Below are 53,012 nucleotides of genomic sequence, written 5' to 3'. Positions count from 1 at the left end.
AGACACGCTCCCCCGGCACAACTCCCGAAACCAGGAACCGCACCGGACAAAACACCATCCGCGACCCCCGGAAACCACACCCGAACGCAACAAAGCGAACCAGTAAAATGGTTTCCAATTGGAAGGGGGTCCGTCGCAATTTTTCCGCATCAGCGGCGGCGACTCGATCTACTCTACACACCCCCAAGACCCGAGGCAAATCACCCCTGCATCGTCATCCCACATTTCAAAACCCGCTACAACACGCGGAATTCGGCCCCAAACACCACCCGAAGGAACGCCGTCCCGGGCGTAATCCGCAAACATGCCGTGCATCACAATCAACCCGCCGCACAAGCAGGCAAGCAGGCAAGCAAGCGAGCAAGCGGCCTAGTGCCCGGTGGCTCCCTCGGTCTTGCGCATCATGGTGGACAGCAGGACGGCAACCACCGCAATCAAGGTGGCGGTCAGGAACGCTGCCTGCATCCCGGCAACAAAGCCGGACGCAGCCGAGACCACGGCGAAGATCGAAACCAGGAGTGCGGTCCCTGCGGCTCCCGCCACCTGCTGCAGGGTGCTCATGATTGCCGAGCCGTGCGAATAGAGGTGGGGCGGGAGCGGGTTGAGGCCAGTAGTGAACGCCGGGGTGAACAGCAAAGCCAAGCCCAGGCTAAGTACTGCGTAAAGGACCACGACCCACCACAGGGGGCTGCTCGCGGTGAGCATCGAGAACTGCCACAGCGTGAGTACCAAGAGGATGGATCCTGTCACAGTCAGTGGGAGCGGTCCGATCTTGTCGAACAACCTACCGACCACCGGACCGAGCAGGCCCATCGCCAAGCCGCCCGGAAGAAGCGCCAGGCCGGTCTCCATCGGCTGCAGGTGGAGGACGTTCTGCAGGTAGAGCGGCAGCAGGATCACTCCGCCGAACAGGGCCATCATGGCAACCACCATGAGCAGCACCGAGACCGTGAACATGCGGAAGTTGAATGCCCTGAGGTCCAGGAGGGGCGCGTCGGACTTCTGCAACTTGAGCTGGCGGAAGACGAATGCCACCATGCACAGCACTCCGGTCACGAGCGCAGCGATCGGCAAGGCAGTCGCCCCGGCGTGGCCGCCGATCTGGCTCAGTCCATAGACCAATCCGCCGAAAGCAGGAACGGTCAGGACCACCGAGGCGAAGTCAAGCCTCACATTGCCACGCTCGCCCACGTTCGTCAGGAACTTGGCACCGATGCCCATGGCCAACAGGGCCACCGGCAGTACGAAAACGAACATGAACCGCCAGGAGAAATGGTCAAGGATGATCCCGGAAACCGTGGGGCCCAAGGCGGGCGCAACCGAAATCGCAATGGTCACGTTGCCCATCACCGCGCCGCGGCGGGACAAGGGCACCAAGGTCAAGATGGTTGTCATGAGGAGCGGGAGCATGATTGCCGTGCCGCCGGCTTGGACGATGCGTGCCAACAAGAGCACCCCAAACCCAGGGGCTAGAGCCGCGAGCAGGGTGCCGCTGCTGAACAGTCCGATGGCCAAGAGGAACGCAGCCCGAGTGGTGAGCCTCTGGAGGATGAAGCCGGTGGTGGGTATGACCACGGCCATGGTCAGCATGAATCCGGTGGAGAGCCACTGGACCGTGGGCGCGTCGACGTTGAGGTCCGTCATGAGCCGCTGCAGGGCGACGTTCATGATGGTCTCGTTGAGGATCACCACGAAGGTAGCCACAAGGAGCGTGACAATGACGGTGACAGACTCGCGCGACATCCTGTCCCTGGCGTGCTGCGTCCCCGTTTCCGGTGCGGGGCTGCCGGACGCGTCTGATGTGACGTCGGTAGACATGAGGATTCCTCGGCTGTGGGTGCGGTGGTGTCCGGCGCTCGGCACCGGTGAAGATTGCAACAGTCTAAGCCTCAACAGCATTCCCGTCAGCAGCTTAATCCAAACGTTTGCGCAGAGACATCCGGATGTTAAGTGTCAGGAACTCAGCGGCACGTTGTCGATCAACCGTACGGGCCCGACCTGCGCCGCAATGATCGCAAGCCCTTCACCCCGGAACGGAGTTTCCTTGCAGTTTTCCGCGAGCGGTTCCAGCGTGCGGGGATCGACGACGTCGAAATAGTCCAGCTTCACGAGGGGCTGCGATTCGACGAGCGCGACGGCGGTGTCCAGCTCGAGCGGCTCGTTCGCCAGGGCGTGGGACTCGAGAAGGCGGAGGGCACGGGACAGCGCCAAGGCCGCTTCCCGCTCTTCTTCGGAAAGGAAGCGGTTCCGGCTGGAAAGCGCCAGCCCTTCGGCATTGCGCACGGTAGACACGGCCACGATGTCCACCGGGAAGCTGAGATCTGCCACCATCCGCTTCACCAGGGCCAACTGCTGGGCATCCTTCTGGCCGAAGTACGCGCGGTACGCGGCAGCACCGCCGTCGGCGGCTGGACCGCCAGGCAGACCGTAGTGCAGCAGTTTGGCGACCACTGTGAGGGCGCCGTCGAAGTGGCCGGGGCGCGAGGCTCCCTCCCATTTCTCGCCCAGGGGTCCCGAGGTCACCCGGACCAGCGGCTCCCCGCCGGGGTAGACCTCATCCACGGAAGGGGCGAAGACGAGGTCCACGCCCTCGGCGTCAAGGAGCGCCATATCGGCATCAAGCGTGCGCGGGTAGCGTTCAAGGTCCGCGGCCTCGCCGAATTGCAGGGGGTTGACGAAGATGGAGGCCACCACCACGTCGTTCTGCTCGACGGCGGTGCGGGCCAGTGCTGCGTGACCTGTGTGCAGCGCACCCATCGTGGGGACGAGGCCTTGCGAGCTGCCGCGCTTTTCAGCGAGCAACCGCGCACTTTCGGCCCGCAGTTCCGCTGCGGTGGTGACGAGTTTGATAGCCATGGTCAGTTTCCTTCCTGCGTCCCGGCAGCGTCGTTGCCTGGACGGTCTTCACCGTTGTCCGGCGCACCTGGGCCGTCCAAGGCGTTGTTGATGTCGCCAAGCTGACCCTCTTTGAGCAGTCCGCGATTGGCAGCCCGGCGGGCAGTGGCCCGCGCCATGGCCCGGTAAGCAGCGAGCAGGTCGCCGCCCGCACCGCCGTCGTACTCCTTGAGGGCCTCCGCATGGGCGGCGACAGTCCCCACATCCCCGCGGGCCACGGGCCCGGTCAACGCGGATTCGCCTGAGGCCAGCGCGTTCTCCAAGGTGGCGCGGAGCAGCGGGCCGAGCATGCGTTCCGGCGCGTCGACGCCGATGTCCCGAAGCAGCTGGGATGACTGGGCCACGAGGGTGACCAGGTGGTTCGAGCTGTGCGCGAGGGCTGCGTGGTAGAGCGTGCGGTCAGCCTCGACGATGGCCACTGGTTCGGCGCCCATCTCCACCACGAGGGCTTGGGCGATGGGCAACATCGCGGCGTCGGCGGTGACCCCGAAGGTGCAGTCCATGAGCCGGGTGAGGTCCAGGCTCATGCCCGTGAACGTCATGGCCGGGTGGAGGGCGAGCGGAATGGCACCTGCAGCGCGGACCGGCTTCAGTATTCCGACGCCGAAGCGGCCGGAAGTGTGCGCCACGAGTTGTCCGGGCTGCCATGCTCCAAGCTTGGCCAGTCCGGCCACGAGTTCACCGAGGGCGTCGTCCGGGACGGCCAGGAGCACCAACTCGGACCGCTCCACGATTTCCTGGATTTCAAGGATCGGGACCCCCGGCAGCAGGGTCTCCGCCCGCTCCCGGCTCGCCTCCGACACGGCGGAAACCCCGACGACGGCGTGCTCGGCCCCGCGCAGGGCCGCACCCAAGACGGCACCCACCTTGCCGGCGCCGATGATTCCTACGCCGAGTCGTCCTGGCCTAGCCATGGTCTGGTTCCTCCTGGGTCGATGCATGCTGGATGGCATGCGTGCTTGGCGGGGCCGGCAGCGCCGTGGGCGCCAGTTGCGCCAGCCATTGTTCGCTGCTCTGCAGTCTGCGGGCTTTCCGGGCCCGGGCGGCCTGCTGGTCGAATACGCCGACCGCCTCCTCTGTGGCTGCCTGGATGAGCCGGGGCGCCACAGGCCCTGGAGTCGTATGCAGCACAAGGTCGGCCACGCCGAAGAGCCGGGCCAGGGGACCTTGGTGGAGGGCGATGGACTGGGTTCGTTGATGCGGGACCACCACCAGCCTCCGCCACAAGCGGCCGGAGCGCAGCAACAGGGCGGTCTCCGTTGACAGGAAGCCGTTGCGTCGCCAGCCCAACGGGGAAAGAATCCAGGCACGCCTGGGTGTGGTGACAAATCCCGCGTCGGAGTCCAGGCCGGTCAGCCCTGCCGTGAAGACGCGCTCGGGGTCTGCGGTACCGGGATCGGGCAGGACGAGCGAGAGCATCATCATCACCTCGGGCTTCCGCCCGACTGGAAGCAACATGGTGCGGTGCTCCCCTTCGCTACGGCGATGTTCGCCGTAGCCGGCAACGTTCACGTGGATCCGGTACCAGCCGAGAATGCGCCACAACGGCGGCTGCGTGACCTTGAGGGCCTGGATGCGGCCGGGAGGCACGGTCTGGGCCCGGGTGTCCAGGAGTCCGTATCGCAGGCGGATGCCGTCCGGGGATATTGCCGCGGTGAAGTTGTAGCCCGTGTTGAACGAACGCCAGTAGGCGGTACCCAAGCCGAGGATTGCTGGAATCAAGTAGAGGATGAAGGCCCGGGACTCGGTCAATACTGACAGCAGCACCGACGCGATGGCGCTGAGCACAATGAAGAAGCTCTGCTCGCTCAGGATCAGCGAGCCGACAAGCCTTCCAGGCGGAAGGTAGAGCACCACCTGTTCGGGTGCCTCGGGCACCTCGACTGTTTCGCTCCCGTCAGCAATGCCGGCAGCCCGGCCCAGGATAGTGGCGCGGAGCTGTTTGGCCTGCGCGAGCCTGAGGTAGGAAAGCCGCACGGCCGAATGGCCCGCGTCGGCCACCTCGAACTTCAGCTCCGCGAGCCCGAAAATGCGGGCGAGCAGCGGCTGCACGATGTCGATGGCCTGAACGCGGTCAAGCCGTGCCTGGCGCTGCTGCTTGAAAAGGAAACCGGTATTGACCCGGACGTAACCCTCGGCGAGCTGATAACGGGTGAAATACCAGCTGAGAAGGAACGAGCCCAAAGCCAGCAACAGCACGACGCCGCCCCCGGCCAGGAGCCAGAGCGTGCGTTCATTGAAGTTGTCCCCAATGGTCCCGCGGCCTTGGAGGGCTCGCTCGAAGGTATCGCGGCCGAAAAAATAGACGATCGCCGCCAGCGCCACCCATCCGCGCACGAAAGGCGACGCCGGGTGCACGCGGTGCCAATCGCCGTCGACGACGGTCTGTTCCTGGGTCACAGCCCGGCCAGCCTCGCTTCGCCTCGGGCCGAGAGCTGCTCGCGCAGCCGTGCGCCTTCAGCAGCGGGAAGTCCGGGCAAGTGGGCGTTGGTTCCAGTGGAAGCGGTGTGGAGTTTGAGGGTGCACAGTCCCAAGAGCCGCTCGACTGGCCCAACCGCGACATCGACGTACTGCATCCGGCCGTAGGGAACCACCATGGTCCGCTGGAAGAAGATACCGCGGCGGATCAGGAGGTCGTCGTCGCGTTCCGCATAGCCGATGGCCTTCACTTGCCTCGGGATCAACACGAGCCGCCACAGGGCGAGCAACAAAAGGGCCGCTGGAACGGCGACGGCGAGCCACAGCGGCGGCCACCTCCACCACCCCAGTTCCACGAAAAGCAAGGGCAGGCTGAACAGGCCGACCATGACCAGGTTGCCGATGGCCCACTCGACGAGCCGCACCGTCACGTATTTCGGCGAAACGCGCAACCACTGGATCCCGGGAGGATCAATCGCCACGGTACGCATATTCGCCTTCGCCCTTGGCCTCGCGATGCCGTGAATCCCTGATGCCGGGCCCGCCTTCCAGGTCCTCGGGCGGGATCCGGCAGAACCGCTCCACGACGAGCCCCACTATGGTCATGATGAGCCCTCCGCCGCCCATGATTAGCGCGAGCCAGAAGATACCCTGGTCGCTGCGGAGGCTCCAGAGCCGGAGCTGCTCAATCACAATTCCCACGTGCCAGCCGAGCAGCACGGTGCCCGCATAGGCGCAGGCCTGGGCCAGGATCAGGGTTCGCGCGGCCAGGATGGGGTTGAGCATGGTCTTCTTCTTGCCGTTGCGCCAGCGCAGGACACGGATGCCCATGATCAACGTCAGCACGGCAATGACACCCATGGTCACCAACGCGGAAGGAGGAAGCACCGGCGTCGCCATGCTGTAGCGCGTGGTGAGCACGGTAGCCAGCCAGCCAATTGCGGCGAGAACGACGGCGATGATCGCCAACAAGAGCGGACGCATGGCCTTCATGGACTATTCCACCGCTCCTGCGGCAGCGACGCTGCCGGATCCGTCGAAACCGTCGAACGGCCGGAGACCTGGAAAGTCCTCGGCTTTGGCGGCCAGATCGGCGACGCTCTCACCGTTGAGCCGCGCTGCGGGGTCCAGGAGCGCCCACGGATAGAGCACGAAGGCGCGCACGGCGGCCCGAGGATGCGGCAGGGTCAAGGTTTCGTCGTCGCTGGTGAGTTCGCCGTAGACGATGATGTCCACATCCAAAGTGCGGGGGCCCCAGCGGACCTCGCGGACCCGATGGTGGATTTGCTCGACGTCGTGGCAGTGCTGGAGGAGGTCCAGCGGCGCAAGGGTCGTCTCAATGGCAATCACCATGTTGAGGAAATCCGGTTGCCCCACCGGTCCGCCCACGGCTTTGGTCTGCACCACGGGAGAGACCCCGAGCAGGCGGATTTCCGGGCGGTCAACGAGGTCGGCAACGGCGGTGGACAGGGTGTCGTTCCGCTCGCCCAGGTTGCTGCCGAGGGCCAGGATGGCTTTGGTGAATCGGGAGGTCATGCACGCTCCCTGTGGACACTGACCGTGACGTCACCGAAGGGAACTTCGATGGGTGCCTTGGGTTTGTGGACTGTGACATCGATGGCGGCGACGTTGAAGCCCGCCAGGATCCCCTCGGCGATCCGCACCGCGAGGGCCTCGATCAGGTTGAGTGGCTCGCCCGAAATGACGGACGTTATGTACTCGGCGACTTCGCCGTAGTGCGCCGTGAACTGCAGGTCATCTGTTTCCGCGGCCTTGCCGAAATCGGTGTACAGCACCGCGTCGACGACGAACGGCTGGCCGTCACGGCGCTCGAAGTCGAAGACGCCGTGATGCCCGACGGCGGTCACGCCGGTCAGTGTGATCTTGTCCAAACCGGTCCCTCCCCCTCTGTTCACCAAGTTTAGTGTCTGATGCGCGCGGCGACCTTGACGGCGTCAAGGCTTGGTCCGACGTCGTGGACGCGCACGGCCCAAGCACCGTTCGCGGCACTGATTGCGGTGATGGCAGCGGTGGCATGGTCCCGTTCCTCCGGCGCCGCCGCCTTGCCGGCCACGGTCAGGAGCGTCCCGAGGAAGCGTTTGCGTGAAGCTCCGATCAGGACCTTGTGGCCGAGTTCGTCCAGCTTGCCGATGTACTTGAGGAGTTGCCAGTTCTGGTCCTCGTCCTTGGAGAAGCCCAGGCCGGGATCCACAATGATTTGTTCCGCCGTGACGCCAGCCGCATAGAGCTTGTCGCGGACGCCCTTGAGCTCCTCGATGACTTCCTCCACGACATTTCCGTAGTCGGCAAGGCTGTTCATGGTTTCGGCGTCGCCTCGGCGATGCGTCAAGACATAGGGCACCTTGGTACGTGCGACGAGTTCGGCCATCTCCGGTTCGAGGCTCAACCCGGAGACGTCGTTGATGATCGCGGCGCCGGCCTCCACCGCCGCGGCGGCCGTCGACGCGTGCGTCGTGTCGATGCTGACGAGCGCCCCGGCCTTCACGAGTGCCTGGATCACCGGCAAGACCCGCCGTTGTTCTTCTTCCGGGGAGACGGGCTCTGCGCCCGGGCGGGTCGATTCCCCGCCGACGTCGATGATGTCCGCTCCGGAGTACAACATGCGCAATGCGTGGGCGATGGCGGTGTCCGCCGTGGGGTGCTTGCCGCCGTCGCTGAATGAATCCGGCGTGACGTTCAGAATTCCCATGACAAGCGTGCGGTCGGCCGGCAGGTCCGCGAAGCGGGCCGCTGGACGGGGTTTGCGGAGAATGGGCAGGGGGCTGGTAGCCGGGCCCGTTCCTGGTGCTGCTGCGAGGGAATCCATGATCTTTGTTACCTTCCGAGTATGAGGCTCATGGCTTCGGCACGGGTGGCCGGGTCATGAAGTTGCCCGCGCACTGCGCTGGTGACGGTCTTGGCGCCGGGCTTGCGAATGCCACGCATGGACATGCACATGTGTTCGCATTCGACGACGACGATCGCGCCCCGGGGCTTGAGGTGGGTCACGAGCGCTTCGACGATCTGGGTGGTCAGGCGTTCCTGCACCTGCGGACGGCGGGCGTAAATGTCGACGAGACGGGCCAGCTTGCTCAGCCCCGTCACTTTGCCGTCGTGGGAAGGGATGTATCCAACGTGCGCGACGCCGTGGAACGGCACCAAATGGTGCTCGCACGTGGAATAGAACGGGATGTCCTTGACCAGCACGAGTTCCTCATGGTCGAGGTCGAACGTGGTGGACAGGACGTCCTCGGGATCCTGGTGCAGGCCAGCGAAGACCTCGGCGTAAGCCTTGGCAACGCGCTTCGGCGTATCCACCAGTCCGCCACGGTCCGGGTCCTCGCCCACGGCGATGAGGATCTCGCGTACGGCCGCCTCTATGCGGGGGCGGTCGACCTTATATGAGTGATGGCCGTGGCCGTGGCCACCTGATTTCCCCCCGGAGGTGCCGCCAAGGTCATCACTGGCGGCACCGCTGAAGTCGTCGTCGTCGATGTGAGTCACAGCAGAAAGCTTAGCCTTGATGCGAAACGTCGGTGCCCGCGTCCGGTCCCTGCCCCGTAAATGACTCCTGGCTGCCGACTCCCTGCGGATGCGGGGACTGAGCGTCCAAAGGCTCTTCGAGACGAGCGGCCTTGGCCTCTTCCTGGGCCTCACGTTCAGCCTTCTCTGCGCGGGATTCCACCGGCGGGATGGTCTGGACCGGGCGGGATTCCTTGGAGAGCCACACCTCGCGGAAGTCGCGCTTGCGGATGTCGCGGAAGATGTAGGCGATCTCCGCCTGGTTCAGCGTTTCGCGCTCAAGCAGTTCGAGGGCCAACTGGTCCAGGACGTCGCGGTTCTCGGTGAGGATGGCGTAGGCCTCATCGTGGGCCTGGTCGATCAGGCGGCGCACTTCCTCGTCGACGATGTACGCGACCGAGTCGGAGTAGTTGCGTTCCTGCGCCATGTCCCGGCCCAGGAAAGGCTCGCCGCCACCTGCGCCAAGCTTCACGGCGCCGATGCGCTCGCTCATGCCGAACTGGGTGACCATCTTGCGGGCCGTTCCGGTGGCCTTCTCGATGTCGTTCGAAGCGCCCGTCGAGGGGTCGTGGAAGACGATTTCCTCTGCAACGCGCCCACCCATGGCATAGGCCATCTGGTCCAGGAGTTCATTGCGCGTGATCGAGTACTTGTCGTCCTCCGGGACAACCATCGTGTAGCCGAGGGCGCGGCCTCGGGGCAGGATGGTGATCTTCGTGACAGGGGCGGAATTGCGGAGGGCTGCCGCCACCAGGGCGTGGCCGCCTTCGTGGTAGGCGGTGATCTTCCGTTCCATTTCCTTCATGACGCGGCTACGCTTCTGCGGGCCCGCCATGACACGGTCGATTGCTTCGTCCAGGGCGCGGTCGTCAATCAGGTTGGCATTGGACCTGGCGGTCAGGAGGGCGGCCTCGTTCAGCACGTTGGCAAGGTCCGCACCCGTGTAGCCCGGGGTCTTCTTCGCGACGCCCTTGAGGTCGACGCCGTGGGCCATCGGCTTGCCCTTGGCATGGACGTTCAGGATCTGCTCGCGACCAATCAAGTCCGGTGCTTCGACGGTGATCTGGCGGTCGAAACGGCCTGGGCGCAGCAGGGCAGGGTCCAGGACGTCCGGACGGTTGGTTGCCGCGATCAGGATTACGTTGGTCTTGACGTCGAAGCCGTCCATTTCGACCAGAAGCTGGTTAAGGGTCTGTTCGCGCTCGTCGTTGCCGCCGCCGATGCCAGCGCCGCGGTGACGTCCAACGGCGTCGATCTCGTCAACGAAAATGATGGCGGGCGCATTGGCTTTGGCTTGCTCGAAGAGGTCGCGGACACGGGAAGCACCAACGCCGACGAACATTTCAACGAAGTCCGAGCCCGAGATGGAGAAGAACGGGACGCCGGCCTCGCCTGCGACGGCGCGGGCCAGGAGGGTCTTGCCGGTGCCCGGAGGGCCGTAGAGCAGCACGCCCTTCGGGATCTTGGCGCCAACGGCCTGGAACTTTGCCGGTTCTGCGAGGAATTCCTTGATCTCCTGAAGTTCCTCGACGGCTTCGTCCGCACCGGCCACATCCGCGAAGGTGACTTGCGGCATGTCCTTGTTGACCAGCTTGGCCTTCGACTTGCCGAACTGCATCACCTTGGAGCCGCCGCCTTGCATGCGCGAGAGCAGGAACCAGAAAAGCACACCCAGCAGGAGCACGGGGACGAGGAGCGAGAACAGTCCGGAGAACCAGTTGTTTTCGACGGGCTGGTCCGTGAAGCCGCCGGATGGCTGGGCATTGGTGACTGCCTTGACGACGTCCCCGGCCCGCGCCGTGACATAGAAGAACTGGACGTTCTTGCCCTTGTCCTGGCCGTCGATGACGAGGTTGTCTTTCAGCGTCAGGTCAACGCGGTTCTCGGCATCGTAGATCTTGGCCTGGTCCACCTTGCCGCTCTGGGCGAGGATCGCGAGGCCCTTATCGGTGTCGATTCGGGTGGATCCGCCGGGGGCAAGGGTTGCAAATGCCACCAGGAGCAAGCCGACTACGACAACAATCCAGATGCCCGGGCCCTTGAAGAAACTCTTAGCTTTCATCTGTTCGGGGGCTCCGCCCCGTCCCTCCTGGTAGTGCTGCACGGCGCAGCTTCTGCGCGCGTGTGGTGCTGCGTCAGTTTCTAGCTTTACACCGTTCGGAGTGATTCACGCACAGTAAGAGGCAAAAGTTCCCTCTAGGCGTACATCAACAAGGAATTCCGGAAGCTCGCGGGAGAAATCCATGGTTCTTTCAGGATCCCCCGGCGCCACTGCACACATAGCGAAGCGGCCTCCCGAACAGGAGGCCGCTTTCGTTCCGCGAACAATACGCGGTGGTTCGCTGCGGGAAGAGTTACTCGTATACGTGCGGTGCGAGGGTTCCCACGAAGTCCAGATTGCGGTACTTCTCGGCGTAATCCAGTCCATAGCCGACGACGAATTCGTTGGGGATGTCATAGCCGACGTACTTGACATCGATCTCCACCTTGGCGGCCGTGGGCTTGCGGAACGCGGTGCAGATTTCCACGGAAGCGGTGCCCCGCGACTCGAGGTTGGTCTTGAGCCAGGAGAGAGTCAGGCCGGAATCGATGATGTCTTCGACAATCAGGACATCCTTGCCCATGAGGTCGGTATCAAGGTCCTTGAGGATGCGCACGACGCCGGAGGACTGGGTCCCGGAGCCGTAGGAGGACACCGCCATCCAATCCATGCTGACGTGGCTGTGCAGCGCACGCGCAAGGTCTGCCATGACCATGACGGCACCCTTGAGCACGCCGACGATCAGCAGCTCACGGCCCTCGTAGTCCTTGTCAATCTGTGCAGCAAGTTCGGCGATCCGTTGCTGGATCTGCTCCTTGGTGTAGAGAACGTGTTTGAGGTCTGCCTGGACGTCGTTTGAATCCACCAATGGCTCCTGTGTTGATGCGTGGGTGCGGCTACTGTTGGGGCGATCTTTGATGCCGGAATACTAGCTTCCCACAGCCGCCGCCTTCGCGGGGAACGGCAGTTCCCCGCGCTGGGGCCTCCCGCCCCAATTCGCTGAGGGATACACGATAGACGCTGACGCTTCCGGGAAGCTGCACGGGTCCCGCCGATCCCTGCCGGCGCAGCAACCCTTCGGCTGCCTGGAGCCGCCCATAGCCGGGCTGTTGGCCCCCGACGTCGGCCGCAGCCTTGGCGATCACCCGGAACCTCAGGGCCGGGGACAACTCCCTCAAGGCGACTTCGGGGAGCCACACGCCGTCGTCGCTCCGGTTAACGAGTCCCGCATAACTCTCTGCGGCAAGCTGCTCCAGGAAGTCAGCGTCCTGCTGGAGGATCGCGGCTGTACGGGCGAGCGACTCGGCAACGCCGGGCCCCAGCTTGTCCTCAAGCAAGGGCATCACCTCCACCCGGGTCCGCGAGCGGGCGAAGGCGGGGTCCGCGTTGCTGGGATCGTGCCAGGCTTCGAGTTCCTCGACCTCGCAGATTTCGAGCGTTTCTGATCGGCGCAGGCCAAGGAAAGGACGAAGGAGCTTGCCGCGCGCCGGACGCATCCCGGCGAGGGAGCGGGTTCCCGAGCCTCGTGCCAGGCCCAGCAGGACCTGTTCGGCTTGGTCGTCCAGAGTGTGCCCGAGCAGGATCGCTCCACAATCGAGTTCGGCGGCCGCCGCTTCAAGGGCCGCGTGCCGGGCATCGCGTGCCGCCGCCTCGGGCCCGAACCCGGCAGCGGCCACCTCCACGGTCCGTAGCTGGACGGGCGAGAGGCCCAGGTCCTCCAGGATCGCCACGGTTCGCGCCGCGACCTCGCCCGAGCCTGCTTGCAGCTGATGGTCGACCACGACGGCGGCAACATGCACGGGGTGGCCCTGCACGCGGCCCCGACGGGCAAAGTAGGCCGCCACCGAAGCAAGTGCCAAGGAGTCCGGGCCGCCGCTGCAAGCGACGAGGATCCGCTCGGGATAGCCTGCGGAGGCCAGCGCGTCCTGCACCATGTTCCGCGCCTTGCCGACCACCGGCGCCAAACGCCCGGGACGTCGTCGTCCGCTGCTCGGACCGCTTCTACCGCTTGCGCCGGAACCCGATGTGGTGCCTGCGGTCACAGCCCCATCCGCTCAAGCCACAGCTTGGAGTCGTGGATTTCGGCTTCGGTAGGCAGTTTTTCGGCCGATTCCCAGACCCGGTTCAGGCCCTCCATGCCGGCCACCGCAACCACTTCACGGACGAACTTGGCGCCGTCGCTGTACTGGCGCATCTTGGCATCCAGGCCGAGGATGTTACGGATGAATTTCTCGATCATTCCGCGGTCCTTGCCCCGCGAGCTGAAGCGCTGCCTAATGGTCTTCACCGAGGGGACAAGGGTGGAATCGACGGCGTCCATCACAACATTCGCGTGGCCTTCCAGGAGGCTCATGACTGCCGTGAGATGCGAGAGCGATGCCTTTTCCTCGGGGTTTTGGAGCAGGTCCAGAATGGCCCCGCGGCCAGGAGTGGCGCCGGTGGAGCGGTCGCGCAAGGACCGCGCCGCCGCAGTGGCACGGTCCATGATGGAATCCACATTGCCGATCAGGTTGGCACTGAGGCGCTCGATTTCCTCGAGCATGTGGGTCCGGAGCCAAGGCGCGGCAGCGAACTGCACCCGGTGGGTCTGTTCGTGAAGGCAAACCCAGAGCCGGAAATCGTCCGGATCAACGTTGAGCTCGCGCTCCACAGAGATGATGTTCGGAGCCACGAGCAAAAGCCGGCCGGCAGGCGGCGCTTTCGAGTCCGGGGCGAGGGCCGCGAAGGGATCGTATTGGCCCAAGACCTTGCTCGACAAGAAGGCGAGCACGGCCCCGAGCTGCGCGCCGGTAATGGCGCCGCTCGCGGCCGCCGCAGCCGGTGTCATCGCCGGGCCGCGCCGGGAGTCCAGCATTTGCTGAAGGGCCGGCTGGAGCATCACTGCGAAACTCTGGGTATTGGCCTTCGCCCAGGACGCCCGGTCAACTACCAGGACATGGGAATCGCGGAGGTCGCGCGCGGCTTCCAAACCAGTGATGTCATGCACATGCGGTACAGAGATGTCCGCGCTGAAACGCAAGCTATCCACGGCTTTGCCGATTTGGGCCGGACTCAGCGGTGGACCGGGGGGAGCGAGCCGGGCAGCCGTGGAGGCGGCCAGCTCCCAGTTGATGAGGGACTGGGCTTGCTGCTGAGACTCCATATGAACCATAAGACCACAACAGGCTGAATCTGCGCCCTTAAGTTCGCTCAACGGCGAACCTCAGGGAGCGGGGGAATGTCAGCCAGCCCGGCAACCGCATGACGCGAGTGCCGTGGCGGACCTGTCCAGCGCGACCTTGTTCCCTTCTGCGCCCGGCATCAGCCCGTTGCCGATAAAGGAGAAGACCAGGAGACGGCCGTTCGCGTCCACAACGTAGCCGCTCAAAGCGATCACCGAATTCAAGGTGCCGGTCTTGGCCCGCACCAGGCCCGCCCCCTGGGAGGTGGTCGCATCGGTGTAGCGGTCGCCGAGCGTCCCGGTCAGTCCGGCTACCGGGAACCCCGCGAGGGCGGCACGGAGACGGGTGTCGGGTCCCGAGGTAATGGCCCGGACCACGTCCGCGAACTGCCGCGCCGACACCTGGTTGCCGAGGGCAAGGCCCGACACGTCTGCCAAGTGCATGGAGTCCGAGGCGACGCCGAGTTCCGCGAGCTGGGCGCCCACGGCCGCCGTCGCGCCGTCGTTGGATCCCGGCTTTCCCTCGGACAGCGCGGCCATCCGACCGAAAACCTCAGCGAGGTAGTTGTCCGACGTTTCCAGCATCAAGTCGACTTGCTCGCGGACGGTGGCAGACACCGCGCTGGCGAGGACGCCCTGCTTTCCGGTTGGAGCCGCGGCGCGTTCCACACCGGGGACCACCGTGAAGCCAGCAGCGGCACCCGCGGCTTGCAGCTTCCCCGCGAAAGCCTGGGCTGCGGTGAGCGCGGCGTCTTGCGGACGCGGGCCGTTGGTTGCCCCCGGGCTTGTCCGGGCCGAGTTCAGGGCGAGCGGAAAGACCGGCGCCGTTTCCCCGGCGGCGACATCGTCGAGGCTCCATGCCGGGTTCAAGGCAGGCCCGGTGAACAGTCCATCGTCCAACTGCACCGTGACCGGGCCCTTCACGCCGCGGTCCTGCAAAGCTTTTGCCGTGTCCGCCGCGAGGGTCTCCAAACCGGCATGGCCGAGCACCTCATTGGCTTGGGACGGGCCGTCACCGAGCAGGACATCGCCTCCAGCGCTCAGGATGATGGTCGACGGCGAAGGTCCCGCCAGGACCCGAGTGCTGAAGCGGGTCTCCGGGCCGATCGCCCGCAGCGCCGCGACTGCGGTGAGCAACTTCATGTTGGACGCCGGCACCCGGTTCTTGGCGCCGTCGCGATCGTAAAGCGGAAGCCCGGTCAACGCATCCTCGACGACGCCGGTGAAGTCTCCCCCGCCGTCGGGGGTCAAGAGGGCATTGAGCTGGTTCGTGACATCGGCCGGCAACGGGACCGGAGCGGAAGCGTCCAAGGGGGCAACGATCTGGGTGCGGCTCAGCTGCTTGGGGACCTGTTGCCAGTCCGGCACCTTGGGGCCGGGCGCACCGGCTGCCCCCGGAAAGCCGGGACCAATGAATCCAGCTGCGATCCCGAGTCCCATCGGCACGGCCAGGACCGCGATGACCAAGGTCAACAAGGCCAGTGGCAGAAAGCGGACGATGCCCTTCGACGCGGACTTCCTGGCCCTTGGCCCCCTGGGCCTGAGAATCGGAGTGTCCTGCTGTTCCGGAGCCTGCTTTTCAGCCCCCGCCTCGTCAACGCCCGTCATGCAGCCTTAGTCCTCAAAGTCTTGAATGTCCCCACCGTTTCAAGAAACTTGGGCCTCTCGCTATATCCTCAATAGTAGTCGGCGGCGTCGGCTGCTCTGTTGCCGCGCCCATGCCAATACCGCCAAGGAGCATTCCATGAAGCACGACGTCACGATCGAGATCCCCAAGGGGTCGCGCGTCAAGTACGAAGTTGACCACGAGACCGGTCGCGTCCGCCTGGACCGCGTCCTGTTCACCTCCATGCAGTACCCCACCCACTACGGGTTCTTCGAGAACACCCTGGGTGAGGACGGCGACCCGCTGGACGCACTGGTGCTCCTGCAGGACTTCGACCTATACCCCGGTGTCATCGTCGAGTCCCGCCCCATCGGCGTGTTCAACATGACCGACGACGGCGGCGGAGACGCCAAGGTCCTGTGTGTTCCTGCCGATCCGCGCTTCGACCACATCCAGGAGATCACGGATGTCAGCGAATTCCTGATCAAGGAAATCGAGCACTTCTTCACCCGCTACAAGGACCTTGAGCCGGGCAAATGGGTCAAGGCTGAAGGCTGGGCAGACCGCGCAGCCGCCGAAGCCGAGCTGGAAGCTTCCATCAAGCGTTTCGTTCCGAGCGCGCACTAAAGCAATTCGACCTGCACGACGGCGGCGGGTGCGGTTCCCTGGGAACCGCACCCGCCGCCGTCGTACTTTAATCGGTGGGTCACCGACGCGGAACGAATCGGCCCGCAATCGCCGGGCACCCGCGGCCGTAACGAGCAGTTGGCTCCGAATTAACCGCTTGAAAGTCAGCTACCTGCCGGTAGTGTTTGATCCACCATGTTCACGCTGACCATCAACCAACGCGACAGCCGCGGCAACGGAGACCTCGTACCGCAGCTGCTCAAAGACCTGCGCCACATCCCCGCGTGCTTGGACTTTGACCGTTCGGTGGAGGACGAAGTCCAAGGCATCGTGGAATTTCCGCACCAGGCCGTGGATTCGGCGCTCATCGCCTTGCGGAGCGGACAGTGGTACGTGGGAATCGGCGTCGGACCGGTCAACGAACCCCTGCCCAACCAAATCAAAGACGCCTCCGGGCACGGACTGGTCTACGCACGCCGCGCCGTGGACCGCTTGCGGAATGGCAAGGAACGTGTCCCCGTGGCCGTCGAGGGGCCCGTCGCCGCACTTGCTGCCGAATCGGAGGCTGTGCTGCGGCTCCTGGGGCACATCGTGCAGCATCGAAGCGTTGCTGAGTGGCGCGTCCTGGACCTGCTGACGCCCGGCGTGCGTGGACAACAGAAGGCCGTGGCCCAGGAATTGGGCATCAGCACCCAAGCCGTGAGCAAGGCACTTGCCCGGGCCCAATGGGTGGAAGAGCACGCCGCCAGGCCGGCCGCAGCCCGCTTGCTGCAAATGATCCTCGAGGTTTACTGATTGCGTCGCCACGCCTTCAGCCATCTTGTACTCGACACACCCATTCCTCCCGGCCTACCTTGAGTCCATGATCTCCAGGGAAAAGCTTGGGCGGCTTCTTCCCGCTCTCAGGCAAGCTGTCACAGGCCACCGCCTCCTGTTTGCCGCCAAAACGGCCGTCGCCGCCGGACTGGCTTGGTACCTCGCGCCGCTGATGCCCGGGCCTGCCGCTGCGTATCCGTACTACGCGCCCCTGGGTGTCCTGGTCAGCATGCACCCCACCGTTGCGGCGTCCGCCAAGCATGGGCTGCAAAGCCTGCTTGGACTCGGGCTGGGCATAGCGATGGCCTTCGCCGTGACCACCTTCACCACCCCGAACGCACTGGCGGTTGCCGTCGTCGTCGGCCTGGGCGTGGTCATCGGCGGTCTACCAAGGCTCGGCAGCGCCTCCGAATGGGTCCCCATGGCGGCGTTGTTCGTGCTGGTTCTGGGATATTCGAATACGCAGGGCTTTTCATTCGCGTACGTCCTGCAAATGGGCATGGGAGTGGCAGTCGGATTCGCGGTGAACTGGCTGGTCTTCCCTCCCCTGCATCTTGAAGGCATTGATCCGGCCATCGACGGACACCAACGGGCGCTGTCCAAGCAACTCAGGGACATGGCCAGCGCCATGACGGAATCCTGGCCGCCGGACCATGAAGAATGGGCGAGCCGCAGCGGCGAGCTCGCACGTACGGCGACCGACGTGCGGACTGCCGTCCAGGCGGCGAAGTTGAGCGCCAAGGCGAACCCACGGTCCCGCCGTCGGGCCAGGCGCCTGCCCGGCGACCTGGCCGGTTTGCGCGCGATGGAACGGCTGACTTTCCACGTCCAGGACATCACGGATGTCCTGGCAAGCGTCATCTGGGAAGAGGACGCGGGGACGGTCATTCCGGAGGGTGTCCCGCCGCATTTGGCGGAGGCCCTGGTGGACGTTGCGGTGGCGATTCGGCAATGGAGGCATGGAGACGCCGAAGACTTCAAGAGCTCCCTCGAAGCCGCCCGGGACAGTGTGGCCGCACTGAGTGGCACCCTCACGGAGGCCGCGGCCGACCAAGCGTCCGTGAACGCCACCGCTTCGGTCGCGATGAGCCTGCGGCGAATCATTACCGTGGTCTCCGACGCCGTGTGAGCTGCGGCGGGCATCCGCCGGCCAGCCCCGCTGCGCTTCGGCCTGTTACCGCTGCGCCGGGACCCCGGCTACAACAGGCGACGCAGGATGAGGGCCGCGCCGTCGTCGTAGACCGACGCGGTGACCTCATCCGCGACGGCGATGACTTCCTCGGGTGCCTGGCCCATGGCGACACCGCGCCCGGCCCAGCTGAGCATCTCGATGTCATTGCGGCCGTCCCCCACTGCCACCGTGTGGCGGGGGTGAGTGCCGAGCCGCTGGCGCAGATGCTCCAAAGCACTGGCCTTGGTGACCCCGGCGGCCGCGATATCCAACCAAGCCGTCCAACCCACTGAGTAGGTGACCCCGGAGAGCCCGATCTTGCGAATGGCTGTGGAAAATTCTTCGGCCGTGTTCTCGCTGCTGAAGACCACTACACGCACCGCGGTGGCGTCCAGCATCGTCTGGAAATCCACGCCGATTGCCTCAACGCCGAAGCTGGCGTCCTGGAATCGCTCGGTGGAGAGGAAGTTTCCGTCCTGATCCTCGAGCGCGTACTTTGCGGACGGAAGCTGCTCGCGAAGTGCCATCAACGCCGGAGCGGGATCGAAGGTTGCCTTGTGAATGACCTCGTAACCTGCGTCCAGCTGGGGATCGAGGCGCAACGTGACGCCGCCGTTGCAGCACACGGCATAGCCGCGTTCCAGTCCGATCTGCTCAATGATGGGCAGGGTGGCATTCAACGAGCGTCCGGTGGCGATCAGGACATCGTGTCCGTGGGCGACCACAGCCCTTGCGGCCTCGCGGACACCCGGTGTCATGTGGCCATCGTGGTCGACGAGGGTTCCGTCGACGTCCAACGCGACCATGAGTTTGTGATTCGAATTCCGCTGGTCATCGATGCCAGCGACTGAGGTATCAGTCAAAATAGTCATGCCTCCAGTGAAGCAGACCCCACCGACACCAGCTAGGACGAAGGCCACAGCAGGGGATTAACACGCGGTGAATACTCCCAGGTAGTCCACAGTGTGAATGTTAACTTGAGGCCCTGGCGCGCGGCCGCAGTCCGGCACGCAGGAGCTTCTGCCGAAGAAGGCCCGGCTCCTCCAAATCGGCCCAATTCCACCTGACTACGGTGACCCCCGATGCACGGATGCTCTCCTCACCCGGCTTCTCCTGTTGCCCGCCCTCGAATTCGCCCGCGATCAAGTGCTCCGGCCACCAGAACGCGGCCCGTGCAACGAACTGATCGGAATCGTCGGTGTGATGCTGGAGCGGCTGCTCAAAGCCAAGCAGCTCGATGACGGCCCTGCTGTACGACTCCCCCACTGAATCGGCGTTCGCGTTTGCCAAGCTCGCGATGCGGACTGCCCGGTGCTTGGTGGCATCAGCTACGATCCCGTCCAGTGCCAAGGCGATCTCAGGGTGCTCGATCAAGCAGGCATCCTGCCCGAGCGAACCCTGCTCCGCCAGCATGCGTGCGATTCCGTCAGCTACAACCAGCGCCCTGCTGAAGGACGAGGTACACATGACGTCCACGGCCGTCTGCACCGGACTGGTGCAGGAAAACCGGCCGGAAACCACTGCCTCAGCGTCGCGTCGAAGGACGTAACGCATGGGATGGTTGCCTGTGTTCCGCGCCTTTTCGGCGAGCACGCTCTTTCCGTGAACCACAAACGTTGCCGGCCGCCGTCCGGTGGTCCGCTCCGAGGAAGTGGCCAGATCGACGAACTCCGGGGGGCGCAGCGTCGGGACGCCGAGCACGACAGCTGCGGACTCACCGCAAAACACGGACTGCTCGAATGCCAGGCCCACCGCCGCCGCGGACCACTCGAACCTCTGGGCAGGCGTCGCTTCCACCCAGGTGGAGGTTTTCACGTAATACCCGCGCCTCAGCCGGACGAGGCGGCCTGCCCTGAATGGACGGTGAATCACGGCCGTGGAGCCGGTGAGAGCAAGCCGCTCGGCCGAGACAATGATCTCCGGAGGGATGTCCATGGAATTACTCTCCATGGATCGTCGCGCGGCGTCAGCCGTCCTTTATCCCTATGTGGACAACCCAGGCTGTGGAGGACCGGTCCGAGCCGGCATTCCGGGGGCCACGGAATGCAGGAGGCTACAGGACGGGGAGCACCTCGAGCCCTCCGATGTACTTCTGGAGTGCCTTGGGGACGTTCACGGAGCCATCCGGGTTCTGGTGGTGCTCCAGGATGGCCACGATCCAGCGGGTGGTGGCCAGGGTACCGTTCAGCGTGGCGACGGCGCGGGTGCCCTTCGCAACGCCGTCCTCATTGACCGCACGCTCACGGATGTTGAGGCGACGGGCCTGGAAGGTGGTGCAGTTGGACGTCGAGGTGAGCTCGCGGTACGCGTTCTGGGTGGGGACCCAGGCTTCGCAGTCGAACTTCCGGGCCGCGGACATGCCGAGATCGCCCGCGGCGGTGTCGATCACACGGTACGGGAGTTCCACCTTCGCAAGCATTTCCTCTTCCCAGGCCAGGAGGCGCTCATGCTCGGCAGCGGCTTCTTCAACCGTGGTGTAGATGAACATCTCCACTTTGTTGAACTGGTGGACGCGGATGATGCCGCGGGTGTCCTTGCCATGCGAACCGGCTTCGCGGCGGTAGCAGGAACTCTGCCCGGCGTAGCGGATGGGGCCTGCCGAAAGGTCCAGGATTTCGTCCGAGTGGTAGCCGGCGAGGGCCACCTCCGAGGTTCCTACAAGGTAAAGGTCGTCTTCGGCGAGACGGTAGATCTCGGCGTCGTGCTTTACATCGAAACCGGTGCCCTGCATGATCTCCGGACGCACCAACGTGGGGGTGATCATCGGTACGAAGCCGGCCTCGATGGCCTGGTCCATGGCCATCTGCAACAGTGCCATCTCCAGCCGGGCACCGACGCCGCGGAGGAAGTAGAAGCGCGAACCGGAGACCTTGGCGCCGCGTTCCATGTCAATCGCGCCGATGAGTTCGCCGATCTCAAGATGGTCCTTGGGTTCGAAGTCCGTAAATTCGCGCGGGGTGCCGACCGTCTTGACCACCACGAAGTCGTCCTCGCCACCCTCGGGCACGCCGTCCTCAATCAGGTTGGGGATGACGCGGAGCAGCTCTTCCTGCTTGGCCTGGGCGGCGTCGGCTTCGGCAGAGGCAGCCTTGACCGAGTTGGCCAGTTCCTTCACCTCGGCGAGCAGCGCTTGCTTTTCCTCGCCCTTGGCCTGTGCCACCTTCTTGCCGAAGACGTTCTGCTCCGCACGGAGGTTTTCGTAGCGGATCAGTGCCGCGCGGCGGTCTGCATCGGCGGAAATGATCGCGTCCACCACGGACTCGTCGGCGCCGCGGGCGCGCTGGCTGGCACGGAACTTGTCCGGGTTTTCGCTGAGGTCTTTTACGTCGATCACCAGACTAGAGTATCGAATCAGCGCGCAGCTCCGCCGCCAGCGTCCGACGGCGGCAGGCACCCCCTGCCGCCGCGCGCGGCCGCACCTTCCGCGGGATAGGGTTGAAGCACCATGAGCAACTGGATCCTGTACGTGATTCTGGCTGGGGGCGTGGTCTTTGCCGTCTCCAGTTGGTGGGGCGTGCGCCGGCTCAAGGCCCGGCATGCGCGCAGCGCCGTGCACGAAGCCGTGCACAAGCCCGAAGCCGGTTTGCAAAGGGTTGCCGTGATCCTCAACCCGGTGAAGACGAAAGCCGAGGATGCGCGGAGGATCATCCGGGACGCCTGCCATCTTGCGGGCTGGGACGAACCCCGCTTCTTCGACACCACCGCGGACGACCCCGGCCATTCGCAAGCCAAGGCGGCTCTGGCGTACAGGCCCGACGTCGTACTTGTCGGCGGCGGCGACGGTACCGTGCGCGTGGTGGCTGAGGCCCTCGCGCACACCAACGTGGCGATGGGCTTGATCCCCCTGGGCACCGGAAACCTGCTGGCACGCAACGTGAATCTGGATGTCAACGATCTGCGCGGCAACGTCCACACGGCGCTCTTCGGCCACCAGCGCTACATCGACACCGCCCGGATGGCGATCCACAACGAGCGGACAGGCGCCTCTTCCGAGCATGCGTTCCTGGTGATCGCCGGCATGGGGCTGGATGCCGAGGTTGTGGGCGACACCAACGACGGCCTCAAAAAAGCAGTCGGTTGGCTGGCCTACACCGAGGCGGGCGTCCGCCACCTGCCCGGACGGCGCAAAAGGGTCACCATTGCCATGGACGACGAGCCCGAGCAGTCACGGAAAATCCGAAGCGTCTTGTTCGCCAACTGCGGCCTGATCCCGGGGGGCATCGACTTCATCCCCGGCGCCATGATCGACGACGGTGTCCTGGACGTTGTGGTCATGAGCCCCCGCAGCGCCATCGGCTGGATCGCGGTGTATGCCAAGATCTTGTTCAAGCACAACCGGAACCTGCCGGTCATGAATTACTACCGTTCCGGCAAAGTGGTCATCAGCAGCAACGAACCGATGGCCACACAACTTGACGGCGATCCCTCGGGCGAGGCCACGCAAGTCACCGTCAAGGTGGAGCCGCGTTCCCTCCTCGTGCGCGTGCAATAACCGATGCCCGCGCAATAGGGCGACACGCTACTTGGCGTTCTTCGCCGCTTCCGTTGCTTTGTGTTCTGCCAAGGCTTTGGCAGCCGCGCGCGCTTCCGATTGCTCGCGAATCATGGCCTGTTCTTCTTCAAAGCGCAGCCGATCGGCCCGGTCGGCGTCGTCGCCGTCCCAGTCCTGGTTGTCCGCCTTGGGCTTGGGGTTGACGATCATTCCCTGGCCGCTGGTGTCATTGCTATTTGCCGACATGGCCCGCTCCCTCCGTTAGGGGCATGCGTCCATCAATTGTGGATCAAGCAAGCATACGCACAGTTTTATCCACGCGATAGGGGTTGAAGAGTCAATTATCCAACGCTTTGCGGGGGCGGATTCAGGCCGCTCAGGCGCCCGGTTCGCCACTCAGAATGCGACGAACCCAGGCATGTGCGGAGGCGAACGCGGCGTCGGAGGTATGCGGAGCCACCAAGGCTTTCTGTTCGTCCGCCCGCGCATAGGACCCCAGGAAGCGCGTGGCCGGGCTGATCCGGTGCAGACCTGCCAGGGCGTCGGCCACCCGGGCATCCGAGGCGTGGCCGTCGGCGTCGATGCTGAAGAAGTAATGGCCCAGGTACTGGCCGGTGGGCCGGGACTCGATGCGGCTGAGGTTGACCCCGCGGGTGGCAAACTGGTCAAGGATTTCCATCAGGGCGCCGGGGCGGTCTTCGGGCAAGGGCACGACGACGGTGGTCTTGTCCGCGCCCGTGCGTTCAGTCAATGCACCAGGACGGCTGACCAGGACGAAACGGGTCACCGCGCCAGGGTTGTCACCGATGTTCTCCGCAAGGATGTTCAGGCCCGGGCGTTCGGCCGCAACGAGGGGGGCGCAGATGGCGGCGTCATAGTGCGCATCGCCTTCGAGGAGCCCGACGGCGGCTGCCGCGGTGGAGGATCCCGGCACGTATTCCGCATTCGGGATATTTTCGTCGACCCACAGCCGGCACTGGGCCCAGGCATGGCCGTGCGTGGAGATCCGGCGGATATCGGAGATCTTCACTCCGGGGCGGGCAACCAGCACGAACGTGATGGGAACGAGGGCTTCACGGATGATCCTCAGCTCGGTCCCGGTGGCAATGGCATCCAGGGTGGCGGTCACGCCACCTTCCACCGAGTTCTCGATCGGCACCATGGCTGCGTCCGCTGCACCCTGGCGAACCCTCTCCAATGCCGTGTTCACATTGGTGCAAGGCACCCTGTTGGCGTCAGCCGCGCCGGGGACTTGCAGGAGCGCAGCCTCGGTGAAGGTACCTTCCGGACCGAGGAAGGTGTAGGTGAGCGCGGATGCCGACATGTATATATTCCTTAAGTGTTATGCGTTGTGGCTACAGGACGACAGGCTTGAGGCCGTTTTCCGAAACCATCGGGCGGCCGGTCTCAAACCACATGTCCATGCCTCCCGCGATGTTGGTGGCGGTGTAGCCCTGCCCCACCAGCCACTGAACCGCCCGGAAGGACCGTCCGCCCGTCCGGCAGATGACATAGAGGTCATCGTCCGGGTCAAGTTCGTCAAGGCGCCCCGGGATCTGGTCAAGCGGGATGTGAAGCGCGCCCTCGGCGTGGCCCGCCACCCATTCGTAATCCTCCCGGACATCCAGGATTTTCGCGCCAGCCGGAACATCGCCGACGGGCACGGTCTCGAAATCGCTCACGTGAGTTCCTTCCAGTTGATTCAGATCTCCAAATCAACACTAATACCGAAGCCCGTCGCCATCATCGCCGAGACTCGTGGGGCGCGGCAGGTTACGGTACTTCCTCACTGCGTCATCACGGCACTAGTGTTGTCGCTAAATGTTCGCCGTTGCGGCGACCCGGGAACGCTCGAAGCAAGGAGACGGCACCATGGCTGCTGGCGAGCCCACCATCCTGGCAACCTCCGGCGGCTATAAGTCCGGTCATCGCACCAGGATGGAGTTCGACCTCCTGGTTCACCACGCCGTCGAACTTTCCGGGGTGAGCGGACGCGCGCCGCGGGTGGCGCATCTTGGCACGGCGTCCGGAGACCAGCGCTGGTTCGCCGCGGAACTGGACCAGGCCGCCCGGGTTTCGGGCTTCGATTTCACCCACCTGAACCTCTTCACCATGCCCAATTACGGCGATCCCGAGTCGTACCTCCTGGAGCAGGACGTCGTGTGGGTCAATGGTGGTTCCGTGGTCAATCTTCTGGCTGTGTGGCGTGCCCACGGGCTGGACGGAATTCTGAGGCGCGTCTGGGAACAGGGCGTGGTGCTGGCCGGAGTGTCCGCGGGCTCGATTTGTTGGTTCCAGGGCGGCACAACCGACTCCTACGGCCCTGAATTGCGCGCCGTGACCAACGGACTTGGCTTCCTCCCCTACGCCAACGGTGTCCACTATGACTCCGAACCGGGCCGCCGCCCGCTGGTCCACCAGCTGGTGGCGGAGGGCGTCCTGGGGGAAACACACTGCACCGACGACGGCGTCGGGCTCGTTTACAGGGGCACGGAACTCGTGGACGTGGTTGCCGAAGTCAGGGGCAAGGCCGCCTATCGCGTCACCGCGGCACCCGGCGAAGCGCCCGACGGCGAGGCGGTTGCCGTTGAGGAGCGACTGGAGTCCCGCTTCCTTGGCTGACATCCACGAACTCGGCGCGGTCCAGCTGCGCCAGGCGCTGGCCACCGGTCAGCTCTCGGCCACTGAGGTTGCGGAACACTTCCTTGCGAGGATCGAACAGCAGAACCATACGCTGGGCGCGTTCGTCACGGTGACCGCGGATCAGGCCATGCTCGACGCCCGGGCCGCCGACGATGCGTATGTTCGCCAGCGCCGCGGGGGCCCCGGGCTCCCCCTTCTTCACGGGGTGCCGCTGGCCTTCAAAGACCTTGTCGATGTTGCGGGAGTCGTCACCACCCACGGCAGTGGAGCCCTGGACCGCAAGCCTGCTCCCGAAGACGGCGCCCTTGCCGCGGCACTCAAAGGCGCCGGCGCCATCTCACTGGGCAAGACCCAGGTTCCGGAATTCGGACTCACGGCTTACAGCGAAAACCGCATCGCACCGCCGTCGCGCAATCCACACGCATTGAGCCGCAGCTCAGGGGGCTCGTCGGGGGGCAGCGCCGCCGCGGTTGCGGCGGGTTTGGTCCCCTTTGCGCCCGGGAGCGACGGCGGCGGGTCCATACGTATTCCCGCTGCGGCATGCGGACTGTTGGGGTTGAAGCCGGGCCGGGGCCTGGTGCCGGCCGGCGAAAGCGTGGGGGACGCCGCACGCTTGGTGGTGGCCGGACCGCTGGCTCGTTCCGCCCCCGATGCCGCGCTGATGATGGATGCCCTGGTGCCAGACGGAATCCGGCCGAAAGGGGGCTACCTTGCTGGGCTTGAGGAGGCGCCGGCCCCCTTGCGCATCGGCACGAGCCTGGACACCCCCTGGTCCACCGCATTTCCCATTGCGCCGGAGCCGGAGGCCCTGAATGCCCTCGCCAAGGGCGTCGAACTACTGACGGGAGCGGGCCACTCGGTGCTAGACGCCGGGATCCGCTACGACAACCGTTACCCGGAAGCATTCACCACCGCCTGGACTGCCGGTGTCGGGAGCGCCCGTATCCTGCCGCATCGCGAAGCCCTGCTGACCCCGCTGACCCGGACCTTCCGGCGTCGGGCACAGCAACGTAGCGCCGCCAAGGTCAACGAAGCCCTCGGTTTCCTGCGGCAGTTCACCCACGACACGGTGGTCCAGTATGCCCAATGGGACATCGTTCTGACACCGTCACTGGCACAGACTCCACGGCCCGTCGGCTGGTTCACCGGCTCCACACCCGGAGGCGAGCAATGGCCGGCTCCCGACTGGCCGGGCGACGCGGACGACGACTACCGCAAGCAATGCGAGTTTGCGCCGTGGTCCTCCATGGTGAACGTGTGCGGCCTGCCGGCGGTCACGGTGCCCGTTCATTGGACCGGCCCAACCCCTGGAACGGGACTTCCGATGGGGATCCAGCTCATCGGGAAACCGGGCTCCGAGCTCCTGCTCCTGCGGCTCGCAAGGCAGCTTGAACTGCAGCAAAAATCGGCACCTATCGCCGGCGGATAGTTGCCTGAGGCATCTAAAAAATGTGACAAAGCGCTCAGTCAATGTCACCATGGATCAGATGAGCACAACTCTTGACACGCGGACGCCCGCCAAAAACACGGGCGATACGTCATTTTTCGGCCACCCAAAGATGCTGGCCAGCCTCTTCTCCGTAGAAATGTGGGAGCGTTTCTCTTTCTACGGTATGCAGGGCATCCTGCTTTACTACATGTACTTCACCGCGGACCATGGCGGACTCTCGATCGACAAATCGCTCGCCGCCGGCCTGGTTGGCGCGTACGGCGGAGGCGTATACCTCTCCACGATCCTGGGCGCCTGGTTGGCGGACCGGCTTTTCGGCTCCGAACGGGTACTTTTCGGTTCCGCCATCATGATCATGTCCGGCCACATCGCGCTTGCCCTCCTCCCCGGCATCCCGGGCCTGGTGGCAGGTCTGGTGCTGGTCGGCATCGGATCCGGTGGCCTCAAAGCCAACGCAACAGCGCTGGTGGGCACACTTTACGGCGAGAAGGACGAACGCCGTGACGCCGGCTTCTCCATCTTCTACATGGGTATCAACGCCGGCGCCCTCATTGGACCGCTCGTTACCGGCTGGCTGCAGGAAAGCAGCGGCTTCCACTGGGGCTTCGGCGCAGCCGCAGTCGGCATGGCGATCGGCCTGGTCATCTACGCGCTCGGCCGAAACAAGCTCCCGGAAGAAGCCCACCGCGTCCCGAACCCCCTCCCCTCCGCACAGCGGAGCCGTTACGGGCTCATCTTCTTCGGCATCGCCATCGTGATCGCCGTGCTGTTGATGACCGGCGTGGTGAACCCCGGCAACCTGGCCAAGAGCATGGCCTACGCCGCCATCATCGCCTCGGTGATCTATTTCACGCTGATCTTCCGAAGCAAGAAGGTCACGTCGTTCGAGCGCAAGCGTGTTGTCGCGTTCATCCCGCTCTACATCGCATCGGCAGCCTTCTGGGCCCTCTTCCAGCAGCAGTTCACATTCATTGCTGTCTACTCGGAGGAGAAACTGGACCGCAACCTCTTCGGCTGGGAAATGCCGGCAGCCTGGGTACAGTCCATCAACCCTGTATTCATCATCGTCTTTGCGGGCGTCATGGCTGCCCTCTGGACAAAACTCGGTCCGAAGCAGCCGGGATCCCCCATCAAGTTCGCTGCCGGACTCTTCGTCATGGGCCTGGCATTCCTGGCCTTCATCCCGTTGTCCGGCGCCGGGAAGACCCCGCTGCTCGCGCTCGTGGGAATCCTGTTCCTTTTCACTTTGGCGGAACTGTTCCTGTCCCCCATCGGCCTGTCCGTGAGCACCAAGCTGGCTCCCAAGGCCTTCCACACCCAGATGGTGGCCTTGTTCTTCCTCTCGGTGTCTCTCGGCACCGCGCTGGCCGGCATCCTCGCCGGGCTGTACAACCCTGACAACGAACTGCCGTACTTCCTGGGCGTCGGCGGCACGGCCGTGGTCATCGCGGTGGCCTTGGCTGCCGGCGCGCCTGCCATCAAGAAATTGATGGGCGGCGTCCGCTAGTCACTTAACAGTCATGTAATCGAACTAGACCGCGACGGCGGCCGGTGCGTTCGGTGGGTTTCCCGCCAAGCGCACCGGCCGCCGTCGTCGTTGCTAGTAGTTGTAGTTGTAGCGAGAGGCCGTGGCGGCAAAAATCGCGATAAAGACCCAGAAAATGATCGCGCCGACGATTCCCAGATACCCCATCACAAGGCCCGCGATAGCCATGCCTTTGCCGGCTGGTTCCTTCTTGAGGGCCATGTGGCCAAGAATCACGGCGGCAATCTGCGGCAGGACAAAGAAGCCAAAGCCCACGAAGACAGCGATCCCGCAGCACATGCTCGCTATACTCAGGCCCTTGGGCTCGGCGGCCATGCCATAGTAAGCGGGCTGGCCGTAGGGGCTGGCCGGCTGCCCATACGGTGACTGGCCCTGCGGTGCCTGTGCATAGGGCGAGGCAGGCTGTCCGTAGGGGCTGGCGGGCTGGTGTCCGTAGGCGGGCTGGCCGTATTGGGCCGGGCCGCCCTGCGCCTGGCCGTACGGTTCCTGGGACTGGTGCGGCCGCGGTTGCTGCGGCTGGCCGTAGGGGCCGGAAGCCGCCGGCGAGGCAAACGGCTGCTCGGCGTACGGGTTTTCGCCGGGTTGGGATGCGGGTGGAATGTAGGACGGCGGTTCGTAGCCCTTGGGCGGTTCGTCGCCCTTGGGAGCGTTCTCGGGTTTGGCTGGCTGGTCAGTCATGGAATATCCCCCTTGCGAGTCTTTGTGCCCAGCCTACCGCCGAGGGCAGGCGCACATAAGCTCCCGAGCCCCGGCTTCCCAACCCCATGCCGCACTCCGGTAAACGGGCAGTGAATCTTCGCCGGTCTGGCGGAAATACGAAGTCACAGGCACCGCAATAGCGGGTTTTCTCTTCAAGCACACCGGATGGTCTGGCATGCTGGGTCAATGGCTAGCCGTGCGGGCACTGTTGCCCTTCCCCAGGACCTTGTAGACATCACCGCTCTTCTCGACGCGTACTACGACGTGACGCCGGATCTGAGTGATCCCGCCCAGCGCGTTGCCTTCGGCACCTCGGGGCACCGGGGGTCGAGCCTGAAGGCCTCCTTTAATGAAGGCCATATCCTCGCCATCACCCAGGCGATTGTGGAATACCGCGCCGGGCAGGGCATCACCGGCCCTCTCTTCCTGGCCAAGGACACCCACGGGCTCAGTGAACCAGCGCAGAATTCCGCCCTCGAAGTGCTCGCCGCCAACGGCGTCAACGTACTGATCGACGCCCGCCACGGCTACACGCCCACGCCGGCCTTGAGCCATGCGATCCTGAAGTACAACAACGAAGCAGGGCCCGGGCAACCCCAGGCCGACGGCATCGTCGTCACTCCGAGCCACAACCCTCCGGCCGACGGCGGATTCAAGTACAACCCCCCGCACGGCGGCCCCGCCGACACGGACGCCACAGGCTGGATCGCCAACCGCGCCAACGAGCTCCTGGAAAACGGGTTGCGCGGCGTCAAGCGGATTCCGTTGAACGACGCGCTCAAGGCCGACGGCACGGGCAAGTTCGATTTCCTGAGCAGCTACGTGGACGACCTCCCGTCCGTCCTGGACCTCGATGCGATCCGCACGGCGGGCGTCCGCATCGGCGCGGATCCCATGGGCGGCGCCTCCGTGGACTACTGGGGTGAAATCGGGGAGCGTCACCAGCTTGACCTGACCGTGGTCAACCCCACCGTGGACCCGCAGTGGGCATTCATGACCCTCGACTGGGACGAGAAGATCCGCATGGACTGCTCCTCCCCGTCGGCCATGGCCTCGCTCATCAAGCGCATGTCGGACAGTGCTTCGGCCGGTACGGGCACCTTCGACGTCGCGACCGGGAACGACGCCGACGCCGACCGCCACGGCATCGTGACGCCGGACGGCGGCTTGATGAACCCGAACCACTATCTCGCCGTCGCGATCGACTACCTGTACCGCAACCGCACAGGCTGGAACCCGGAGTCAGTGGTCGGCAAGACCCTGGTTTCCTCCTCCATCATTGACCGCGTGGCTGCTGGACTGGGCCGCAAGCTCGTGGAAGTTCCCGTGGGCTTCAAGTGGTTCGTTCCCGGCCTGCTTTCCGGCGAGGGTGCCTTCGGCGGCGAAGAATCCGCGGGCGCCTCCTTCAACAAGCGTGACGGAAGCGTCTGGACCACCGACAAGGACGGCATCCTGTTGGCGCTCCTGGCATCGGAGATCACGGCAGTCACCGGCAAGTCGCCGTCGCAGCTGTACAAAGGCCTCACGGACAAGTTCGGCGCACCCGTCTATGCCCGGATCGACGCCGCCGCCACGCGTGAGCAGAAGGCCAAGCTCGGCAAGCTCTCCGCCGCGGATGTCACAGCCACCACGCTGGCGGGCGAGGACATCACCGCCAAGCTGACCGAGGCTCCCGGCAACGGCGCCTCGATCGGCGGCCTCAAGGTTGTCACGGAGAACGCCTGGTTCGCGGCGCGGCCGTCGGGCACCGAGGACGTCTACAAGATCTACGCCGAGTCCTTCAAGGGTGCCGACCACCTCAAGCAGGTCCAGGAAGAAGCCAAGGCCCTTGTGGACGGCGTGATTTCCTAGCCCTCGCTAGTTTGGCTCCGCCGGGAGGCGCCACAGCTTGAGGATTCGGCGAATGGTGTGGTTGCCTTCCGGCGCCATGTCCACCAGCGCGATCTGGTCGAGCACGACGGCGTCACCCGGCTGGGGACGCTTTCCGTCGTGATGCGAAATATGCGGGCGGTAGTTCTCCATGACGTAGCGCGGGGTGGCTGCGCGCCCCCCGACGCTTGCCACGGCGTCGAACAACTCCTCGTGGAGGCCCTGCAAAAGGGGATGGTGCTCCACGAGGCTGACCGGAATGGAGCCTTGGTGACCGAATCGGGCATCGGGTCCCACGGTGAGTTCCGCCCCTAGGGCGCCCATCGCGGGAGCGGTGACAAGCTCGCTGAGGCGGGCAGCGACGTCGTTATCCTCGGAAGGCTCGACGTCGAACCTCAAGAGGGTGATGTGCAGCGGCCAGTCACTGCGCGGGAAGACCATGCCGTCAGCCACGGCTTCGACGAACGCCACCAGAATCAGGTTCCGCATAGGGAAATTTTGCCACCGCTCCCACCCTCCCAATCACAGACGTGAGCGAGCGTCGGCGGAAAAGGCGCCAAAGGTGAGCGAGCGTTAACCAAGGAAAACCCCCGCTCACGTATCTGGCCCTAAACACCGACGCCCGCTCACATATACCGCCTTAAGCGCGAACGCTCGCTCACCAGAGTGAGCGAGCGTCGGCGAAAAGGACGTCAAAAGTGAGCGGGGGTTAGACGGTGCGGACGACGTCCTCGTAGGCGAACTTCGGCTTGGCTTCGCCGAAGGCGTCGGGACCCGGCTGGCCGATGTTGACCACGAGGAAGCTCTTCTGGTCACCGGCAGGGAAGAACTCGGCGTCGATCGCAGCGAAGTCGGCACCGGTCATGGGGCCGGCGGCGAAACCGAGGGAGCGGACAGCGAGGATGAAATAGCCGGCCTGCAGGTGGGCGTTGTTGTTGCCCGTGATTGCGGTGAACTCGGGGTTGGCGTCGTACATGGCCTTCGGGGCGGAGTAGACGGGCAGGAACTTGTCCCACTGCTCGTGCCAGGCGGTGTCATACGAGAGGACCGCGACCAACGGAGCAGAGGCGGTCTTGGCCTTGTTGCCCGGAGAGAGGGTCTCGACGAGCTTGGCGCGGGCCTCGTCCGAACGGACGTAGGTGACGCGGAGCGGCTGGGAGTTGAACGCCGTCGGACCGAACTTGGTCAGTTCGTAGATGGCCTGTGCTTGCTCCTCGGAAACCTCGCCTGCAAAGGAGTTGGCGGTGCGGGCTTCGGCAAAGATGGCGTCGACTGCTGCGGCGTCAATCACTGCTTCTTCGTGGGCGATCGTCATGCGCGTACCTTTCGCTGTGCCCGCAGCCATCGACGGCCGGGCGCTTATGCTTTCCATCGTTGCAACTTCAACTTCCCCCCGCCTCTTCCCCAGAAGCCACGTGACGTTCCACACAGCGGAATCGGCAGGCCGTCCGGGCGGTAAGGTTGCACCCGGACAATCACAACTTTCAGGGAAGGCTCCCGTAGATGAGCATGCTCGGAACCAAATGGAAGCTGCACGGCGACGGCAAGTCGATCCGGCCGGGCCACGTGGTGGCACCCGAGGAACGGCTTGCGTGGCCGCTGACCATCGGCGTCGGCATGCAGCACGTCGTCGCGATGTTCGGGGCCACCTTCCTGGTGCCTATCATCACGGGCATGCCGCCGGCCACCACGCTACTGTTTTCCGGCATCGGCACACTGTTGTTCCTGGTCATCACCAAGGGCCGCGTACCGAGCTACCTTGGTTCGAGCTTCGCTTTCATCGCCCCCATCCTGGCGTCGCAGCAGCAGTTCGGCGTTCCCGGCGCGCTCGGCGGAGTGGTGCTCGCCGGCGTCGTACTGGCTCTTGTCGGCGCGGTGGTCCAGAAGTTCGGCGCTGAGTGGATCAACCGGACCATGCCGCCTATCGTTACTGGCGCAATCGTCGCCCTGATCGGCCTGAACTTGGCGCCCGCCGCGAAGGCGAACTTCGACAAGGCCCCCGTCACTGCCCTCGTGACACTGGTGACAATCATCCTGGTGAGCGTCCTGTTCCGCGGCATTCTGGGCCGCCTGAGCATCCTGGTGGGCGTGGTGGTGGGCTACCTCACCGCCATCACGCGCGGCGAAGTGGACTACTCCAAGATGGACGCGGCGTCGTGGATCGGGCTGCCGCACTTCCAGACTCCGGAGTTCCACCTCGGCGTCGTGGGCTTGTTCGTGCCGGTTGTCCTGGTGCTGGTGGCCGAAAACGTGGGGCACGTGAAGTCCGTGGCCGCGATGACCGGACGGAACCTCGACGACGTCTCAGGCCGCGCGTTGATGGCCGACGGCGTCGCGACGGTCCTCGCCGGATTCGGCGGCGGCTCCGGCACCACCACCTACGCCGAAAACATCGGCGTCATGGCGGCCACGAAGGTCTACTCGACGGCGGCCTACTGGGTTGCCGGCGCCTTCGCCATCCTCCTGAGTTTCTCGCCCAAGTTCGGCGAACTCATTGCCACCGTTCCTGCCGGCGTGCTGGGCGGAGCGGCGACCATGCTCTACGGGATGATCGGCGTCCTCGGCGTGAAAATCTGGGTGCAGAACAAGGTCAACTTCTCCAACCCCATCAACCTGACCACGGCCGCCGTCGCACTGATTATCGGGATCGCGGACTACACGTGGACCATCGGCGAACTGAAGTTCACGGGCATCGCCCTGGGCTCGGCCGCTGCCTTGGCGGTCTACCACGGCATGAAGGGCCTGGCCCGTTGGCGCGGGACGGTTGCCGAGCCGGAGATGGAGCACTAACCTCTCTGGTTGTGCACAGGTCGCGTCCCCCAAGCGCGCTTTAGGGGACACGATCTGTACAGATTGCGTTGCCGGCTATGAGAGGCGCGTGCGAACAATCTCGCTGACCGCCCTGCCGTCGAAGCGGCCGGCGACCTTTTCGGTGACCGGCCTCATGACATAGCCCATGTGCATCAGGGACAGCTCCACGCCGTCGGCCTTGAGCGAGGCGATGACCTCGTCAACGATGGACTCGACGGCGGCTGCGCTCAAGGGTTCCGGCAGATAGGCCTCGATGACCTCGGCATCCGCGATCTCCGTGGCTGCGCGCTCGGGCTCTCCGGCCTCCTCGTACAGCCGGGCGACCTCGTGATACTGGGAAGCCTCCTTCTGCAACATGGCGGTGATCTGGGCGTCGTCCAGGTGGATCGGCGCCTGGCCGGCTTTCTCACGGGTGTCAATCTCGCTGAGGACGTTGCGTGTGGCGTTCAGGGCAATGCGATTGCCATCCTTCATATGGCTGACGACGTCTGCGTGCAGCCGCTCTTTCAAGGTGGACATGGTGTGCTCCTCGATTCGATGGTGCCGTGCTGGCCGGCTGCCAGCCCGGCAGGCGGTGCCGGCGGCCCGAGGGGTCGTCGCATCGTAGGTGCATGGCAGCAGTCAGAGCCACGCTTTGTTCCTTAATTATCTGCCCGGTAACGCCGAGCAGCCCCGCTGAGCATGCGCCCTCTTGGCATCCAGGAATGGGCATATTCGCACTATGTCCATTCCTCGCATCCAGCAGGGGGCATGTCCCCAGCTGGATGCGAGTTAGGCGCCTTCCAGTACCTGGCTCGTGACCCACGCGAGGTACTTGGCTGCGTTGGCCACGGCGTCGGCGACGTCCGGCACCCCATCGCGACGCTGCGCGACGTCGAGCAGCTGCGCCGCGGCAACCACGCCGTGGCCCGCCAGCTCTTCGGGAGTCACCAAGATCCTGCCCGCTACCACAATCACCGGAATGCCCTGGCCGTGGGCTGAATCTGCCAATGCGATGGGGGCTTTGCCGGTCAGGGATTGAGAATCCATCGATCCCTCGCCGGTGATCACCAGGTCCGCGCCGCCGAGCTGTTCGGGAAGCCCCGTGAGGCCGGCCACGAGGGCGAACCCGCCTTCCAGGGTCGCCTGGGTGAAGGCCAGGAACGGCGCCGGGAATCCGCCTGCCGCTCCGGCGCCGGGAACGTTCACGTTCTGTCCCCCTGTTTCCCGCAGCAGGGACGCCCAATTGCGGAGGCCGGCGTCGAGCAGTTCCACCGCGTCTTCGTCCGCTCCCTTCTGAGGGCCGAAAACATGCGCAGCGCCGTCGCTGCCGAAGAGCGGGTTCTGGACGTCGACGGCGATCCGGAACCTCACCACGGTCAGGCGGGGATCCAGCCCGGAGACGTCGAGGGACACGACGTCGGCGAGCGAGCCACCGCCGAGCGGTACCACATTCCCCGCTGCATCCAGGGGCTTCAGTCCCAGCGCGCGCAGGGCACCGCTGCCGCCGTCGGACATGGCGGAACCACCCACGCCGAGCACAATCTCGGTGGCCCCGGCGTCGAGGGCCGCCGCGATGAGCTGACCGCAACCGTAGCTGTGGGCGCGCAGGGCGTTGGCCGGCGTCGGCTCCATGTGTGCCAGTCCGGATGCTTGCGCGGTTTCGATCACCGCGGTGGCTCCGCCGAAGGCATTCTTCCGGATGGCCCACGCGGCGCCTACCGGCTTGAGAATGGGGCCGACGACGGCGTTGATCCGCTCTTCGTAGCCTGCCGCCACGGCTGCCTCCAGTGTTCCTTCGCCACCGTCCGCAATGGGAAACTGTGTCACCACGGCATCGGGATAGACGCGCAATGCCCCTTCGGCCATCGCAGAGGCTGCTTCGGCGGCAGTGAGGGAACCTTTGAACTTGTCCGGGGCAATCAGGATGCGCATGCCCCCCATCCTGCCAGCGGGGCTAAGCTTTTCGCAGATCCGTGTGCGGAGATGTCGAAAACAGCCTGTGTCGTTCGTATAGGGGGTGAGACGCGGGCAAGGTGCCGGCGCCACATCCCAAGGAGGAACAGTCATGTCACGCTATCTGCTCAGCATCTACCAGCCCGACGGCCCCGCTCCGGAACCCGAAGTCCTCAACAAAATCATGGCCGATCTTGACGTCCTGAACCAGGAAATGCGCGACGCCGGCGCCTGGGTTTTCACGGGTGGCCTGCACCCCGCCAGCACCTCCACAGTGGTGCGCGTGAACGACGGCGAAATACTCACGACGGACGGCCCCTTCGCCGAGGCCAAGGAACACGTGGGCGGCCTGTGGGTGATCGAAGCCCCGGACCTGGACGTGGCACTTGGCTGGGGACGCAAAGCGGCGCAAGCCACCACGCTGCCTATCGAGGTCCGGCCCTTCGCGGGCTACCGGGAATAGCTTCCCCATGGTCCATATTTCGGAGATCGGACAAATATTCCGCGAAGAGTATGGACGCTCCGTGGCCGTCCTGGTTCGCGTTTTGGGCAGCATCGACGCCGCCGAAGACGCGGTCCAGGACGCATTCACCGAGGCCGTCACCCGCTGGCCGGATACCGGGCTGCCGCCAAGCCCGGCGGGCTGGATCATCACCACCGCACGCAACCGAGCGATCGACCGGCTCCGCCGCGAGGCCTCCGGCCGGGAGAAGCTCGCACAGGCCGCGATCCTGCACGGTGATATACACGTGGATGAACCCGAAGAGGTGGACACAGTGGAAGACGACCAGCTGAGGCTGATATTTACCTGCTGCCATCCGGCCCTCAACCGCGCCGCGCAGGTGGCCCTGACCCTCAAGCTCCTGGGCGGGCTCCGCACCGCCGAAATCGCCCACGCTTTCCTCGTCCCCGAGCCAACCATGGCCCAGCGACTCGTACGGGCGAAAGGCAAGATCCGCGATGCCCATATCCCTTACCGGGTACCGAGCGGGGCCGAGCTTCCTGAGCGCTTGAAATCCGTGCTGGCCGTGGTCTACTTGGTCTTCAACGAGGGCTACGCGGCGAGCTCGGGCACGGGGCTGGTGCGCGAAGAGCTCTGCCGCGAGGCCTTGCGCCTGGGCAGGCTCATCGTGGACCTCATGCCTGATGAACCGGAAGCCAAAGGGCTCCTCGCACTCATGCTCCTCCTCGATGCCCGCCGCGCCGCCCGGACAGCTTACGACGGCGGCCTGGTGCTCCTCGCGGACCAGGACCGCAGCCTCTGGGACGCGGACCACATTGCGGAGGGACAATCCCTGGTGCGGCAATGTCTGAAGAGGAACCAGCCCGGACCGTACCAATTGCAGGCAGCCATCAACGCGGTTCACAGCGATGCCGCACAGCCCGCGGACACCGATTGGGGCCAGATCCTGGCGCTGTACGGGCAACTCCTTGCGATGGAACCGACGCCGGTGGTTGCTTTGAACAGGGCCGTTGCCCTCGCGGAGGTGGAAGGCCCCGCCAAGGGGCTTGCCGCCGTCGACCTTCTGGAACTGGGCAATTACTACCTGTTCCATGCCGTGCGCGCGGATCTGCTCCGGCGCTTGGGTCGCGACGACGAAGCTGTCGCCGCCTACCGCGCCGCGCAGGAGCGCACCGACAACGACGCCGAGCGGGACTTCCTCGAGGGGCGGCTCCGGGCGCTCACCACCACTGGCCCCGGCCAAGCAGCACCGACTTCAGACGATCCGCGCGGTCGGTGACCAGGCCGTCCACGCCCATGTCCAACAGCCTGGCCATTTCGGCAGAATCGTTGACCGTCCAGACGTGGACCTGGAGCCCCAGCCGGTGCGCGCGCCGCAGGAAACCGGGCGTCACTACCGTCAGCGGTCCGTAGCGGACCGGCACCTGGAGGGCCTCGACGTCGTGCAGGATCTTCCGGAGCCAGCGCCCTGGAAGAAGCGGTCCCAGAAGCGTGAAGGCTGCATTACAGACGATGCCCGCCGAAGACGCCGTGCGGCGCCCGAGCAAGCGGAGGACCGCGCGACGACGTCGGTCGGAGAAGCTCGCGATCAGCACGCGGTCGTGGGCGTCGAGTTGGTCAATGACTCCGGCGAGTGCCTTGACGGTATGCCAGTCCTTGACGTCGACGTTCAGCCGCGCCTCGGGGAATTCCGTCAGGACCTCCGCCAAGAGGGGAATTGCTTCGCGGCCGCCGATGCGGGCTTTCGCGATGTCGGCAGCCCTGAGGCTGGAGATGGGGCCGTGGGCATCTGTGACCCGGTCGAGGGTGTCGTCGTGGAAAAGGAGCACCACGCCGTCGGCAGTGGTGCGGGCATCGGTTTCGAGATGCGTGAAGCCGAGCTCAAGCGCGGCCTTGAATGCCGCGGCGGAGTTCTCCAGTCCGTCGGGGGAAAATCCGCGGTGCGCGAAGGCAAGCGGAGCGGATTGTCCGTCCGGGCGACTGAAGAAAGGCAGGTTCAGGCTCACACGGGTAGCGTAACCCGGCCGTGCCGCCCGCGACGCCGTCAGGATTCCTGCGGGACGATCTCCACGCCGTCGCCGCAGTGAACCAGCGTGCGGCCGCGGCCGCCGTCGAGGTTTACCCAGACCACGCTGTGGTCGCTCGACACGGCGTCCACCTGGCCGGGGTTCTCAAACCCCGGTGCGAGCTTGACGCTCACGCGGTCCCCGCGGCGCAACTGCTTCCAATGTTCGGCCGGCACTGCACGGCGAACCGGGGCTTCGGGCCACCCCGTCGTCTTTCTCTTGGCCATCATGTCCCCTGTGATCGGCATCGAATACGGCACGAGCCTACGGGGGATAGTTGAACGGCAGTTGGACTGAATCTGTGTAAATGGGTGAGCGCTCCCAACTGACTGGCACTTGTTGTCGTTTAGAGGCCTGAAAACGACATTAAGTGCGAGTTAGTTGGGAGCGCCCGGCCGGAAAGTGGACCCTAGATGATGGCGGCGCGGAGTTGCTTCGCGGCCAGCGCGGGGTCGTCCGCACCGTAGATGGAACCGCCGACGACGGCGACATCCGCTCCGGCGCGCTGTACGGCTCCGATCGTGGACAGGTTCACGCCGCCGGCCACTGAGAACGGCACGCGAGCTTCCTCGCCCGCGCTCAGCAGGACATCCAGGTTGTAGCCCGGCTTTGCCTGCTCGTCGAGGCCGGCATGGAACTCGATGAACTTGGCACCGAGTGCCCGGGCTTCCTTGGCGCGGGACACTTTGTCCGCAACGCCGATCAGGTCCACCACGATGCCCTTGTTGTGGGCTTTTGCCGCCTTGACCGCACCGGCGATGGTGGAGTCATCGGCACCCCCAAGTACGGAAACCAGGTCTGCGCCGGCCTTGAAGGCGATGTCTGCTTCGAGTTCGCCGGCATCCATGGTCTTGAGGTCGGCGAACACGATCTTGTCCGGGTGGGCTTCCTTGATGGCGGTCACGGCCGAAAGACCTTCGCTTTTCACGAGCGGGGTGCCGAGTTCGATGATGTCAACATATTCGGCCACTTTGCCCGCGATTTCGAGGGCGGCTTCGGTGGTGAGGACGTCGATGGCGACTTGCAGCTTCATGGAGAGAATCACTTTCGTTGTTGGTTGGGTGGTGTTGGTGCGGTGGAAATCAAGGGCTATTCGAGGTTCGCGTGGCGGAGCCAGAGTTCCTCGGCCGGGGTCGCGTCGTTGTCCCACAGCAACTGGAAGACTGCTTCGGCAGCGAGGAAGAGCACCTGCTCGAACAGGCTGCCGGAGTACTGGCGCGACAGCGTGGAACCGTGGTCCGCCTTCTGCGCCGCCGGAATGATGACGACGACGTCGGCCAGTTCCGCGAGCGGTGACCTCGCGTTCGTCGTGTAGACGGCGATCCTGGCGCCGGCTTTGGAGGCCGTTTCGGCGGCGCGCACGACGCCGGAGGTCGTCCCTGAGCCCGAGGCAAGGAGCAGGAGATCGTCCGAGCGGATGGCCGGTGTGGTGGTATCTCCCGCGATGTGCACGTCGAATCCGAGATGCATCAGCCGCATCGCAGCCATCCGCAGGACAAGTCCGCTGCGGCCAGCTCCGGCAACAAAGATCCGGCCGGTTGCCGAGTTCCCCGCGGTCTGGACTTCCGCGGCCAGGCAGGAGAGCTGCCCAAGGTCCACTTCAGCGGTTGTTTCTGCGATCTCGCTTCCCACAAGGGCCACGCCCAGGCCGACGTCCAGGCTCAGGTCGGCGTCTGCGGTGGTGGTCATGCGTTACCTCCTGCTCGGGTGAATGCTGCGTTTCAATCAATCGTTCAGGATTAAACGGATAGGGGTAACGATGAGCTCGGGCAGTCATAGCTACTCGTTTGGGTAGTAGGCGCGGGAGCTGAGGCGCTAGGGTGGCGGGATGACTCCAAGTACGTGGACGCTCCTGGAAGCGGTTGCCGCACTCGCGAACTCCCCGTTGATGAACATCGCCGAGCGGCTTCGTGAAGCGTCGTTGCCGTACGTAGGCAGCAGCGCGCTAGTGATCTTCACCGAGGATTGCACCGGCCGGCCCCAGAAGAAGGCCGGGGCGGAACGTATCATCAGCCGCGTCTCCATTCCGGAGTTGGATCAATTGCGGGCCCGGGTCGCGGACGGCGAGGCCTGGCAAGGTGAAGCGACCATCGCCGGCAAGCAACGGCCGGTTCTTGCGCTGACGTCCGGGAGCAATGCGCTCCTGACCATCACCGAGCCTTCAATCCCCGAGGGATCTTTGGAGCGGGAGTCGGCGCTGCGGATGCTTGAGTACTTGTGGCAGCTCACGGCCCGGCGCATCCAGGAGAAGGTGGCGGACGCGCCGCCGTCGTACCTTTTGGAATCCCGCGCGGCGTCAGCCGAGCGGCTCCGCGTCACGGCCGAACTCGTGGACCGGTACTCCACCACCCTGGAGACACTTCTGGCCGCGCTGCGATCAAGCTCCCTCGACGATGCCACTGCCAGAAAGACCGTCACCGACCTGGCAGCCACCTCACTGGTCAATCTTCGGACACTCAGCGACCGGACAACAGACCTCGTGGAAGAGCCGGTGGCCAAGGCCTTCGAGCGGCTGCGGGAGGACTTGCGACCGCTCATGCACTTCAGTGGGCTCGACATCCAGTTCATCGAGCCACCAATCAACGGCCGCGCCTTGCCCGGCGAAGTGGCCCACGCCGCCCGGGCGATCGTGCGGGGTCTGGTGCTGGCCATCGTGGAGCAGCCCGCAGTCAGGCGTGTGCGGGTGCAGTGGGACTGCGATGGTGTAAACCTCCTGGTTAATGTGCGCGACGACGGCCTAGGCGAACTGACGGCGGATTCGCCCAACATTGCCCGGCTCAACAACCGGGTGGCGGCTCTGGACGGCCGGATGAACATCGAGGTCATGGCCGGCTGGGGAGCGGACGTGCAGGTGGTCCTGCCATTGGACCCTCCATCAGCCCCCGCGGGCGATATCGGTGGATGGGGCCTGGCGGAGCGCGAAATGGAAGTTCTTCAACTGTTGGCGGCCGGACAACGCAACCGGGCCATCTCCGCCAAACTGCACATCAGCGAAAACACAGTTAAATTCCATGTCAGGAATATCTTCAGGAAACTCGGAGTAGGTTCACGAACAGAAGCCATTGCCTTGGCGCACAGCCACGGGCTGCGGGCGCCGAACTAGTGGACCGGACCGGCGACCGGCGCGGCGGCCAGGGAACCCAGGGCTGACTAGACCCGCAGCGAAGCGAGCTTGGCCTCGAGGATCTGGGCCACGCCGTCGTCGTCGAAATGCGGGGCTTGCTGGCCCGCGGCGCTGATCGCCTCAGGGTGGCCGCTGGCCATCGCGTAACCGTTGCCCGCCCAGCGCAGCATCTCGACGTCGTTGGGCATGTCGCCGAAAGCCACCACATCCGCGGCGTCGATGCCCCTGGACGACGCATATGCAGCGAGAGTGACGGCCTTGTTGATGCCGGGTGCAGACATTTCCAGGAGGGCAGTCCGCGGCGCAGAGTGGGTGGTTTCCACGAGATGCGCGACGGCGGGCTGCACCTCTGCGAGGAAATCATCCGGGGTGCCGCTGCGCGTCACGGCAAGGAACTTCACGACGGCGTCGTCCGCGGTCAGCGTTTCGTCCAGCCACGCAGGGGTGAACTCGGCGAGGAGCTCGCTCGTTTCGTTCTCGATGAATCCGGCCTCGAGGTGGAATCCGGTGAGTGTTTCGGCCGCGAACAGTGCGTCGGGGCGGAGCTGCTTGATGATCCGGCGGGCCTCGAGCACGGATTCGATGCTCAAGGCGTTGGCCGAAATCAGCTTTTCCGCCTCAAGGTCCCACACCACGGCGCCGTTGGAGCAAATAACGATGCCGCTGTGGCCGATCTGTTCGCGGAGGGGGTAGAGCCAGCGCGGCGGACGCCCGGTCACGAACACCACCTCGATGCCCGCGTCACGGCAGGCATGGAATGCACGTATGGTGCGGCTGCTGATCTTGCCGTCATGTCCAAGGATGGTGCCGTCAATGTCACTTGCTACGAGCCGCATTATGTCAGTCTACGTGGGGGGCCGCCGTCGAACCCGACCCAAATCTAGTGCCGCTCGAAGTGGCCCGTGATGACGGCCCGGCCCAGGGTGTGTGCGGCCAGCGTGCGGACGAGCGCTTCCGTGGAGGCTCCGGCGTCGAGAGCCAGTTCTTCGACGTCGACCGCGTGCACGGCCACGATGTACCGGTGCGGGCCATGCCCAGGCGGTGGCGCGGCACCCAGGTAACCATGGAACCCGGCGTCGTTCTTCAGCTGTAGCGCACCGCCCGGCAAGTGCGAACCGCCCTCAACGCCGGCGCCTGCAGGCAAGGAGTCGGTACTGACCGGGATGTTGATGACGGCCCAGTGCCAGTAACCGCCGGCCCTCGGGGCATCCGGATCGAAGACGGTGACGACGTAACCCTTGGTGCCCTCGGGGGCTCCGCTCCAGCTCAACTGCGGGGACTCGTCCTTGCCGCCCGTCACACCGAATCGCTTGCTGGTCTGGGCGCTGCCGAGTGCCTCACCGTCCCTCAGCGAACCGCTGGTGAGGTTGAAGGATGGGACGCGGGGAAGGTCGGCGTAACTCATGGCTGCCTTTCGATGCTTGGTTCGGCCTCCGGGACGCCCGAGGCGTTGAGCTCGGCCCTGGTCGGCGGATTCGCGCCCGGCCGGGAGACTGTGATTGCCGCGGCGCGCGCTGCATGGTTGAGGATCCCGTCGAGCACTTCGGCTGGCATGGCGTGCAGCTCTTCCCGGTTTTGGGCCCCGGCCAGCCCGCGGTCAACGATGCCCGAGAGGAGCGCGGCCATGAAGGAATCGCCCGCACCGACGGTATCCGCCACCTCCACCTTCGGGGCGTCCACGTGGGCCTCCCCCGCCGCCGTAACGCCCCAGGGTCCAGCCGCGCCTCGCGTGACCACCACGACGGCGGGTCCGCCGCTGCCGCCCAGGTTCAACCAGCGCCGGGCCGATTCCAAGACGTCGACGCCGGGATAGAGCCACTCAAGGTCCTCGTCGGATGCCTTGACCACGTCGGCAAGCGCCACGAAACGCTCCACCTGGGCCCGCGCATAGTCGCGATCCTTGATGATGCTGGGCCTGCAGTTGGGATCGAAGCTGATGGTCGCGTTCGGATGGGCATGCTCGACGGCGGCAAGGACTTCCGCTGCTCCCGGCTCCAACATGGTGGCAATCGAGCCCGTGTGCAGGAGCGACGTCCCCTGGAGCATGAAAGGCAAGCGCGCGGCGAGGCCGGGAAGCTCCCAGGCGAGGTCGAACGTGTAGCTGGCAGCGCCGTCGTCGTCGATCAATGCGGTGGCTACGCTCGTGGGACTCTCGTCCGGCGGAAGCGGAACCATGACGGAACTGGAGCGCAGATGGGCCGCGATCGAGTCGCCGTAGGCGTCCTTGCCGAAGCGGCCGATGAACTGGACTGCATGGTCCAGCCTGGCCAGGCCCACGGCAACGTTGAGCGGACTTCCGCCCACGTGGGCGTCGATTCCCGAGGAACGCTGGACGACATCAACCAGCGCTTCACCTATGACTGTCAGCATGGGACAACTCTGCCATGTTGATGTGGTGTGCGTCTCCCGATGACAGCCGGTGACTTTCCCGTAAAACCGTCACACCAGCAGGCGCTGCACCAACTCCCGGCACTTCTTGTACGCAACCGCCCTGGGGTCGATCAGGTCGAAATGGTCGCCAGGCACCTTGAGGAACTGGGCCGCGCCCCCGGAAGCAGTGGCCGCGGCAACATAAGCCTCGGACTGGCTGCACGGGACGTCCTCGTCCGCGGCGGCGTGGACGGCAAAGACCGGGACGGCGATGGGGAGCGAGCTCATGGGGTCCGCGTAGATATGCCGTTTGGGGAATCTGACCGAGTCCCCACCCATCAGGTTGTCGACGGCGCCGTTGCTGAGGTTGAGCCGCTCGGCATCCGCCAGGTTCAGCAGGCCAGACTGGCTCACGACGCCGGTAAGCTGCACTGCCGCGCCATTGTCATGCCGATGGAGCTGCCGGTCGGCGTCTGCCGCGCCGATCTTGGAAAGCTTGTCGCGCCCGGCGGCCCAGACGGCCAGATGGCCGCCCGCGGAGTGTCCCAGCGCCACTACTTTGCTCAGGTTGAGCTCATGCTTGCCGGCGATCTCGCCCAGGTGGTCAATTCCGTCGAGGACATCTTCGAACGTATGCGGCCAGCCGCCGCCGTTTCCTGCCCTCCGGTATTCAAGGTTCCAGGCCGCAATTCCGTGCGCAGCGAGGTCCCGCGCAATCGGCTCGCCGAGTTCCGCGCCGTACTGGGAGCGCCAGTAGCCTCCGTGGATCACCACCACCACGCCGTCGGGTCTGCTGCGGTGTGATTGGAGCGAATTGTCTGGTACGAACAGCTCGCCCCATTGGCTGGAGTGCTGGCCGTAGTAGTACTTGTGCCGCTTCATCGTGTCCTCCTTTGTGCCGAGCCTATCGCGGAGGAGCGACGCGGAGCGGGAGCAATGGCCTGAGGATCAACGCAGAGCCCCTGTTCCCCCATTCCCAGTACGATGTTGCCTGCTTCCAGGTGTCGCAGCGATAAGCCCTGAGGGTCCGGCTCCCCTGCACTGTCAGCCCTCCGCCGTAAGCTGGAGGCATGGCTAGCAATTGGGACAGCTTGGATCCACAGCTGCGCGAATCAGTACAAGCGAATGTGGAACTCTACGAACGCGTTCGGCCTGCCCTGAAACTCGTCACCCGGGACGTCCTGTTGACCTTGCGGGACATGCTCAAGAACAGCGAGTCCGTTCCGCTCTTCGTCACCGGACGCACCAAGACGGTGGAATCTTTCCGGGAGAAGATTTCCCGTACCGAGGTGCCCCTGGATGGCGGCCCGCGGGTGCTGAAGTTCCCGGACCCGTTCCGGACACTGAACGACATGGTGGGGCTGCGCGTCATCACCAAGCTTCCGGCCGAGAACGCCGCCGTTGCCAACTTGATCAAGCGCCAGCGCCAGCTTTTCGATTGCCGCGGCGACCTTGAGAAGGACATCGGTTCGATCGAGTCCGGTACCTACGGCTACTCGAGCCGGCACCTTATCCTCCGCACCATCCAGAACGAGTCCGTGAAGGCCTACCAGCAGGTCTTCAATCCGGACATCCCGCCAAATGGCAGCTACTTCTTCGAATGCCAGATCCGTACCGTTTTCGCGCACGCCTGGAGCGAAATCGAACACGACATCCGCTTCAAGGCCGAGGATCCGCGCGCTTGGACGCCGCATTTCGACCGGCAGTTCACCGCCACCGCCGCAATGCTGGAAACGGTGGAGAGCGCCTTCGCCGACCTCCACGAACGCTACGAGGAAGTCCGCGGCTACTGGGATCTCGATGGCGAAGGTTCCATGCCGCTCACGCCCAACCGGGTGCGGGACGTCTGGCGAACGCTGCTTCCGCACGTTGACCGTAAAGTTGATGACGACTGGGGTTGGGCTGCGGAGCTCCTTGCGGCCCACGGACTGAACAAGACCGTGGAACTCGCCGGACTCCTCAGCGCCAACCGGATCACCGAGGTCCGCAAAGCCCTGGACCACCGTTACTCCCCCGGACCGGACCGCCTCCTGGATGACCTCCTGCTGTGGCAGTACGGCACTGAACACATCGACCTCACCGCTGAGGCGCCCGACGTCGTCCCCCACCCCCGGCGGGACAGCCTCCAGCGGCGTCTCAAGCAGATTGAGCGGTACCGCCTGACCAACAGCTAAGGACCCATGACACCCGAGCAGCTCCAGTCCCTCCGTTTCACGCTGCGCTCGCCCCGCAGGCTCAAGACGGAAGCGTTGGCTGGTTTGGTGGTGGCGCTTGCCCTCATTCCTGAGGCCATCGCGTTCTCCGTGATTGCCGGCGTGGATCCGCGCATCGGCCTTTTCGCGTCCTTCACGATGGGGGTCACCACAGCGATCGTGGGTGGCCGGCCAGCCATGATATCCGCAGCCACCGGTGCCGTCGCGCTCGTGATTGCCCCCGTCATGAAGGATCACGGACTCAACTACTTGATCGCCACGGTCATCCTCGCCGGGGTCTTCCAAATAGTCCTGGCGGTCCTGGGCGTCACGCGGCTCATGCGCTTCATTCCGCGTTCGGTGATGATCGGATTCGTGAATGCCTTGGCGATTCTGGTGTTCATGGCCCAGTTGCCTGAGCTCATCGGCGTCCCCTGGATGGTCTACCCGATTGTGGCCGTGGGGCTGCTGATCGTCTTCGCTTTGCCCAGAATCACGACGGCGGTGCCCGCACCGTTGGTGGCGGTCGTCTCCCTCACGATCGTGACGGCACTGGCCGGAATCCGCGTTCCCACTGTGCATGACAAGGGCGAACTCCCCAACAGCCTTCCCGGTTTTTTCGTGCCCAATGTGCCTTTGACCTGGGAGACCTTCCAGACCATTGCCCCGTTCGCTTTGTCCATGGCGCTAGTGGGCCTGCTGGAATCCCTCATGACGGCCAAGCTCGTGGATGACATCACGGATACCCGCTCCAACAAGACCCGGGTCTCCTGGGGCCAGGGCATTGCAAATATCGTCACCGGTTTCCTGGGTGGCTTGGGCGGCTGCGCCGTGATTGGCCAGACCATGATCAACGTGAAGGGTTCGGGTGCCCGCAGCCGGCTGTCAACCTTCCTGGCGGGAGCGTTCCTGTTGGGGCTCGTGGTGACGCTCGGGGACGTGGTGGGCACCATACCTATGGCCGCTTTGGTGGCTGTGATGATCTTCGTTTCCCTCATCACCTTTGACTGGCATTCGATCCGGCCCGCAACCCTAAAGCGGCTCCCGAAGTCCGAGACCGGCGTCATGCTCGTGACGGTGGCCGTTGTGGTGGCGACGCACAATCTGGCCATCGGGGTAGGAGCCGGCGTCCTCACGGCCATGGTGCTGTTCGCCCGCCGAGTGGCCCATTTCGCCACCGTGGAGCGGAGTGAATTCGAGCTCAACGGCCGGACCGTGGCGAGCTACACGGTGGATGGCGAGTTGTTCTTCGCCTCCTCAAACGACCTTTACACGCAGTTCGACTATGCAAAGGATTCCTCGGAGGGAATCGACCACGTGGTCATCGACCTGCATGCCTCGCACATCTGGGATGCTTCCACCGTGGCCGTGTTGGATTCCGTTACCGAGAAATACCGCAGGCACGGCCGCGAGGTGGAGCTCATCGGCCTCAACGCGGCGAGCGTCCGAATGCGCGAACGGCTGGCGGGCAAGCTCAACGCAGGCTAACGTCCCGGGCCCACCCAACGAACACCCCCCAACTGACTCGCAGTTGTTGTCGTTATGAGCCGCCAAAACGACAACTAATGCGAGCTAGTTGGGCACACGCCGCCCGGGTTCCCTGGCCGTGGGGCCCCGCCGGCGAGGGGCCCTGCCTGAGCTTGCGAAGGCTGGGAGCCGGTGGGGACTTGCGAGGCGAGGGTGGCGGTGGGGACTAGTTGGGCACTACGGAGTCTTGAACTCCCACGGCGCGGCCTTGGTGGTTCCCGCGCCGATGGTGCGGCCGGCGAGCCGATCCAGAAGCAGGGTGACGGCTCCCTCGAGCGCTTCCGGTTCCGGAGTCCCGCCTGCCGAACCGGGTGCCAGGACATCAAATCCGGCAGGCTGCATCGTGTCCGAAATGACCACCTGGGCTACTCCGCGCCTGGCCAGCTCCCCCACGGTGAGGTCAAGAAGGGTCCCGGGCGGCAGGGCCCCGATGATGGCGCCGTCGGCACCCCCGGAGAGCATGAACCGCCGCCACCCTTCGCCGATGAGGATCACAGGCTGGTAGCCGTGCTGGGGCAATATGCGTGCAGCGGCCGTCGCGAGTGCCCGGTCCCACGGCCATTCCAGGTCGCCGATGGCAATCGCGACGAGGTCGGTCTTGCCGCGGCGCATTCCGCGGGCCGCCTGATTGGGTACGTAACCCAATTCCTTGGCCGCGGCCTGGACCCGCTCTTGTGTCGCGTCGCTGATGCGGGTGGTGCCACCGAGGCGCCCGGACAAGACATAGGACACGGTGGTGAGGGAAACGCCGGCACTCTTGGCGACGTCCCGGATGGTCGGCTTCGATCCAAGTCCCATGGCCTAGCGCTTTCCCTTCTTGCGGGAGCCCTTGCCCCGGCCCTTGTCCGGGTTCGGGGCATAACGCTGGGCAACCGCCGGTTTTTTGGCGCCAGTGCCTCGTCGGTCCGGCTTGGGTGCCTTCTTGGGCTTCTCCTGTTGAGCCGATGGCTGCCGCGAACTTTGCGCAGTGCGGCCCCGGACAATGCCAATGAATTCCTCGATGACCTCGCTCGTGGAATCGCTCGGCCAGGCGAGGCCGATCTGCGTCCCTTCGGCCCCTGTCAGGCGGCGCGCCACCGTGTCCTTGACATTGAAATGCCGGGCCACGGACATCGGCAGGATCACGAGGCCGGCACCGGACGCCACCACCTGCATGGCCATCTCCGGCCCGCCCATTCCGGCGACATCCAGGAAGTTCTCCTCCGCGAGGTCCTCCAGCGCCACCTCTTCGAACACCGAGATTTCATGGCCCTTCGGGGCCACCACCACAGGCTGCTCTTCGTAGAGCGGAATCACGTGCAGTCCATCGCGATCCACCGGCAGGCGGACAAAGCTGAGATCCGCGGAGCCGTCGCGCAGGACGTCCAGCTGCGCGCCGTCGTCGGACATGAACGAGTGAAGCGGAACATCCGGCATGCGCTCTTCCCAGCGCCGGATCCATTTCCCGGGCGTCACGCCGGCGACATAGGCGAAAGTGAGCCCCTGGGGCCCGCTGGTTTCAGCGTCGGAAGCGTCGGGGGTACCGACGGCGGGCAGGGATTCTTGATCGGATGGCACCAGTTCACAGTACCGCGCGGGCCGTAGCCAACCCAGCGCCGGCCCAAGCTACGCCGCGTACACCTGGACCGCTGTCGCCTTGACTACAAAGTGGACGCGCGAGCCCGGTTCCAATCCCAGCTCGGCGGACGCTGAGGGCGTGATGTCCGCTGCCAGATCGCCGGCCCGGACCCTGATGTGGTCCCCATGCGGTTCAAGATCCGTGATCGCAACCGGGAACGAGTTGCGCGGGCTGCCGTGGGCAGCGTCCAGGAAGATGGAAACGGCCGACGGCGGGAACGCGGCGACGCCTGGCTGGCCGGGTTCCGCTTCGTCATCGAGGTCTCCCGCGACATGCAGGCTGGGAAGCTCGACGGTGGCGACCGTCCTGAGTCCGTCCTCCGTGACGGTGCCAGCCATGAGGTTCACTCCGGCCAGGCCCGCGGCGAATTGGCTTCGTGGACGTCGGAATACCTCACGGGTGGCCCCTTCCTCCACAATCCTGCCCTTTTCCATGACGATCACGCGGTCCGCGAGCATGAGGGCATCCAGGACGTCGTGGGTGATGATCAGGGCACGACGCCCGGACAGGACGCGTTTGAGGAGCCGGCGCAAGTGCGGGGCGGCGTGGATGTCCAACGCGGACATCGGCTCGTCCAGGAGCAGCAACTCGGGACTGGCCGCCAGCGCGCGGGCCACCGCAACACGTTGGGCTTGGCCCCCGGACAACTGCCCCGGCTTGCGCCCGGCGAGCTCCATGGCGTCCACTTCGGCTAGCCAGTGCCGCGCAGTTTCGCGCGATTCCGTCCGCGAAGCGCCTGAGCTGCGCGGGCCGAATGCCACGTTGTCCAGGACGCTCAGGTGCGGGAAAAGCAACGGCTCCTGGGCCAACAGCGCCGTGCCGCGAAGGTGCGGAGGGGTCCATGCCCGGCCGCCGCCGTCGAGGTTGAAGAGAACCTGGTCCCCGAGGCGGGCAGAGCCCGCGTCCGGCCGCAAGAGTCCCGCCGCGACGGAGAGAAGCGTCGACTTTCCGGCCCCGTTGGGTCCGAGGATCGCAACGGTCTCCGCTTGCCCGAGGGTCAGTGACACGTCCAGGTTGCGGGCCCGGACAGTGGCGTCGATCTGGAAACTCACGCGGCTGCCTCCGCGGGAAGATCCGCGCGGTGCGGACGCCGGTAAGACAGTCCGACGACGATCACGGCCACCGCGACGAGAACCAGCGAAAGGGCGACGGCGGCGTCCGCGTCGGTCTCTCGCTGCAGGTAGATTTCCAGCGGCAGCGTCCTCGTGACACCTTGCAGGCTCCCCGCAAATGTCAGCGTGGCGCCGAACTCGCCCAGGCTGCGGGCAAAGGACAACACCGCCCCCGAGGCAAGGCCGGGGAGGACCATCGGGATGGTCACGCGCCTCAAGATGGTGGTGGGGCGGGCGCCGAGCGTCGCGGCAACGGCTTCGTAGCGGTTGCCGGCCGTCCGCAAGGCGCCTTCTAGGCTGACCACCAAGAATGGCAAGGCGACAAACGTCTGGGCCAGGACCACCGCCGTCGTCGAGAACGCGATCTGGATGCCCGCGAGTCCAAGGCTCTTGCCCAGAAGACCCTGCCGACCGAACGTATAGAGCAGCGCGATCCCGCCCACCACGGGTGGCAACACCAAGGGCAGGAGGACGAAGGCACGGAGGAGCCGCTGCCCGCGGAAGGGCCGGCGGGCTAGGACAAGCGCCAACGGGATGCCGAAGACGATGCAGAGCGCGGTGCTCGCGGCAGAGGTGCGGAGGCTGAGACCCAACGCCGTGAGCGAGGAATCGGAGGTCACCAGCGGGATGAACTGTGTCCAGTTGACCTTTGCAACCATGGCAGCCAGCGGCAACAGGACGAACAAGCCGCCCACTACCGCCAGGCCATAGACCCACCGTGGAATCCCGCTGAAATTCATCGACGCCTACGGTACGCCGAGGCTTGGGTCACCGGGACCATCCGGGCGGCCCCGGCGACTCTTGTGTGCGGCATGGATTCATCCTAGAACAGGGGCTGTGCCACTTCCCTGCAGGGGCGGATACCCTTGAACCATGACCTCTGCAAACTCCCAGTCCATGAAGCCGGCCACCGTTGCCAAGAAACTTGGCATCTACCTGCCTGCAACACCCCAGGAGTTCCAGGATTCGGAAATCACCCGCGCCGATTTCGCCGAGCTCCAGGCCAATGCCCCGGAGTGGCTCGCCGAGCTCCGCCGGACGGGTCCGCACCCGCGTCCCGTCGTGGCACAGAAGCTGAACATCTCCATCAGCGGCCTTGCCCGCGGCGGAATCACCGAGGCCCTCACGACGGCGGAAATCACCGAACTGCTGGCAGCTCCCCCGCAGTGGCTCGTCGTCGAGCGCGCCACGCACGCAGCCGTGCGCTCCGAGGCAAAGCGCATCAAGGAAGAAGCTGCCAAAAAGGAAGCCACGAAGGAAGCCAAGTCCAACGCCACTGCCAAGCGGGACGCACCGAAGGCATCCAAGCGGGACCACGCTTAAGCTCCAAAAGACGTTCACAGGAAGGCGGACAACCCGGACCGGGTTGTCCGCCTTCCTGCTTTTAGGCACGGAATCGGGGCCCTCGCCTCCGAGCCATCCTCGGCGCATACTGAATTTGAGAGCGGTGCGCGTTCGCGTGGAGGTGGTCCGATTGCCCGCCACAACTGGAATCCAGCTGACGGCCTGGGAGATCGGGCTGTGGGGGCTTTTGCTTCTGTGCGCGGTGGTCTTTACCGTCAACACCGTCCGGAAAGCGGCCGTCCACGGAGCCCCCGACGGCGGCCATCCCGACTTGCAGGGGCACCTCGGCCACCGCGATCGGGAGTTCGTCAAAGAGCCGGACGCCACCTTCTGGAACATCTTCGCCGGACTCGTGGTGATTGTCCCGGCGGTCGTCATTCCCGCGTTGGCCTCGCCCGCCGTCGGGCTCTTGATGCTCTTCCTCGGCGTAGCTGCCGCTATTGCAGCCTTTGCGGTCGGCCGGACACTGGAGCGGAACCGTCAGGACCGCAGCGGTTTCACCGAAGCGGCAGCCCGTCACGACGCCCTCTTGGCCCGCTGGCAAAGGTATGAACTCGATCCCGCCAAGGGCATCGACTTCCCCGGCATGAGCGATGTCAGCGTTCCGCAGACCGCCGCTTTAGTCCGTGCGCTGCAGGAAGCCCAACGGTGCCGCCTCACCGCAGGGACGGACTATGCCCACGCGGTCGAGAAGTTGGATGTGGCGATGGTCGAAGCCGAAGCAGCTGCGGGCGTTTCTGCGTCGTAGGCGGCTCGCCCCGGATTCCAAAAGTGAGGTCTCGGCCCTTTCAACCAGTGAAAGCGCCGAGACCTCACGTGTCGATCGGTAACTCGTCCTAGGCCACCGGTACCGCTACGCGGCTGTTTGCGGTGACGATCCTGGCGGCTGTTGCCTGGCCCATCCGGACCGCGCCGTCCACGTGCTGGTAGCCTTCGGCAGCCAGATCGGAGGAAGACCAGTAGATCGGTCCTACGTTGGCGTGCTGGTCCTTGCCGTAACGGTGCAGGCCGCCCAGGTCGTAGCTGGACGCGTAGGCCCCACGGGTCCATTCTTCGGAACCCCAGTCGGATTCGTAGTAGACCTCGGCGTCCAGGGCTTTGTCGCCGAGGAAGCCCGCGATGGACTCAAGGACCTTCTTCTTGCGGTCCCCGGCGCTGAGCTCGAAGACCGCGTCTGCCTTTTCGTCCGAAATGAAGCCCACCAGGGTCCCGCGGGCGTCTCCGTGGTTGGTGTTGTCGTAGACCTCCTGGACCAGGGCGTCGGCGCCGAAGCCCGTCCCGGAGAGGCCGTCTTCGCGCCAGAACGGCGTGCGGTAGACGGCGTGCACCTTGATGACCAAGCCCAAGGACTGGTGCTGGTGCATCTGGTGCTGGCGGCGCGGCAGCGGCGGGTTGAAGGACACGCGGGAGTACAGGTTCGGCGGGACAGCCATGATCACGAATCGCGCATTGACGGTTGCACGCTCGGATTCAACGGTGACCCGATGGCCTTCGC

55 protein-coding genes (1 of these 55 only partly in view) are annotated in these 53,012 nt (G+C 65.1%); 16 read left to right on the top strand and 39 right to left on the bottom strand.

Features of this window, described 5'->3' with window-relative positions; translation table 11 throughout:
* Positions 1 to 369: 369 nt before the first annotated feature.
* From KNN17_RS04725 to dacB, 15 genes are all read right to left on the bottom strand, one after another.
* Positions 370 to 1,818, bottom strand: a complete 1,449-nt coding sequence (locus KNN17_RS04725) for a DHA2 family efflux MFS transporter permease subunit (RefSeq protein WP_241707700.1) — start codon at positions 1,816 to 1,818, stop codon at positions 370 to 372.
* A gap of 135 nt (positions 1,819 to 1,953) precedes the next feature.
* Entirely contained in the window at positions 1,954 to 2,856 is a 903-nt protein-coding gene (gene panC, locus KNN17_RS04720) for a pantoate--beta-alanine ligase (RefSeq protein WP_241707699.1), read from the bottom strand.
* Between the two features lie 2 nt (positions 2,857 to 2,858).
* Complete coding sequence (locus KNN17_RS04715; protein WP_241707698.1) at positions 2,859 to 3,809, bottom strand: Rossmann-like and DUF2520 domain-containing protein; 951 nt, start codon at positions 3,807 to 3,809, stop codon at positions 2,859 to 2,861.
* Positions 3,802 to 5,295 carry a PH domain-containing protein gene (locus KNN17_RS04710; protein WP_241707697.1) on the bottom strand — a complete coding sequence of 498 codons (1,494 nt, stop codon included), beginning with the start codon at positions 5,293 to 5,295 and terminating at the stop codon, positions 3,802 to 3,804. Before KNN17_RS04710 ends, KNN17_RS04715 begins: the two co-directional genes overlap by 8 nt.
* Complete coding sequence (locus KNN17_RS04705; protein ID WP_078106984.1) at positions 5,292 to 5,804, bottom strand: PH domain-containing protein; 513 nt, start codon at positions 5,802 to 5,804, stop codon at positions 5,292 to 5,294. Before KNN17_RS04705 ends, KNN17_RS04710 begins: the two co-directional genes overlap by 4 nt.
* Positions 5,785 to 6,306, bottom strand: a complete 522-nt coding sequence (locus tag KNN17_RS04700; protein WP_078106985.1) for a DUF3180 domain-containing protein — start codon at positions 6,304 to 6,306, stop codon at positions 5,785 to 5,787. Before KNN17_RS04700 ends, KNN17_RS04705 begins: the two co-directional genes overlap by 20 nt.
* A gap of 3 nt (positions 6,307 to 6,309) precedes the next feature.
* Positions 6,310 to 6,849 carry a 2-amino-4-hydroxy-6-hydroxymethyldihydropteridine diphosphokinase gene (gene folK, locus KNN17_RS04695; protein ID WP_241707696.1) on the bottom strand — a complete coding sequence of 180 codons (540 nt, stop codon included), beginning with the start codon at positions 6,847 to 6,849 and terminating at the stop codon, positions 6,310 to 6,312.
* Positions 6,846 to 7,205, bottom strand: coding sequence for a dihydroneopterin aldolase (folB, locus tag KNN17_RS04690; RefSeq protein ID WP_241707695.1), 360 nt, complete (start codon positions 7,203 to 7,205; stop codon positions 6,846 to 6,848). Before folB ends, folK begins: the two co-directional genes overlap by 4 nt.
* Positions 7,206 to 7,234: 29 nt before the next feature.
* Positions 7,235 to 8,140, bottom strand: coding sequence for a dihydropteroate synthase (gene folP / locus KNN17_RS04685; RefSeq protein ID WP_241707694.1), 906 nt, complete (start codon positions 8,138 to 8,140; stop codon positions 7,235 to 7,237).
* Between the two features lie 8 nt (positions 8,141 to 8,148).
* Positions 8,149 to 8,817 (bottom strand): GTP cyclohydrolase I FolE, encoded by a 669-nt coding sequence (gene folE / locus KNN17_RS04680; RefSeq protein ID WP_241707693.1) that lies wholly within the window; start codon positions 8,815 to 8,817, stop codon positions 8,149 to 8,151.
* A 10-nt stretch (positions 8,818 to 8,827) separates the two neighbouring features.
* A complete protein-coding gene (gene ftsH, locus KNN17_RS04675; protein WP_241707692.1) occupies positions 8,828 to 10,897 on the bottom strand; it encodes an ATP-dependent zinc metalloprotease FtsH in 2,070 nt (689 codons plus the stop codon).
* A gap of 292 nt (positions 10,898 to 11,189) precedes the next feature.
* Complete coding sequence (hpt, locus tag KNN17_RS04670) at positions 11,190 to 11,741, bottom strand: hypoxanthine phosphoribosyltransferase (RefSeq protein ID WP_059388924.1); 552 nt, start codon at positions 11,739 to 11,741, stop codon at positions 11,190 to 11,192.
* A gap of 31 nt (positions 11,742 to 11,772) precedes the next feature.
* Positions 11,773 to 12,810, bottom strand: a complete 1,038-nt coding sequence (tilS, locus tag KNN17_RS04665; protein ID WP_241707691.1) for a tRNA lysidine(34) synthetase TilS — start codon at positions 12,808 to 12,810, stop codon at positions 11,773 to 11,775.
* A 104-nt stretch (positions 12,811 to 12,914) separates the two neighbouring features.
* Positions 12,915 to 14,018 (bottom strand): zinc-dependent metalloprotease, encoded by a 1,104-nt coding sequence (locus KNN17_RS04660; RefSeq protein WP_241707690.1) that lies wholly within the window; start codon positions 14,016 to 14,018, stop codon positions 12,915 to 12,917.
* Between the two features lie 78 nt (positions 14,019 to 14,096).
* Positions 14,097 to 15,644: a D-alanyl-D-alanine carboxypeptidase/D-alanyl-D-alanine endopeptidase gene (gene dacB, locus KNN17_RS04655; protein ID WP_241707689.1), complete on the bottom strand. Its 1,548-nt coding sequence runs from the start codon at positions 15,642 to 15,644 to the stop codon at positions 14,097 to 14,099.
* Positions 15,645 to 15,780: 136 nt separating this feature from the next.
* On the opposite strand from dacB, the gene KNN17_RS04650 reads away from it, so the two are divergent.
* The 3 genes from KNN17_RS04650 to KNN17_RS04640 all read left to right on the top strand — a co-directional run bounded on the left by KNN17_RS04650 (position 15,781) and on the right by KNN17_RS04640 (position 18,214).
* A complete protein-coding gene (locus tag KNN17_RS04650; protein WP_078106994.1) occupies positions 15,781 to 16,269 on the top strand; it encodes an inorganic diphosphatase in 489 nt (162 codons plus the stop codon).
* Between the two features lie 195 nt (positions 16,270 to 16,464).
* Positions 16,465 to 17,064 carry a hypothetical protein gene (locus tag KNN17_RS04645; RefSeq protein ID WP_241707688.1) on the top strand — a complete coding sequence of 200 codons (600 nt, stop codon included), beginning with the start codon at positions 16,465 to 16,467 and terminating at the stop codon, positions 17,062 to 17,064.
* Positions 17,065 to 17,131: 67 nt separating this feature from the next.
* Positions 17,132 to 18,214, top strand: a complete 1,083-nt coding sequence (locus tag KNN17_RS04640) for an aromatic acid exporter family protein (RefSeq protein ID WP_078106997.1) — start codon at positions 17,132 to 17,134, stop codon at positions 18,212 to 18,214.
* 68 nt (positions 18,215 to 18,282) lie between these two features.
* Here the strand turns inward: KNN17_RS04640 and KNN17_RS04635 are convergent, their stop codons facing one another.
* From KNN17_RS04635 to serS, 3 genes are all read right to left on the bottom strand, one after another.
* Entirely contained in the window at positions 18,283 to 19,128 is an 846-nt protein-coding gene (locus tag KNN17_RS04635) for an HAD family hydrolase (RefSeq protein WP_241707687.1), read from the bottom strand.
* A 100-nt stretch (positions 19,129 to 19,228) separates the two neighbouring features.
* Positions 19,229 to 20,191 carry a hypothetical protein gene (locus tag KNN17_RS04630; RefSeq protein WP_241707686.1) on the bottom strand — a complete coding sequence of 321 codons (963 nt, stop codon included), beginning with the start codon at positions 20,189 to 20,191 and terminating at the stop codon, positions 19,229 to 19,231.
* A 118-nt stretch (positions 20,192 to 20,309) separates the two neighbouring features.
* Entirely contained in the window at positions 20,310 to 21,590 is a 1,281-nt protein-coding gene (gene serS, locus KNN17_RS04625) for a serine--tRNA ligase (protein WP_241707685.1), read from the bottom strand.
* 111 nt (positions 21,591 to 21,701) lie between these two features.
* Here serS and KNN17_RS04620 point away from each other — a divergent pair, with 111 nt between their 5' ends.
* On the top strand, positions 21,702 to 22,748 hold the full coding sequence (locus KNN17_RS04620; RefSeq protein ID WP_241707684.1) for a diacylglycerol/lipid kinase family protein: 1,047 nt from the start codon (positions 21,702 to 21,704) through the stop codon (positions 22,746 to 22,748).
* Positions 22,749 to 22,775: 27 nt separating this feature from the next.
* On the opposite strand, the gene KNN17_RS04615 is transcribed toward KNN17_RS04620, so the two are convergent.
* From KNN17_RS04615 to KNN17_RS04605, 3 genes are all read right to left on the bottom strand, one after another.
* Positions 22,776 to 22,994, bottom strand: coding sequence for a hypothetical protein (locus tag KNN17_RS04615; protein ID WP_241707683.1), 219 nt, complete (start codon positions 22,992 to 22,994; stop codon positions 22,776 to 22,778).
* Positions 22,995 to 23,124: 130 nt separating this feature from the next.
* The gene (pheA, locus tag KNN17_RS04610) at positions 23,125 to 24,072 is read right to left on the bottom strand and encodes a prephenate dehydratase (protein ID WP_241707682.1); all 948 of its coding nucleotides are present in this window, start codon (positions 24,070 to 24,072) and stop codon (positions 23,125 to 23,127) included.
* A gap of 31 nt (positions 24,073 to 24,103) precedes the next feature.
* Positions 24,104 to 24,430 (bottom strand): rhodanese-like domain-containing protein, encoded by a 327-nt coding sequence (locus tag KNN17_RS04605; RefSeq protein WP_078107004.1) that lies wholly within the window; start codon positions 24,428 to 24,430, stop codon positions 24,104 to 24,106.
* A 190-nt stretch (positions 24,431 to 24,620) separates the two neighbouring features.
* Here KNN17_RS04605 and KNN17_RS04600 point away from each other — a divergent pair, with 190 nt between their 5' ends.
* From KNN17_RS04600 to KNN17_RS04590, 3 genes are read left to right on the top strand one after another with little or no spacing between them, the layout of a single operon-like run.
* Positions 24,621 to 25,370 carry a peptidase E gene (locus KNN17_RS04600; RefSeq protein WP_241707681.1) on the top strand — a complete coding sequence of 250 codons (750 nt, stop codon included), beginning with the start codon at positions 24,621 to 24,623 and terminating at the stop codon, positions 25,368 to 25,370.
* Positions 25,363 to 26,820, top strand: coding sequence for an amidase (locus KNN17_RS04595; RefSeq protein WP_241707680.1), 1,458 nt, complete (start codon positions 25,363 to 25,365; stop codon positions 26,818 to 26,820). The genes KNN17_RS04600 and KNN17_RS04595 overlap by 8 nt, the downstream gene beginning before the upstream one ends.
* A 49-nt stretch (positions 26,821 to 26,869) precedes the next feature.
* On the top strand, positions 26,870 to 28,348 hold the full coding sequence (locus KNN17_RS04590) for a peptide MFS transporter (RefSeq protein WP_241707679.1): 1,479 nt from the start codon (positions 26,870 to 26,872) through the stop codon (positions 28,346 to 28,348).
* A 93-nt stretch (positions 28,349 to 28,441) separates the two neighbouring features.
* Here KNN17_RS04590 and KNN17_RS04585 read toward each other — a convergent pair whose 3' ends face one another.
* Positions 28,442 to 29,065 (bottom strand): DUF4190 domain-containing protein, encoded by a 624-nt coding sequence (locus tag KNN17_RS04585; protein WP_241707678.1) that lies wholly within the window; start codon positions 29,063 to 29,065, stop codon positions 28,442 to 28,444.
* Between the two features lie 207 nt (positions 29,066 to 29,272).
* Between KNN17_RS04585 and pgm the strand changes: the two genes are divergently transcribed.
* Complete coding sequence (gene pgm, locus KNN17_RS04580; RefSeq protein ID WP_078107009.1) at positions 29,273 to 30,937, top strand: phosphoglucomutase (alpha-D-glucose-1,6-bisphosphate-dependent); 1,665 nt, start codon at positions 29,273 to 29,275, stop codon at positions 30,935 to 30,937.
* A gap of 6 nt (positions 30,938 to 30,943) precedes the next feature.
* Here the strand turns inward: pgm and KNN17_RS04575 are convergent, their stop codons facing one another.
* The gene (locus tag KNN17_RS04575; RefSeq protein WP_241707677.1) at positions 30,944 to 31,444 is read right to left on the bottom strand and encodes a 2'-5' RNA ligase family protein; all 501 of its coding nucleotides are present in this window, start codon (positions 31,442 to 31,444) and stop codon (positions 30,944 to 30,946) included.
* A 220-nt stretch (positions 31,445 to 31,664) separates the two neighbouring features.
* Entirely contained in the window at positions 31,665 to 32,270 is a 606-nt protein-coding gene (locus KNN17_RS04570; protein WP_241707676.1) for a malonic semialdehyde reductase, read from the bottom strand.
* A 188-nt stretch (positions 32,271 to 32,458) separates the two neighbouring features.
* Here KNN17_RS04570 and KNN17_RS04565 point away from each other — a divergent pair, with 188 nt between their 5' ends.
* Positions 32,459 to 33,745 carry a uracil-xanthine permease family protein gene (locus tag KNN17_RS04565; RefSeq protein ID WP_241707675.1) on the top strand — a complete coding sequence of 429 codons (1,287 nt, stop codon included), beginning with the start codon at positions 32,459 to 32,461 and terminating at the stop codon, positions 33,743 to 33,745.
* 75 nt (positions 33,746 to 33,820) lie between these two features.
* Here KNN17_RS04565 and KNN17_RS04560 read toward each other — a convergent pair whose 3' ends face one another.
* On the bottom strand, positions 33,821 to 34,285 hold the full coding sequence (locus KNN17_RS04560; protein ID WP_241707674.1) for a GatB/YqeY domain-containing protein: 465 nt from the start codon (positions 34,283 to 34,285) through the stop codon (positions 33,821 to 33,823).
* 252 nt (positions 34,286 to 34,537) lie between these two features.
* The gene (locus tag KNN17_RS04555; RefSeq protein WP_241707673.1) at positions 34,538 to 35,680 is read right to left on the bottom strand and encodes a glycerate kinase; all 1,143 of its coding nucleotides are present in this window, start codon (positions 35,678 to 35,680) and stop codon (positions 34,538 to 34,540) included.
* A gap of 133 nt (positions 35,681 to 35,813) precedes the next feature.
* Between KNN17_RS04555 and KNN17_RS04550 the strand changes: the two genes are divergently transcribed.
* Together KNN17_RS04550 and KNN17_RS04545 are read left to right on the top strand one after the other, a co-directional pair.
* Entirely contained in the window at positions 35,814 to 36,164 is a 351-nt protein-coding gene (locus KNN17_RS04550) for a YciI family protein (protein ID WP_078107014.1), read from the top strand.
* A gap of 7 nt (positions 36,165 to 36,171) precedes the next feature.
* On the top strand, positions 36,172 to 37,443 hold the full coding sequence (locus tag KNN17_RS04545) for an RNA polymerase sigma factor (protein WP_241707672.1): 1,272 nt from the start codon (positions 36,172 to 36,174) through the stop codon (positions 37,441 to 37,443).
* On the opposite strand, the gene KNN17_RS04540 is transcribed toward KNN17_RS04545, so the two are convergent.
* The 4 genes from KNN17_RS04540 to hxlB all read right to left on the bottom strand — a co-directional run bounded on the left by KNN17_RS04540 (position 37,385) and on the right by hxlB (position 39,919).
* Positions 37,385 to 38,164, bottom strand: a complete 780-nt coding sequence (locus tag KNN17_RS04540; protein ID WP_241707712.1) for a glycerophosphodiester phosphodiesterase family protein — start codon at positions 38,162 to 38,164, stop codon at positions 37,385 to 37,387. The genes KNN17_RS04545 and KNN17_RS04540 overlap by 59 nt on opposite strands.
* A 44-nt stretch (positions 38,165 to 38,208) precedes the next feature.
* A complete protein-coding gene (locus KNN17_RS04535; RefSeq protein ID WP_078107057.1) occupies positions 38,209 to 38,457 on the bottom strand; it encodes a hypothetical protein in 249 nt (82 codons plus the stop codon).
* A gap of 182 nt (positions 38,458 to 38,639) precedes the next feature.
* Positions 38,640 to 39,263: a 3-hexulose-6-phosphate synthase gene (hxlA, locus tag KNN17_RS04530; protein ID WP_078107016.1), complete on the bottom strand. Its 624-nt coding sequence runs from the start codon at positions 39,261 to 39,263 to the stop codon at positions 38,640 to 38,642.
* Positions 39,264 to 39,319: 56 nt separating this feature from the next.
* Positions 39,320 to 39,919, bottom strand: coding sequence for a 6-phospho-3-hexuloisomerase (gene hxlB / locus KNN17_RS04525; RefSeq protein WP_241707670.1), 600 nt, complete (start codon positions 39,917 to 39,919; stop codon positions 39,320 to 39,322).
* 139 nt (positions 39,920 to 40,058) lie between these two features.
* Between hxlB and KNN17_RS04520 the strand changes: the two genes are divergently transcribed.
* Positions 40,059 to 41,333, top strand: coding sequence for a helix-turn-helix transcriptional regulator (locus KNN17_RS04520; RefSeq protein WP_241707669.1), 1,275 nt, complete (start codon positions 40,059 to 40,061; stop codon positions 41,331 to 41,333).
* 47 nt (positions 41,334 to 41,380) lie between these two features.
* On the opposite strand, the gene KNN17_RS04515 is transcribed toward KNN17_RS04520, so the two are convergent.
* The 4 genes from KNN17_RS04515 to KNN17_RS04500 all read right to left on the bottom strand — a co-directional run bounded on the left by KNN17_RS04515 (position 41,381) and on the right by KNN17_RS04500 (position 44,606).
* Positions 41,381 to 42,190 (bottom strand): HAD family hydrolase, encoded by an 810-nt coding sequence (locus tag KNN17_RS04515; protein ID WP_241707668.1) that lies wholly within the window; start codon positions 42,188 to 42,190, stop codon positions 41,381 to 41,383.
* Positions 42,191 to 42,234: 44 nt separating this feature from the next.
* Positions 42,235 to 42,759, bottom strand: a complete 525-nt coding sequence (locus KNN17_RS04510; RefSeq protein WP_241707667.1) for a YbhB/YbcL family Raf kinase inhibitor-like protein — start codon at positions 42,757 to 42,759, stop codon at positions 42,235 to 42,237.
* Entirely contained in the window at positions 42,756 to 43,724 is a 969-nt protein-coding gene (locus tag KNN17_RS04505; protein WP_241707666.1) for a carbohydrate kinase family protein, read from the bottom strand. The genes KNN17_RS04510 and KNN17_RS04505 overlap by 4 nt, the downstream gene beginning before the upstream one ends.
* Before the next feature lie 69 nt (positions 43,725 to 43,793).
* Positions 43,794 to 44,606 (bottom strand): alpha/beta hydrolase, encoded by an 813-nt coding sequence (locus KNN17_RS04500; protein WP_078107022.1) that lies wholly within the window; start codon positions 44,604 to 44,606, stop codon positions 43,794 to 43,796.
* A gap of 188 nt (positions 44,607 to 44,794) precedes the next feature.
* On the opposite strand from KNN17_RS04500, the gene KNN17_RS04495 reads away from it, so the two are divergent.
* Together KNN17_RS04495 and KNN17_RS04490 are read left to right on the top strand one after the other, a co-directional pair.
* On the top strand, positions 44,795 to 45,898 hold the full coding sequence (locus KNN17_RS04495) for a GTP pyrophosphokinase (protein WP_241707665.1): 1,104 nt from the start codon (positions 44,795 to 44,797) through the stop codon (positions 45,896 to 45,898).
* A 6-nt stretch (positions 45,899 to 45,904) separates the two neighbouring features.
* Entirely contained in the window at positions 45,905 to 47,404 is a 1,500-nt protein-coding gene (locus KNN17_RS04490) for a SulP family inorganic anion transporter (protein WP_241707664.1), read from the top strand.
* Positions 47,405 to 47,620: 216 nt separating this feature from the next.
* On the opposite strand, the gene KNN17_RS04485 is transcribed toward KNN17_RS04490, so the two are convergent.
* From KNN17_RS04485 to KNN17_RS04470, 4 genes are all read right to left on the bottom strand, one after another.
* Positions 47,621 to 48,241 (bottom strand): LacI family DNA-binding transcriptional regulator, encoded by a 621-nt coding sequence (locus KNN17_RS04485; protein WP_241707663.1) that lies wholly within the window; start codon positions 48,239 to 48,241, stop codon positions 47,621 to 47,623.
* Between the two features lie 3 nt (positions 48,242 to 48,244).
* On the bottom strand, positions 48,245 to 48,979 hold the full coding sequence (locus tag KNN17_RS04480; protein ID WP_372489624.1) for a LysR family transcriptional regulator substrate-binding protein: 735 nt from the start codon (positions 48,977 to 48,979) through the stop codon (positions 48,245 to 48,247).
* A 69-nt stretch (positions 48,980 to 49,048) separates the two neighbouring features.
* Positions 49,049 to 50,113, bottom strand: a complete 1,065-nt coding sequence (locus KNN17_RS04475) for a sulfate/molybdate ABC transporter ATP-binding protein (protein WP_241707661.1) — start codon at positions 50,111 to 50,113, stop codon at positions 49,049 to 49,051.
* The gene (locus KNN17_RS04470; RefSeq protein ID WP_241707660.1) at positions 50,110 to 50,913 is read right to left on the bottom strand and encodes an ABC transporter permease; all 804 of its coding nucleotides are present in this window, start codon (positions 50,911 to 50,913) and stop codon (positions 50,110 to 50,112) included. The genes KNN17_RS04475 and KNN17_RS04470 overlap by 4 nt, the downstream gene beginning before the upstream one ends.
* Before the next feature lie 133 nt (positions 50,914 to 51,046).
* Between KNN17_RS04470 and KNN17_RS04465 the strand changes: the two genes are divergently transcribed.
* Together KNN17_RS04465 and KNN17_RS04460 are read left to right on the top strand one after the other, a co-directional pair.
* The gene (locus tag KNN17_RS04465; protein WP_078107028.1) at positions 51,047 to 51,496 is read left to right on the top strand and encodes a DUF5997 family protein; all 450 of its coding nucleotides are present in this window, start codon (positions 51,047 to 51,049) and stop codon (positions 51,494 to 51,496) included.
* Positions 51,497 to 51,647: 151 nt separating this feature from the next.
* Positions 51,648 to 52,265, top strand: a complete 618-nt coding sequence (locus tag KNN17_RS04460) for a hypothetical protein (protein ID WP_241707659.1) — start codon at positions 51,648 to 51,650, stop codon at positions 52,263 to 52,265.
* An 88-nt stretch (positions 52,266 to 52,353) separates the two neighbouring features.
* Here the strand turns inward: KNN17_RS04460 and KNN17_RS04455 are convergent, their stop codons facing one another.
* Positions 52,354 to 53,012: the 3' end of a flavin monoamine oxidase family protein gene (locus KNN17_RS04455; RefSeq protein WP_241707658.1), read on the bottom strand. Its footprint extends 730 nt past the window's final position; only the last 659 of its 1,389 coding nucleotides appear in the window; its start codon lies beyond the right edge, outside the window; it ends in the stop codon at positions 52,354 to 52,356.

Source organism: Arthrobacter bambusae, from assembly GCF_022606295.1.
Classification (GTDB): domain Bacteria; phylum Actinomycetota; class Actinomycetes; order Actinomycetales; family Micrococcaceae; genus Arthrobacter; species Arthrobacter bambusae_A.
Note: the sequence above shows the minus strand (reverse complement) of the source record. Positions and strands in the feature narration are given on the sequence as shown.

Coding starts and splice junctions, on each gene's coding strand:
- KNN17_RS04725 (WP_241707700.1), bottom strand. CDS start 1,818: ATGTCTACCGACGTCACATCAGACGCGTCCGGCAGCCCCGCACCGGAA.
- panC (WP_241707699.1), bottom strand. CDS start 2,856: ATGGCTATCAAACTCGTCACCACCGCAGCGGAACTGCGGGCCGAAAGT.
- KNN17_RS04715 (WP_241707698.1), bottom strand. CDS start 3,809: ATGGCTAGGCCAGGACGACTCGGCGTAGGAATCATCGGCGCCGGCAAG.
- KNN17_RS04705 (WP_078106984.1), bottom strand. CDS start 5,804: ATGCGTACCGTGGCGATTGATCCTCCCGGGATCCAGTGGTTGCGCGTT.
- KNN17_RS04700 (WP_078106985.1), bottom strand. CDS start 6,306: ATGAAGGCCATGCGTCCGCTCTTGTTGGCGATCATCGCCGTCGTTCTC.
- folK (WP_241707696.1), bottom strand. CDS start 6,849: ATGACCTCCCGATTCACCAAAGCCATCCTGGCCCTCGGCAGCAACCTG.
- folP (WP_241707694.1), bottom strand. CDS start 8,140: ATGGATTCCCTCGCAGCAGCACCAGGAACGGGCCCGGCTACCAGCCCC.
- ftsH (WP_241707692.1), bottom strand. CDS start 10,897: ATGAAAGCTAAGAGTTTCTTCAAGGGCCCGGGCATCTGGATTGTTGTC.
- tilS (WP_241707691.1), bottom strand. CDS start 12,810: ATGGTGCAGGACGCGCTGGCCTCCGCAGGCTATCCCGAGCGGATCCTC.
- KNN17_RS04660 (WP_241707690.1), bottom strand. CDS start 14,018: ATGGAGTCTCAGCAGCAAGCCCAGTCCCTCATCAACTGGGAGCTGGCC.
- dacB (WP_241707689.1), bottom strand. CDS start 15,644: ATGACGGGCGTTGACGAGGCGGGGGCTGAAAAGCAGGCTCCGGAACAG.
- KNN17_RS04650 (WP_078106994.1), top strand. CDS start 15,781: ATGAAGCACGACGTCACGATCGAGATCCCCAAGGGGTCGCGCGTCAAG.
- KNN17_RS04645 (WP_241707688.1), top strand. CDS start 16,465: ATGTTCACGCTGACCATCAACCAACGCGACAGCCGCGGCAACGGAGAC.
- KNN17_RS04640 (WP_078106997.1), top strand. CDS start 17,132: ATGATCTCCAGGGAAAAGCTTGGGCGGCTTCTTCCCGCTCTCAGGCAA.
- KNN17_RS04635 (WP_241707687.1), bottom strand. CDS start 19,128: ATGACTATTTTGACTGATACCTCAGTCGCTGGCATCGATGACCAGCGG.
- KNN17_RS04630 (WP_241707686.1), bottom strand. CDS start 20,191: ATGGACATCCCTCCGGAGATCATTGTCTCGGCCGAGCGGCTTGCTCTC.
- KNN17_RS04620 (WP_241707684.1), top strand. CDS start 21,702: ATGAGCAACTGGATCCTGTACGTGATTCTGGCTGGGGGCGTGGTCTTT.
- KNN17_RS04615 (WP_241707683.1), bottom strand. CDS start 22,994: ATGTCGGCAAATAGCAATGACACCAGCGGCCAGGGAATGATCGTCAAC.
- pheA (WP_241707682.1), bottom strand. CDS start 24,072: ATGTCGGCATCCGCGCTCACCTACACCTTCCTCGGTCCGGAAGGTACC.
- KNN17_RS04600 (WP_241707681.1), top strand. CDS start 24,621: ATGGCTGCTGGCGAGCCCACCATCCTGGCAACCTCCGGCGGCTATAAG.
- KNN17_RS04590 (WP_241707679.1), top strand. CDS start 26,870: ATGGATCAGATGAGCACAACTCTTGACACGCGGACGCCCGCCAAAAAC.
- KNN17_RS04585 (WP_241707678.1), bottom strand. CDS start 29,065: ATGACTGACCAGCCAGCCAAACCCGAGAACGCTCCCAAGGGCGACGAA.
- pgm (WP_078107009.1), top strand. CDS start 29,273: ATGGCTAGCCGTGCGGGCACTGTTGCCCTTCCCCAGGACCTTGTAGAC.
- KNN17_RS04575 (WP_241707677.1), bottom strand. CDS start 31,444: ATGCGGAACCTGATTCTGGTGGCGTTCGTCGAAGCCGTGGCTGACGGC.
- KNN17_RS04570 (WP_241707676.1), bottom strand. CDS start 32,270: ATGACGATCGCCCACGAAGAAGCAGTGATTGACGCCGCAGCAGTCGAC.
- KNN17_RS04565 (WP_241707675.1), top strand. CDS start 32,459: ATGAGCATGCTCGGAACCAAATGGAAGCTGCACGGCGACGGCAAGTCG.
- KNN17_RS04560 (WP_241707674.1), bottom strand. CDS start 34,285: ATGTCCACCTTGAAAGAGCGGCTGCACGCAGACGTCGTCAGCCATATG.
- KNN17_RS04555 (WP_241707673.1), bottom strand. CDS start 35,680: ATGCGCATCCTGATTGCCCCGGACAAGTTCAAAGGTTCCCTCACTGCC.
- KNN17_RS04550 (WP_078107014.1), top strand. CDS start 35,814: ATGTCACGCTATCTGCTCAGCATCTACCAGCCCGACGGCCCCGCTCCG.
- KNN17_RS04545 (WP_241707672.1), top strand. CDS start 36,172: ATGGTCCATATTTCGGAGATCGGACAAATATTCCGCGAAGAGTATGGA.
- KNN17_RS04535 (WP_078107057.1), bottom strand. CDS start 38,457: ATGGCCAAGAGAAAGACGACGGGGTGGCCCGAAGCCCCGGTTCGCCGT.
- hxlA (WP_078107016.1), bottom strand. CDS start 39,263: ATGAAGCTGCAAGTCGCCATCGACGTCCTCACCACCGAAGCCGCCCTC.
- hxlB (WP_241707670.1), bottom strand. CDS start 39,919: ATGACCACCACCGCAGACGCCGACCTGAGCCTGGACGTCGGCCTGGGC.
- KNN17_RS04520 (WP_241707669.1), top strand. CDS start 40,059: ATGACTCCAAGTACGTGGACGCTCCTGGAAGCGGTTGCCGCACTCGCG.
- KNN17_RS04515 (WP_241707668.1), bottom strand. CDS start 42,190: ATGCGGCTCGTAGCAAGTGACATTGACGGCACCATCCTTGGACATGAC.
- KNN17_RS04510 (WP_241707667.1), bottom strand. CDS start 42,759: ATGAGTTACGCCGACCTTCCCCGCGTCCCATCCTTCAACCTCACCAGC.
- KNN17_RS04505 (WP_241707666.1), bottom strand. CDS start 43,724: ATGCTGACAGTCATAGGTGAAGCGCTGGTTGATGTCGTCCAGCGTTCC.
- KNN17_RS04500 (WP_078107022.1), bottom strand. CDS start 44,606: ATGAAGCGGCACAAGTACTACTACGGCCAGCACTCCAGCCAATGGGGC.
- KNN17_RS04495 (WP_241707665.1), top strand. CDS start 44,795: ATGGCTAGCAATTGGGACAGCTTGGATCCACAGCTGCGCGAATCAGTA.
- KNN17_RS04490 (WP_241707664.1), top strand. CDS start 45,905: ATGACACCCGAGCAGCTCCAGTCCCTCCGTTTCACGCTGCGCTCGCCC.
- KNN17_RS04485 (WP_241707663.1), bottom strand. CDS start 48,241: ATGGGACTTGGATCGAAGCCGACCATCCGGGACGTCGCCAAGAGTGCC.
- KNN17_RS04470 (WP_241707660.1), bottom strand. CDS start 50,913: ATGAATTTCAGCGGGATTCCACGGTGGGTCTATGGCCTGGCGGTAGTG.
- KNN17_RS04465 (WP_078107028.1), top strand. CDS start 51,047: ATGACCTCTGCAAACTCCCAGTCCATGAAGCCGGCCACCGTTGCCAAG.